Below are 56,448 nucleotides of genomic sequence, written 5' to 3'. Positions count from 1 at the left end.
ACGTGCTGCGGTTCGTGCCGACGTCCTTCGACAGCAGCGTGTTCCTGTACCTGTGGCTGGCCCGCGCGGACGGCAATCTGGCGCTGGCCCGCATCCGGCTCGGCGAGATGGCCGAACGGCTGGTGCTGGGATGACCGTGGTCGGAACCACCCCGCCGCCCCGGCTGCCGGTCCGGGACCGGGCGACGGCGCACCAGCGGGCCGGAGTCGGTGTCTCGCCGATGCTGACCCGGCTGGCCGAGGAGCGGGCCACCGGTGTCCTGGACCGCGAGCACGGCACGCTCCATCTCGCCGAGGGCCGGGTGGTGCACGCCGAGAGCCCGCTCGCCCCCGGTCTCGCCGAGCTGCTCACCGCCCACGGCACCCTCGCCGCCGAGGCCTGGCGGGACGCCGAGGACAGCGCGGACGAGGAGCGGCTGGCTCGGTACGGGGTAAGGCCGGGCGCGCTGGAGCTGGCGCAGGTCGGCGCGCTGTTCGACGCCGCGTACTTCGCGCTGGCGCCCAGCAGCACGCCGGGTCGCTTCCGCTACGGCCCCGCGCACTGGCTCGCCTCGGTGCATCCGGTGCCGGTGGCCGCGCTGGAGCGCGAGATGCTGCGCCGCCGCGCCCTGCTGCGGCGCATCTGGCCGGACCCGGCGACGGACGGTGCGCCCCTGGTCCGCGCCGACCCGGTCGCGGCCCCCGCGGTGCCGACCCGGCAGGCCGCCGTACTGGAACGGGTGGACGGCGTGCGCAGGGCCGTGGACATCGCGCGGGAGCTGGGCAGACCGGCGTTCCACACGCTGGTGCACATAAGGCGGCTGGCCGCGGCGGGGCTGGTCGCCCCGCAGCCGCCGCCCGCCCCGGACCCACCGCCCGACGTCGTCGCCGCCGACCCCTATGTCGCGCTGCTGAAGAGGGTCAGGGATGCGCTGGAGGCCCTTTGACCTTAAACCGTTCGAGGACCGCAGGCCCCTGGAGGCGCGCGATCCCGTCGAGGACCGCGAGCCGGCCGGGGTGCCTCGCCCGCCGCAGCGGTCCCGTGCCGAGAGGAGAAACCTGATGGCGGCCGAGGCCCCGATACTCGACGAGTTCCGTCGGCTCAGAGCCCGCGTGCCCCAGCTGACCGGAGCGCTCGCGGCCGGCGTGGACGGCCTCGTCCTCGCCCACGACACCCCCGGCGTCGAACCGGACGGCCTGGCCGCCCTGACCGCCGCCGCGCTCGGCGTCGCGGTGCGGGTGGCGGACGCCACCGGCCGGGGCGACTTCCGCGAACTGCTCGTACGCGGGGCGGACGGCTATGTGGCGACGTACGCGGCGGGCCGAACGGCCGTGCTGACGCTGCTGGCCACGGACGGCGTCAACGTCGGCCGGCTGCACCTGGAGGGCCGCCGCGCCGGGGCCCGCATCGGGGAGCTCGTCGACGCGAAGGCGGCCCCGGTGCGCCGCAGCCCTGCCAAGAGCCCCGCCAAGGAGCCCGCCAGACCCATGCCCACCCGCACGAAGACCGCGCGTGCCGCACGCACCACCACCGCCGACGCGCGTACCACTGCCGAGAGTTGAGAGGAACACACGTCATGGCCAACACCGAGACCACCCTGAAGGAATGCCTCGCCTCGATCGAGGGCGCGACGGGGGCCGCGCTCGTCGACTACACCAGCGGGATGGCGCTGGGCACGCTGGGCGGCAGCAAGACCTTCGACCTGAATGTCGCCGCAGCCGGCAACACCGACGTCGTCCGCGCCAAGATGCGCACGATGGAGCACCTCGGACTCAAGGGCGGCATCGAGGACATCCTGATCACCCTCTCCGACCAGTACCACCTGATCCGGCTGATCACGGGGCGCGGCGGCAACGGCCTCTTCCTGTACCTCGTGCTCGACGCCAAGCGGGCCAACCTGGCGATGGCCCGGCACCAGCTGAAGAAGATCGAGGAGGAGCTGGAGGTCTGAGCCGCCCCGGCCACGGAGGCCGGGCTACACCGGCGCCGCGGTGCGGCGGCGGCTCCCGCCCGGGGCCGCGTCGCCCGCGGCGATGCCCGTACCGCGGTAGGCCTTGACCGCCTTGCCCGCGGGCCGGCCGCCCCGCCCGTCGAGCCAGTCGACCCGCACCCACAGCAGGGCGTTCCCGTCCCGCTCCCGCCGGCCGAGCCACGCCGCCTTGAGCCGCAGCCCCGTGCCGCACCCCGCCAGCAGCATCCCGCCCGCGGCGGGCACGGCGAACGCGCTGCCCAGCGCGGCGAGGAAGGCGAGCAGCAGCCACCAGCGGTGGCCCCGGCGCCAGTTGCGGACGGCCACGGCACGGTCCTGGAGGACGTCGTGCCTGCCGGCGCGGGCGGCCGAGCGGCTCAGCTCGGTGTAGCGCCCGCGGCGTACGTACGCGACGACGGCCGTCGCCACGACGAACAGCGCCGCCCCGGCCAGCACCCCGATCCGGCGTCCCGTCATCCCCGGCGTCAACACCCCGATACCCGCCGCGAACACCCCGAGCCACCACAGGGGCGCCGCCCCGGCCCGTACGACGACGGCCACCCGGGCCAGCCCCTGTCCTCCTCCGTGTGCCACGTCCGGCCTCCCGTCTCACGTCTGTCCAGATGCTGTGCGCGCACGCTAGCCACCGAACGTGAGACGAGCCTTAAGAAGTCACCCTGCCGCCCTGCACCCTGCCGCCCTCACCGGCTCACTCGACGAACAACCCCCGCGCCGCCGCCCGCGCGTCGAACTCCTCCAGCCGCGCCTGCGCGTCCGGCAGGTCGTCGCACATCGCCTCCAGCAGGACCCGGCCCAGCAGCATCGGCGCGCAGGCCGTGTCGAAGGCGAGGCCGGTGCCGACGGCGGCGGGCAGCAGCAGGTCGGAGACCTTGGCGACCGGCGCGAACGCGGAGTCGGCCACGGTCACCACCGTCAGCCCGGCCTCCTTGGCGTAGGCGAGGGTGTCCACGACCTCGCGCGGATGCCGGGGCAGCGCGAAGCAGAGCAGGGCCGTGGCGCCGGCCCGGACGGCGGCGTCGATCCGGTCGTGGATCATCGTGCCGCCCTCGTGGAGCAGCCGGACGTCCGGGTGGACCTTGGCGGCGAAGTAGGAGAAGCCGTACGCCTGGGAGGCGGCCGCCCGCAGGCCCAGCACCGGCAGCGGACGCGAGGCAGAGAGCACCCGCCCCGCCTTCTGCACCGGGCGCGGGTCGGCGAGAACCTCCGCCAGGTGCCGGAGGTTCTCGATCTCGGCCTCGACGGCCTGCTGGTACTCGTTGTACGAGCCGGCGTCGGCCGCCTGCTCCACGGGCGCGACCTCGCGCAGGTGCCTGCGCAGCGCCGGGTAGCCGTCGAAGCCGAGGGCGACGGCGAAGCGGGTCACGGAGGGCTGGCTGACCCCGGCGAGCTCGGCCAGCTCGACGCTGGACAGGAACGGCACGTCGGCGGCCCGGCGCACCATGCTGTGCGCGATGCGCCGCTGGGTCGGGGTGAGCCGGTGCCCTTCGAAGAGCGCCTGAAGTCGCGCGGCGGGACTGTCCGCCCCGCTCGTGTTCCTGTCCGCGCTCATGCCGCGCTCCCCCTCCAGATGTCCGTGAACCGGTCCAGCAGTGCTGCCGCCGCCGTCACATCATCGGTGAGCGGCCGGTCGGCCAGGTCGTCGTCGAGCACCGACTCGGCCAGCGCCAGCGCCCGGCCCACCGGCAGCTCCGGGTCGGGCCGCAGGTCGCGCAGGCGCAACGCCCGTACGGCGGCGACGAGTTCGCAGCCGACGACGAGACGGTACGCGCCGCACGCGCGCAGTGTCTGCCGTGCGGCGAGCGAGGCGAAGCTGGCCTGCTCCTCCACGCCCCGGGAGAGTACAGCGTGCCCGAGCGAGGCGGGGGCTGAGAAGGCGCGCAGGTCGCCGAGGGCAGCGGCGGCGGCGTACTCCAGGATCATCACGCCGGACGAGGCGGGTTCGGGATCGGCGAGGAAGGGCTTGAGGCGGGTGTAGGCGGGCTCGTTGAGGGTGGACAGGCGGGACGTCGAGAGCCGGGCCACCTGGGTGAGGGCCAGCCTGAAGTGGTCCAGGGCGAGGGCGAGTTGGGCCTGGTAGAAGCCGCCGTGGTGGTAGGCGGCCATGTCCTCGGGGGAGATGAGGGGGTTCTCGGCGGCGGCGTTGATCTCGACCGCGAGCACCTCCTCCAGGGCGTCGGCGGCGTCGTGCGCGGGGCCGTGGATCTGAGGCAGGCAGCGGAAGCCGTACGGGTCCTGGATCCGGCCGAGCGGCGGGGTCGGTCGGTCCTCGGCGCCGATCAACGCCCGCATCCGGCGGGCGACTTCGGAGCTGCCCCGGTGCGGCCGGGCGGTGTGCACGGGGGCGGCGTACGCCTCGTGGGAGCCGTCGACGGCGAGCAGGGACAGGGCGGCGACGACCTGGGTGGCGGCGACGAGTCCACGCAGTTCGTGCAGGGCGAGGGCGGCCTGGCCGAGGGTGAGGGCGTTGCTGCTGATGAACGCGAGGGCGTCGTTGTTGTCGAGCGGCTGGGGCTCGGGCGCCCCGGAGCCGCGCCAGGGGTGCTCGCCGGCCAGCGCGAGGCCGGTCTGGGCGAGCGCCGCGAGGTCGCCGGTGCCGACCGAGCCGAACTCGTTGACGACCGGGTGGGCGCCGCTCTCCAGGGCCTCGCACAGCGCGGTGATGACGGTGGGGCGCAGGCCGGCGCCTCCGGCGAGCAGCTGGTTGGCGCGTACGGCGAGCATGGCCCGTACCTGCCGGGCGGGCAGTTCCTCGCCGATGGCGCCGGCGTGGCTGCGCAGCAGGCGCAGGCCGTGCTCGGCGGCGGCGTCGGTGGGCACGTCCTCGTTCCGGTTCGCGCCCACGCCGGTGGAGCGGCCGTAGACGCGGCCGGTCGCGGCGATGAGGCGGGCGGCGTCCCAGGACTCCTCGGCGCGCTTCATCGCGTCGGTCGCGGGAACCGGCCGGGCGCTCCCGTCGGCGAGGCGGGCGACGTCCTCGACGCCGAGTCCGATCCCGTCGAGGACGACGAGGCCGGTGTGGACGGATCCCGCTGTGTCCACGATCCGAGACGACATCAAGCCCAGACTCCCCTCAACCCGGACATTCGATCTTGCCCTTCGGTCATCCGTTACTTCGGATTTACACCAACCCGTTGACAACCTATTCAGCTACCAAGAACTCTGCATGACGTTATACAGCCGGGCAAGGGACATCTCATGATCCAGTTCGACGCGGTCCACAAGCGCTTCCCCAACGGCACGACAGCAGTCCACGATCTCTCCCTGGACATGCCGGAGGGCGGCGTGACCGTCCTGGTCGGATCCTCCGGTTGTGGCAAGACGACCACCCTGCGGATGATCAACCGGATGGTCGAACCGACCTCCGGCACCATCCGGGTCGGCGGCAAGGACGTCACCCGCCAGGACGCCGCCGAGCTGCGCCGCTCCATCGGGTACGTCATCCAGCAGGCGGGCCTGTTCCCGCACCGCACGGTGCTCGACAACATCGCCACCGTCCCGCTGCTGCTCGGCTGGAGCCGCCGCAGGGCGCGTGCCCGGGCGGCGGAACTCCTGGAGACCGTCGGCCTGAGCGCCGACACCGGCAAGCGTTACCCGCACCAGCTCTCCGGCGGCCAGCAGCAGCGCGTCGGCGTGGCCCGCGCACTCGCCGCCGACCCGCCGGTGCTGCTGATGGACGAGCCGTTCGGCGCGGTCGACCCCGTGGTGCGCACCCAGCTCCAGGACGAACTCCTGCGCCTGCAGAAGGAGTTGAGCAAGACCATCGTCTTCGTCACGCACGACGTCGACGAGGCCGTACGGCTCGGCGACCAGATCGCGATCTTCCGCACCGGCGGCCACCTGGTCCAGTGCGCCCCGCCCGCCGAACTCCTCGCCCGCCCCGCCGACGACTTCGTGGCCGACTTCCTCGGCGCCGAGCGGGGCCTGAAGCTGCTGAGCCTGCGCACCCTCGCGGACGTGCCGCAGGGTCCGGCACCGGAGGGCGGCGACTGGAGCCTGGTCCTGGACGAGGCGAACAGGCCCGTGAACTGGGCGTCGAAGGACGCCGAGATCCCCGTACGCCCCCTCAAGGACGACGACTCGCTCCTCGCGGCGCTGAACGAGTCCATCGCCTCCCCCACCGGCCTGATCGCCCGCGTCGACGCGGCCGGCGTCCTCACCGGCGTCACCTCCCGCGACGACATCCACCAGCACGCGGGCCAGGCGCACACGGAAGCAAGGGTGACCGCATGACCATCGACTGGTCGTGGATAGGCGACCACACCGACGACCTCACCACCCTCACCCTCTCCCACCTCCAGGCCGCGCTCACCGCCGTCCTCCTCGGCGTCCTGATCTCCCTGCCCCTCGCGGTGATCGCCCACCGGATCCGCCCCCTGCGCGGCTTCCTGCTGGGCCTTTCCAACGTCCTGTTCACGATCCCGTCGATCGCGATCTTCGTACTCCTGCTCCCGGTGTCCGGCCTCACCCGCACCACCACGGTGATCGGCCTGACGGTCTACACGCTGGTGGTCCTGCTCCGGAACACCGTCGAGGGCCTGGACTCGGTCCCGGTGAGGGTGAAGGAGGCCGCGAAGGCGATGGGCACGCGCCCCCTGCGCACACTCCTGACCGTCGAGTTCCCGCTCGCGCTGCCCGTGATCATGGCCGGCGTCCGGATCGCGACCGTCATGTCCATCTCCCTGGTCTCGGTCGCGACCTACATCGGCGACGGCGGCCTCGGCCAGCTCTTCACCGACGGCTTCCAGCGCAACTTCCCGACCCCGGTGATCGTCGGAGTGGTCCTCACGCTGCTCCTGGCCGTGGTCGCGGACGCGGCGCTGGTCGCCCTCCAGTACGTCCTGACCCCGTGGCGGAGGCGGCGAGCCTGACATGTACGAACTCTTCAAGAACCTCGGCGCCTGGCTGGTCGGCAGCGAGCAGTGGACCGGCCCGGACGGCATCGCGCACCGCCTCGCCGAACACCTCCAGTACTCCCTCCTGGCCACCCTCATCGCCGCCGCGATCGGCCTCCCCCTCGGCCTGCTGATCGGCCACACCGGCAAGGGCGCCTTCCTCGCCATCAACCTCGCGTCCTTCGGCCGCGCCCTGCCGACCGTCGGCCTGGTCGTGCTGGTCTTCCTGGCCGGCGGACTGTCCATGCTGCCGGTCTACGTCGCCCTGGTCGCCCTCGCGGTCCCGGCGATCGTCACCAACACCTACGCCGGGATGACGGCCGTCGACCCGGACGTGAAGGACGCGGCACGCGGGCAGGGCATGCGCGGCCACCAGGTCCTGCTCCAGGTGGAGCTCCCCCTCGCCCTCCCCCTGATCATGACGGGCCTGCGCCTGGCGCTGATCCAGGTCGTGGCCACGGCGACGATCGCCGCGTACGTCTCCTTCGGGGGCCTCGGCCGCTACGTCTTCGACGGCCTCGCCCAGCGCGACCTCGTGCAGGTGCTCGGCGGCGCGGTGCTGGTCGCCGTGGTCGCCGTGATCCTCGACCTGGCCCTGTCCGGCCTCCAGCGCTTCCTCTTCCGCCACCGCACTGCCTAGGGAACCTTCCGATGAACCGTCGTACTCTCCTCGGCGCGCTCGCAGGAGCGGCCGTCACCGTCCCCGCGCTGTCCGCCTGCTCCAGCGGCATCACCTCCCTCGAAGGCGAGGGCTCCGCCGGCTCCGGCGGCGGCTCCAGCAAGGGCGGCATCACCATCGGCACCGCCAACTTCACCGAGAACCAGGTGCTCGGCTACCTGTACGCCGCCGTACTGGACGCGGTCGGCGTGAAGGTGAACGTCCGCCCCAACCTCGGCACCCGCGAGATCCTCATCCCCGCGCTCAAGGGCGGCGACATCGACCTGCTCCCCGAGTACCAGGGCGCCCTGCTGCACTACCTCGACACCAAGTCGACGGCGACGGAGGAGGGCGAGATGCAGAACGCCCTCACGGTCGCCCTCCCCAGCGGCCTCCAGGTCCTGCCGTACGGCATGGCCGAGGACTCCGACGCCTTCGTCGTCACCCGGGAGACGGCCGAGAAGTACGGCCTGACCTCCCTGGCCGACCTGAGGAAGCAGAACGGCAAGCTGGTGATCGGCGCGGCGCCCGAGGTGAAGAAGCGGGAGGTCGGCGCGGTCGGCCTCAAGGACGTCTACGGGGTCGAGTTCAAGGAGTTCAAGTCGCTGGACTCCTCCGGTCCGCTGGTCAAGGGCGCCCTGAAGAAGGGCGACGTGGACGTGGCGAACCTCTTCACCACGGACACGGACATCCAGGCGAACGACTGGGTGGTGCTGTCGGACCCGAAGAACCTCATCCCCGGCCAGCACGTCGTCCCGCTCATCGCCGACCGCAAGGCCGACTCCACCGTCCGCAAGGCCCTCGCCCGTCTCGGCAACACCCTGACCACCGCCCAGCTGACCGAGCTGAACCGGCAGGTCGACAAGGACAAGAAGGACCCCGAGGACGTGGCGAACGCGTATGCGAAGGAGCACGGGCTGGCGAAGTGACGCCGTCCGTCCGGCCGTGCACCCCAGCCGAACAGGGGGGCTAACCCCAGTGCGGCGGTCGTGCGGGCTCCCTACCGTGGAGCGCATGACCGGAATGGACGCGCGGGACACCGAGCTCAAGAAGGAACTCAACGCCACCCTGCAGGCCCGCAGGGAGCTGGGCGAGGAGTACGAGCCCGCGCTGGTCGACTCGTTCATGGAGAAGGTCGACCAGCGCATCGACGGGGCGGTCGAGCGCCGGCTGCGGCGGCAGCTGGCTGAGCAGCAGATGGCGACGGCCCGGGGCGCACGGTCCCCGAAGCCGACGGACTCCTTCGGCGAGCGATTCGGCTTCGGCATCGTCTCGCTGGTCGCGGCGATCCCGCTGTCGGGCATCGGCGGCGGAGTCGCCGGCCTGCGCGGCCTCCTCGTCACCTGGATCGGCATCGTCGGCATCAACGTGGTGCAGGCGGTGCGCAACAACCCCGACATCTTCCGGGGCCGCGGCAAGCCGTCCAAGGGCGAGGACCGCTGGGAAGACTGAACCTCCGGCCTTCGATCGGCCGGGGAAAGAGTGTGGCGGGGACCGCCGCACCCCCGTTACCGGGGGGCGGGACGACGGCGGTCCCCGCGAAGGACGTTGACCGGGTCAGGACCGGGTTTCACGTCCGGGCGTCCATGGAGGTCCGGGAGCCGCTCCGGAGGTCCTTGGACGTTTTGGTGCCGGCCTGGGCGGGGAGCCGCTCCCGCCCTGCCGACATCCACTAATGTGCCCGACCCGTGTTAAGCGGGTGCTGCGTGAACGTGACGCGCTCGTACCAGTTCCGCGACGGCCCGAGCAGCCCCGGTCATCCCGAGTTCGCCGCGGCCACGCCCCGTTCACCGCGCGTTCGCCCTACTTCCCGCCCTTGGCCAGGAAGGCCAGCAGGTCCTGCCGGCTGACCACCCCGGTCGGCTTGCCCTCGACGAGGACGATCGCCGCGTCCGCCGTGCCCAGCACGGACATCAGGTCGCCGACCGGCTCGCCGGAGCCGACCTGCGGCAGCGGGGCCGACATGTGCTTCTCCAGCGGGTCGTCGAGCGAGGCCCGCTTGGTGAACAGCGCGTCCAGCAGCTCGCGTTCGACGACGGAGCCGACGACCTCCGCCGCCATGACGTCCGGGTGGCCCGCGCCCGGCTTCACGATCGGCATCTGCGAGACGCCGTACTCGCGCAGCACCTCGATGGCCTGACCGACCGTCTCGTCCGGGTGCATGTGGACGAGGGACGGGATGGCGCCGTGCTCCTTGTCGTTGAGGACGTCGCCGACGCGCGCGTTCGGGCCCTCGTCCTCCAGGAAGCCGTAGTCGGCCATCCACTCGTCGTTGAAGATCTTGCTGAGGTAGCCGCGCCCGCTGTCGGGGAGCAGTACGACGACGACGTCGTCCGGCCCGAGCCGCTCGGCGACCTCGAGCGCGGCCACGACGGCCATGCCGCAGGAGCCGCCCACCAGCAGGCCCTCCTCCTTGGCGAGGCGCCGGGTCATCTGGAAGGAGTCCTTGTCGGACACGGCGACGATCTCGTCGGCGACGGTCCGGTCGTAGGCGGTGGGCCAGAAGTCCTCACCGACGCCCTCGACGAGATACGGCCGCCCGGAGCCGCCGGAGTACACCGAGCCCTCGGGGTCGGCGCCGATGACCTGCACCTTGCCGTCGCTGGCGTCCTTCAGATAGCGGCCGGTGCCGGAGATGGTCCCGCCGGTCCCCACGCCCGCGACGAAGTGGGTGATCTTCCCCTCCGTCTGCTCCCACAGCTCGGGGCCGGTGGAGTGGTAGTGGGAGAGCGGGTTGTTGGGGTTGGAGTACTGGTCGGGCTTCCAAGCGCCGGGCGTCTCGCGTACGAGCCGGTCGGAGACGTTGTAGTAGGAGTCCGGGTGCTCGGGGTCGACCGCGGTCGGGCAGACGACGACCTCGGCCCCGTAGGCCCTCAGCACGTTGATCTTGTCGGTGCTCACCTTGTCGGGGCACACGAAGATGCACTTGTACCCCTTCTGCTGGGCCACGATGGCGAGCCCGACCCCGGTGTTGCCGCTGGTCGGCTCGACAATGGTCCCGCCGGGCTTGAGCGCACCGCTCTCCTCCGCGGCCTCGATCATGCGCAGGGCGATGCGGTCCTTCACGGAGCCGCCCGGGTTGAAGTACTCCACCTTGGCCAGGACGGTCGCCCGGATGCCCTTGGTCACGTTGTTGAGCCTCACCAGCGGGGTGTTGCCGACGAGGCTGATCATCGAGTCGTGGAATTGCACCGTTGTCTCCGGATGCTGCAAAAGAAGTGGTCTGAAGTGGTCTTACTGGTTCCGCCAGCCTATGGCCTGCAGGGGGCCCATGACGGTCGTTCACTCCTCGTTGGGATTGGGCCACGGTCCGTGCGGGGCAAGCAGTGGATGTACGGCTATGAGGAGGTGGCGGCGACGCATGACGAGCATGTCGAGGGCGAGGGTGGCCCGGCGGATCGCGGCGGGCGCCGCGTACGGCGGCGGCGGCATCGGTCTGGCCGGGGCGGCGGCCGTCGGTCTGCTCCTCGCCGAGGTGCGGCTGGCCCGGCGCCATGTGGGCAACGGCACCAGCAACCACGTACCGAACGCCGACGGCCGCTACGGCCGCCTGTACGCCAACCCCGGCGAACCGCCGCTGCGGCTGACGCTGCTGGGTGACTCGACGGCCGCGGGGCAGGGCGTGCACCGGGCGGGGCAGACGCCGGGGGCGCTGCTCGCCTCGGGGCTGGCGGCGGTGGCGGAGCGGCAGGTGGAGTTCCGCAACGTGGCCCTGCCGGGGGCGCGCTCGGACGACCTGGACCGCCAGGTGGCCCTGGTCCTGTCGGACCCGGCGCTCGCGCCCGACGTCTGCGTGATCATGATCGGCGCGAACGACGTCACGCACCGGATGCCGCCCACGCGCTCGGTGCGCCATCTGTCCTCCGCCGTACGCCGTCTGCGCACGGCCGGTGCGGAGGTGGTGGTGGGCACCTGCCCCGACCTGGGCACGATCGAACCGGTCCAGCAACCGTTGCGCTGGCTGGCCCGGCGGGCCTCCCGTCAGTTGGCGGCCGCCCAGACGATCGGGGTCGTCGAGCAGGGCGGCCGGACGGTGTCGCTGGGCGACCTGCTGGGTCCGGAGTTCGCGGCGAACCCGCGCGAGCTGTTCGGTCCCGACAACTACCACCCCTCCGCGGAGGGGTACGCCACGGCGGCGATGGCCGTCCTCCCTACGGTCTGCGCGGCCCTCGGCCTCTGGCCGGCGGAGGAGGAGCGGCCCGACGTCTCCCGCCGCGAGGGCTTCCTCCCCGTGGCCCGTGCCGCGGCCGAGGCCGCGTCGGAGGCCGGCACGGAGGTCACGGCCGCGATGCCGACCGGCCCGAAGGGCCCCTGGGCCCTCCTGAAACGCCGACGCCGCCGCCGCGTCCCCGAGCCGGACCGTACGCCGGTGACGCCGTCCCCCTGAACGACAAGCCTTCCTCGCCCCCGCCGCCCCTACCCGTCCCCTCCTTCTGCGGCTCCGCCCCAGACCCCGCTCCTCAAACGCCGGAGGGGCTGAGTCGTTCAGCCCGTCCGGCGTCTGAGGACGAAGCCCGCAGGGCCGACAGCGGGGGTCTGGGGGCACAGCCGCCAGGGATGGGACGGGCAGGGGCGGCGGGGGCGAGGAAAGCAAGCGCTTAGAAAATTGCGGTCAGGGTCACACCGCCACGCCCGTGACCTCGACGGTACGTACGGGTAACTTCCCTCACAGCCCTGCCCGACCCCCCGGTATGCCCGCCCGTCGCCCGACCACCACCCTCAACGAGGCGCTGCGCGCCACACCTTTCGACTGGAGCCGTGATGCCCGAAGCCGTGATCGTCTCGACCGCCCGCTCCCCCATCGGCCGCGCCTTCAAGGGCTCCCTCAAGGACCTGCGCCCCGACGACCTCACCGCCACCATCATCCAGGCGGCCCTCGCCAAGGTCCCGGAGCTCGACCCCCGCGACATCGACGACCTGATGCTCGGCTGCGGCCTCCCCGGCGGCGAGCAGGGCAACAACCTCGGCCGCATCGTCGCCGTACAGATGGGAATGGACCACCTCCCGGGCTGCACCATCACCCGCTACTGCTCCTCCTCCCTCCAGACCTCCCGCATGGCCCTGCACGCCATCAAGGCCGGCGAGGGCGACGTCTTCATCTCGGCGGGCGTGGAGATGGTCTCCAGCTACGCCAAGGGCAACTCCGACAGCATCCCGGACACCCACAACCCGTTCTTCGCCGAGGCCGAGGCCCGCACCGCCGCCGTCGCCCAGCAGGAGGGCACGACCTGGCACGACCCGCGCGAGGACGGCCTCGTCCCCGACGCGTACATCGCCATGGGCCAGACCGCGGAGAACCTCGCCCGCTCCAAGGGCATCACCCGCCAGGACATGGACGAGTTCGGCGTCCGTTCGCAGAACCTCGCCGAGGAAGCCATCAAGAACGGCTTCTGGGAGCGCGAGATCACCCCGGTCACGACCCCCGACGGCACGGTCGTCAGCAAGGACGACGGCCCCCGCCCGGGCGTCACCCTGGAGGGCGTCCAGGGCCTCAAGCCGGTCTTCCGCCCCGACGGCCTGGTCACCGCCGGCAACTGCTGCCCCCTGAACGACGGCGCCGCGGCCCTCGTCATCATGTCGGACACCAAGGCCCGCGAGCTCGGCCTCACCCCGCTCGCCCGCATCGTGTCGACCGGCGTCTCCGGCCTCTCCCCGGAGATCATGGGCCTCGGCCCGGTCGAGGCCAGCCAGCAGGCCCTGCGCCGCGCCGGACTCACCATCGACGACATCGACCTGGTCGAGATCAACGAGGCGTTCGCCGCCCAGGTGATCCCCTCCTACCGCGACCTGGGCATCGACATCGACAAGCTGAACGTCAACGGCGGCGCCATCGCCGTCGGCCACCCCTTCGGCATGACCGGTGCCCGCATCACCACCACGCTCATCAACTCCCTCCAGCACCACGACAAGCAGTTCGGTCTGGAGACGATGTGCGTCGGCGGCGGCCAGGGCATGGCGATGGTCATCGAGCGCCTCAGCTGACCCGGCGAGCGATCACCTGAGTAGTCAACTCACGACCCAGCGTGAGCCTTCGGCCCAGAACCCGGGAACCCCCTTGGTTCTGGGCCGTTTTGTGATCCAATCTCCCCCAGGATGTGACCTATCTCCCTCTGCGGAGGGATTTACGCAGCTCAGCGCCGTTGCACCACCAAACTCCAGGCCCAAAATCCTGTCCGTTTCGTGACGTTACGCACTGACAGCTGGATAGTCCGCCCTTCAAGCTGATGTAGGAAGTCGGGGGTCGACTTTGAACCGGGAGTACGTCAGTGAGCGCCATGCCGATCGCCTTGCTGCTCACCACGGCCGCCACCGGCGCCGTGGGCGTCGCCGTCCTGCGCACCCTCATGGTGCTGCGCCGACAGGTCGCGGCCCTGCACACCGAGCTGGCACAGAACAACGCCGCCGCGGCGCGGGGGATGGTCCCGCAGGCCCGCCTCTCCGCCGAGGCCGATGAGATACGCGCCGCGGTCGCCGAGGCCCTCGCCGAGGAACGCGAGCGGGAACTGGCCGAGGCGCGCGCCTTCTGGGCCGCCCAGGAGTCCCGCGACGGCTCCGACGCGCCCACCCTGCTGGGCCTGTCCGACAGCGAGCTGTTCCTGCCCCGCCAGGCCGATTTCGCGGGCCTGGAGCATCTGGAGCCGGTGACCGAGCCGACCGCGGACGCCGACGAGTTCGCCGGGGACTCCCCCGAACTGGCCGCGGCCCGCCGCCGCCACCCCTCCCACCCGGACTTCGTCCCGGTCTCCTCACCAGCCGTGAACGACCATGAGCGCACGGTCTCCACCCTTGAGGACCTGGCCGCCTCCGCCACCGAACTCACCGACGTCCGCCCCGGCCCCCTCGGCACCCTCGACGTCTACGTCTTCGCCGACGGCACCACCCTCTGCATGACCCCGGGCCACCGCGAAACGGCAGAACGCCTGGCCTCGGCCCTGCGCGCGGGCGAGACCCCGGTACTGCTGGGCGGCTCGGGAGTCTCAGGCGCGTACACCCTGACCTTCGCCTGCGGCGAGGAGAACGTCTACATCCTGGCCGACAGGGTCATAGCGAGCCTGTAGTTCTTGGCGCCGGGTGCCTGCAACGCGCCCCAACGGGGCGCGGGGAACTGCGCGACAAGCCCCCACAAACCCGCAGCCGCCAACGAGCCTCAGACGCCCGCTCTCTTCTGCGCCTCCTCGACCAACGCCACCGCTTCGGAGACCTGGTCCTCACGCTCAAGAACCACCGCCAAGTCACGGGCAGCAACGGTGATCTGATCCGCCGCAGCAAACATCCCCGCATCAGGCATCTCCCGAGGCTCAACCCCGGGCGACTCCACAGCCTGCGCCCACGAGGCCAACCGCCTGGCCAACCCCAAAGCCTCAGCGGCAGCGCCCCGCTGCAAGCGAGACTGCGGCGCCGCCCGCAACCGGTCGGCGAAGTGATCTACGGCTTGGGTCAGACGCGTCGTATCAACCACGCCGTGAGCGTACGCGACTGTTGCCAACGGGCGAACGCTCAGGCACGGTGACCTGAAGGACCGGCTTACATCCCCTTTGCGTCCGGAGGCGCCGATGTCCCACGTCCTCTCCGAGGAGACCCACCGCAACATGCTCGCCCGCATCCCCCACTGCACCGGTCGTGAAGTCTCCGACTGGCTGCGCACCGTAGAAGAAGGCCCGGCCCTCGTCCGCTTCGAGGAGAAGGTCAGCTGGCTGCGCCACGAATACGACCTCGCGTACGGCCACGCGAAGGCGATCGTCCACGAGTACGACCTGAGGAGGGCGGCGCGCAAGTTCCTCTAGGCGAGACGCGCGCACAGACGACGAAGGGCCCCGGGACGAACCCGGGGCCCTTCGCTTGTCGACCGTCGTCGAAGGCTAGTCGTTGTTGAGGATCGAGATGAGCCTCAGGAACTCCATGTAGATCCACACCAACGTCATGGTGAGGCCGAAGGCCGCGAGCCAGGCCTCCTCGCGCGGCGCGCCGTAGGCGAGACCGTCCTCGACCTGCTTGAAGTCCAGGGCGAGGAAGCAGGCGCCGAGCAGGATGCCGACGATGCCGAACACGATGCCGAGCGGGCCGCTGCGGAAGCCGAGGCCGTCACCGCCGCCGAAGACGGCGAACAGCAGGTTGACCGCCATCAGCAGGATGAAGCCGAGCGCGGCCGCCATCACGAAGCCGACGAAGCGGCGGTTGACGCGGATCCAGCCCGCCTTGTACGCGACCAGCACGGCGGCGAAGACCGCCATCGTGCCGAGCACCGCCTGCATGGCCGCACCGCTGGCGATGCGGTTGTCGACGACGCTGGAGACGACACCGAGGAAGACACCCTCGAGCGCGGCGTACGACAGGATCAGCGCGGGCGAGGCCTTGCGCTTGAAGGACTGCACCAGCGCCAGCACCATGCCGACCAGACCGGCGGCGATGGCGATGCCGTACGACCGGCTGATGTTCGCGTCGTCGACCGGCAGCAGCGCCCAGGCGAGCGCGGCCGTGACGATCAGGGTGCCGAGCGTGGTGCCCGTGCGCAGGATGACGTCGTCCATCGTCATCCGGCCGGTGGTGGCCGGGGCCTGCGGCGGTGCGCCGTACTGAAGGTCCTGCTGGGCGTAAGGGTTCTGCGCATACGGGTTGCCGGCCTGCGGCTGGGCGTACGGGTTGCCCTGCGTGCCGACAGCGGCGCCCCCGGCCTGCGGCGCGGTGTTGAAGCCCGCGTAGCCGTTGTCGCGGCTGAACCCCCGTCGCGAGAAGACCGGGTTGCTGCTCCTCATTTCACTCCTCCATGGCCACCGTGCGTGGCCTTGGCTCAAGAGTAATAGGTAGGCAAAGGATTGACCCTAGTGCTTGGGGAGGATCTTTCCCTCGTCGTGCTCGCCAACACGCTACGCGGCCGAGTGATTCCCGGCCACGGAGGGGATCATTCATGACCAAGCTGCGACATGGCCGGAACCGACCGGAGATCACTCCCCTGGCCCGCACCCGTACGCACCCGCCCGGCTCACCCGAAAGGGAAGCCCGTGTACCCCTCGGCGAGGTCCGTCTCGGCCGCCCGCGACGACGCGAGCCGCTCCAGACGCGCCAGCTGGAGCCGGTCCTCGAAGGGCGTGGCCCCGGGGGCGCGGTGCAGCAGGGTCGTCATGTCGTAGGAGAACCGCTCGGCCTGCCAGACGCGGCGCAGACAGGTCTCGGAGTAGGCGTCGAGGAGTTCCGCCGAGCCCGTCTCCCTCTGGTACGCCAGTGCTCGCGCGAAGGTGACGACGTCTCCGACGGCCAGATTCAGCCCCTTGGCGCCCGTCGGCGGCACGATGTGTGCCGCGTCACCGGCGAGGAAGAGGCGGCCGTGCCGCATGGGTTCGTGGACGTAGGACCGCATGGGGGTGACCGACTTCTGGGTGATCGGGCCGCGCTCCAGGCGCCAGTCGTCGGCGGTCTCGAAGCGGCGCTCCAGCTCCGTCCAGATCTCGTCGTCGCCCCACGCCTCGGCGTCGGTGCCCTCGGGTACCTGGAGGTAGAGGCGGGAGACGGACGGGGAGCGCATGGACAGGAGGGCGAAGCCGCGGTCGTGGCGGGCGTAGACCAGCTCGTCGTGCGAGGGCGCGACGTCGGCGAGGATGCCGAGCCAGCCGAAGGGGTACGTCCGTTCGAAGACCCGGGTGAGTTCGGCGGGGATCGCCTTGCGGGCCACGCCCCAGAAGCCGTCGCAGCCGACGACGTAGTCGCATGCGAGGACGTCCTCCACGCCCTCGTGCCGGAAGCGGATCCGCGGACCGGCGGTGTCCGCGCCCTCGACGGCCAGCGCCTCCGCCTCGAACAGCAGCGGTCCGCCGTCCTTGAGTTGGAGGGCGATGAGGTCCTTGCAGACCTCGGTCTGGGCGTAGACCATCACGGACCGGCCGTCGGTGAGGGCGGGGAAGTCGACGCGGTGGCGCTTCCTGTCGAAGCGGAGCTCGATGCCGTCGTGCCGCAGGCCCTCACGGTCCATCCGCTCGCCGGCGCCGGCCGCGCGCAGCACGTCCACGGTGCCCTGCTCCAGGATCCCGGCGCGCTGGCGGTGTTCGACATAGGTGCGGTCGCGGCTCTCCAGGACGACCGAGTCGATGCCGGCGTTGTGGAGCAGACGGGCGAGGAGGAGGCCGGCGGGGCCCGCTCCGATGATGCCGACGGTCGTACGCATCGGGTCGCTTCCCTTCACAGTTCGCCTGGTGAAGTTTTATTCACCATTGTCTGACGTGAGTTTCCGGCCGCACCCGCCCGCTGTCAACGGTCGGTGGTGAACTCTTGAAGGGAAGCCCGGAGAGCGGGAGGGGAGGAGGGAAGTCGGAAGTGCCCAGAGCCGGACTTGAACCGGCACGCCCGCGAAGGGGCAGCGAGGTTTAAGCTCGCCGTGTCTGCATTCCACCATCTGGGCAGGCCATGGGCTCCGCATCGAGGTTCCGAGCCTATCGGGATACATCCCCCGAACAGCGGACGGGCGGACCGATGTTGTCTTATTTTATTGACGTCTGAGGGTGCATCAGCCCACGGAACACGCCATCCGCACTTGCCAATAGCCTTACGCGCGGCCCTGGACGGCGCATGCGGAATGACGGAATTTCACCGTCCAAACAAGGACGCTCCACCTGTTCCAGACGCGAACACGCGTCAGGGGTCCTCGTCATCCTCAGGTATGACACCGCGGTGCTCCGTCCATCCGCAGTCTGCCTTCGGAACCGGAACAGCGACTGACTACACGACGCCCTTCGGCCAGGACGATGGATGACGTCCCTTCGAACACATCGTCGTCCCTCAGGAGCGCCTTCTCGTGACCACCGCATCCATCGCCGGCCGGGCCACCACCGTGGCCGCGCGTGCCACGGATCTGTCGAAGATCTACGGACAGGGCGAGACCCAGGTGGTCGCCCTGGACCGGGTCACCGTCGAGTTCCGGCAGGCCGAGTTCACCGCGATCATGGGCCCCTCGGGCTCCGGCAAGTCCACGCTGATGCACTGCGTGGCCGGCCTGGACACCTTCTCCTCCGGTTCGGTGCGCATCGGCGACACCGAGCTCGGCTCCCTGAAGGACAAGCAGCTCACCAAGTTGCGCCGGGACAAGATCGGCTTCATCTTCCAGGCGTTCAACCTGCTGCCGACGTTGACCGCGCTGGAGAACATCACCCTTCCGATGGACATCGCGGGCCGTAAGCCCGACAAGCAGTGGGTGGACTCGGTCATCCGGATGGTCGGCCTGGCCGACCGCCTCAGCCACCGCCCCGCCCAGCTCTCCGGCGGCCAGCAGCAGCGCGTCGCCGTGGCCCGTGCGCTCGCCTCCAGGCCCGAGATCATCTTCGGTGACGAACCGACCGGAAACCTCGACTCGCGCTCCGGCGCCGAGGTGCTCGGCTTCCTGCGCAACTCCGTACGGGAGTTGGGGCAGACGGTGGTGATGGTGACCCACGACCCGGTCGCCGCGGCCTACGCGGACCGGGTGGTGTTCCTCGCCGACGGCCGGATCGTCGATGAGATGTACAAGCCCACCGCGGACAACGTCCTCGACTTCATGAAGCAGTTCGACGCGAAGGGCCGCACCAGCTGATGTTCCGCACCGCCCTGCGCAACGTACTCGCGCACAAGGCCCGGCTGTTGATGACGGTGCTCGCCGTGATGCTCGGCGTCGCGTTCGTCTCCGGCACCCTGGTCTTCGCCGACACCCTCTCCAGCGCCTTCCGCAACCAGTCGGCGAAGAGCTACGACGACGTCGCCGTCGCCGTCACCTCGCACGCCGACCCGGACAACCCCGAGGAAGAGCCCGGCCTCTCCGCCAGGACCCTCGACAAGATCTCCGCGGTGGACGGCGTCGCCGCCGCCTACGGCCGCGTGGACGGCTTCGCCGGGGTCGCCGACCCCGACGGGAAGCTGATCGGCGTCGGCTGGTCCAACAAGGGCGCCAACTTCTCCCCCGGCAAGGACGGCAAGGACCCCGCCTACACGTTCACCGACGGCTCCGGCCCGGTGAAGGACGACCAGATCGCCCTGGACAAGGAGTCCGCCGCCAAGGGCGAGTACCAGGTCGGCGACCGGGTCCGGGTCGCCACGAACGGCCCGGTGAAGGAGTACACCCTCAGCGGTGTGTTCACCACCGAGGACGGCGCCGTGAACGCCGGCGGCAGCCTCGTCCTCTTCGACACCGCGGTCGCCCAGAAGCAGTACCTCAAGCCGGGCTACTTCGCGAGCGCCACCGTCACCGCCGCACCCGGCGCCGACGACGCGCGGATCCTGGACGCGGTCGAGCCGCTGCTGCCGGACACCGCCGAGGCGAAGACCGGCCAGGCCCTCGCCGACGAGCAGGCCGCGCAGATCGAAGAGGGCATGGGCTCGCTCAAGCAGGTCCTGCTGGGCTTCGCGGGCATCGCGCTGTTCGTCGGGGTCTTCCTGATCTCCAACACCTTCACGATGCTGGTCGCGCAGCGCACCAAGGAGATCGCGCTGATGCGGGCCGTCGGCGCGTCCCGTAAGCAGATCACCCGCTCGGTGCTCGCCGAGGCCGCGGTGGTGGGTCTGGTCGCCTCGGTGATCGGCTTCGTCCTCGGCATCGGCCTCGCGGTCGGACTGCGGTCCGGGATGGCCGCGTTCGACATGAAGATCCCGGGCGGCCCGCTGATCGTGTCCGCCACGCCGGTGCTCGCCGCGATCGGCGTGGGTGTGCTGATCACGATGCTGGCCGCCTGGCTGCCCGGCCGCCGGGCCGCGAAGATCCCGCCGGTGGCGGCCATGAGCAGCGTGCACGCCGTGGCGACCACCAAGTCGCTGGTGGTGCGCAACTCCATCGGCGCGGCCGTCACCGCCCTCGGCTCGGCCGCGATCGTGCTGGGTGCGTCGTCCGGCGGCGACGACGGCCGGATGTACATCGCGGCGGGCGCGTTCTTCGCGCTGATCGGTGTGATCATCCTGATCCCGCTGCTGTCCCGGCCCGTGATCGCGCTCGTCCGCCCGCTGCTCGTCGGCCCGTTCGGCGTGGCCGGCAAGCTGGCCGGCCAGAACGCGGTCCGCAACCCGCGCCGTACCGGCGCCACCGCCTCGGCGCTGGCGATCGGCCTGACGCTGGTCACCGGTCTCTCGGTGCTCGGCATCACGGTCGGCACGGCCATCGACAAGATGACCACGGACAACATCAAGGCCGACTACATGGTCTCGATGGCGAACGGCGGCGACCTCGACCAGTCCGCGCTGACGGCGCTGGAGAAGGCCAAGGGCGTCTCGGCCGTGTCGCCGCAGCAGAGCGTCTACTTCCAGCTGGGCGGCGACGACTTCGTGTCCGCCTCGGCGGTCACGCCGGGCGACATCGAGCAGGTCCTGAAGGTCGACGTCGTCAGCGGCAGCGTCGACTCGCTCGCCAAGGGGCGGATCGCGGTCGCCGAGAAGACGGCCGAGCGCAAGGGCTGGAAGCCGGGCGACAGCCTCCCCGTCACCTTCGGCGACGACAAGAAGGGCAAGCTGACCGTCGGCGCCGTCTTCAAGGACAGCGAGTTCCTCTCCCCGGTCCTCATCGACACCGAGGCCGTCAAGCCGCACGAGACACAGCCGTACATCCAGCAGATCTTCGTGAAGGTCGACGGCGGCCAGACCGCGGCCAACGAGCAGGTCCTCGTCGACGCGCTGGGCGACAACCCCGCGATCAAGGTGATGGACCGGCAGGACATCCGCAACGAGTTCGGCGGCGCCATCAACACGATGCTGAACATCATGTACGGCCTGCTGGCGATGGCCCTGATCATCGCCGTCCTGGGTGTCGTCAACACCCTCGCGATGTCGGTCTTCGAACGGCAGCAGGAGATCGGCATGCTGCGGGCGATCGGTCTCGACCGGCGCCGGGTGAAGCGGATGGTCCGGCTGGAGGCCGTGGTCATCTCGGTGTTCGGCGCGGTGGTCGGCATCGGCCTCGGTTCGTTCCTCGGCTGGGCGATCGGCGAGACCATCAAGGCGCAGATCCCGGGCTACACGCTGGTCCTGCCCTGGGACCGGATCGGGATCTTCCTGGTACTGGCCGGCCTGGTGGGCGTCCTGGCCGCACTGTGGCCGGCCCGCAACGCCGCGCGGCTGAACATGCTGAACGCGATCAAGGCGGAATAGCAGTACGCGCACTTGGGCCCCGTTCCCGGGAGGGAGCGGGGCCCTTGTCGTCTCAGCCCCAGGTACGGGCCCGCAGCGGCATTCCGGCGTCCCCGGAGTCGGGGGTCCTGATCGCCAGCACCTGGTTGACGCCGATGCGGTTGCGCTCGAAGGCGAGCGCGCTGGCGGCCATGTAGAGCCGCCAGACACGGGCGCGCCCGGGGCCGGTGAGCTTCACCGCCCGCCCCCAGTCGGCCTCCAGGCGCTCGACCCAACGGCGCAGGGTCAGCGCGTAGTGCTCCCGGATCGACTCGACGTCGCGCACCTCGAACCCGGCCCGCTCCAGCTGGGCGACGGTGACGCCGATGGGCTGGAGCTCGCCGTCGGGGAAGACGTAGGAGTCGATGAACTCGTCGACCTGGTACGTGGATTCGTCGCGCTGCGGCCGCCGCCCGATCTGGTGGTTCAGCAGCCGCCCGCCGGGCTTGAGCAGCCGGTACAGCACGTCGGCGTACTCCAGGTACCGGTCGGCGCCCACGTGTTCGGCCATGCCGATGGAGGAGACGGCGTCGTACGGACCGTCCTCGACGTCCCGGTAGTCCTGGACGCGGATCTCCACCTTGTCGGTGAGCCCCTCGTCGGCGACGCGCTTGCGGGCGTACGCCGCCTGCTCCTGGGAGAGGGTGATGCCGACGACGCTCACGCCGTACTCGCGGGCCGCGTGGATCGCCATCGAGCCCCAGCCGCATCCCACGTCGAGCAGCCGCTGACCGGGACGGAGACCGAGCTTGCGGCAGACGAGGTCGAGCTTGTCGTGCTGGGCGGATTCGAGGGTGGTGCCGTCCGGGGGCGGGGCCGACCAGTAGGCGCAGGAGTACACCATGGACGGGCCGAGGACGATCTCGTAGAAGTCGTTGCCCACGTCGTAATGGTGGCTGATGGCGCGTCTGTCGGTGCGTTTGGTGTGCAGATGGCCGCGGGCCCGGCGCACCTCCTCGGGGGGCGGCGCGGGCGGCAGCGGAAGTCCGCCGAGCTTGAGGAGACCGCGCACGGCGGCGCGCACCTCGGGGTCCCGCAGCGCCTGAGCCAGGCTTCGGGCGTCCTCCCCGCGCTCCCACACGAGCCCCGCGAGCAGATCCAGGGCGGCGTACAGATCGCCCTCGATGTCGAGGTCCCCGGCCACCCAGGCCCGGGCCAGGCCCAGTTCACCCGGCTTGAACAGCAGCCGCCGTACGGCACGGCGATTGCGTACGACGAGAGTCGGCGCGCCCGGCGGCCCCGCCTGCGAACCGTCCCAGGCGCGGATGCGCACCGGGAGGGGAACTCCCAGCAACTGTTCGAGAAGGTCCTTCAGCCGCACCGCGGCGTCTGGCATGGCGCACACCTCCGTGACGAGGAATCCCGGAATGACCAACAACGTAAACACCAGAACGCCCGCGACGCTGTCCCGCCACGGTGTCACGTTTGGGCAAATTGTCAGAGCATCCGGGCGTCGCTGTCCAGGACGCCGACGGCATCGCTGCCGGTGTCAAGTCCCGAGTTCTCCTGTCACGAAAGGCCGTGTCATGACGGGCCCTCGGAAGCGGGCCCTAATGGACGTATCCGCTTTCCCTGCTTCCTACGGATGTGAACGGCCATGACTCGACTTTCCCGCTTCCAGCGCTTCGCCCTACTGACCGCTTCGACCACGGTGATCACCGGAGGTGCCCTGCTGCCGGGCACCGCGTTCGCCGCCCCGGCGCCGCACGCCCCGAGCGTCACAGCGGCTGATGCCCGATGGGTGGAGACCAAGGATGCACACAGCGGCATCACCGCCGAGCTTCCCGCGAAACCCAAGGTCGAGAATCTGCCTGACGGTCGTACGTACGTAGCGGAGACCGACTCCATGATCGCCCAGTTCTCGGTCGTCGAATCGTCCGGTGCTGGTCAGAACGATCTCGACTCCGCCCTCGATGGCTATGTGTCGGGCTACAACGAGCCCGCGCAGTCCGCCGAGGAGAAGATCGAAAGTACCGACGTCAGTACGGGCACGACGGCTGACGGCCATCCCGCGCTCCATGCGGACATCGCTGCCCCTGATGGCACCGCCGGCCGTGTCGGCTTCATCGACACGGGCGATTACGTGGTCCAGATCGCGGCGGTTGGCGTCGGCACGGACCCGGACACCGTGCAAGCGGACTACAAGCAGCTCCTCGACAGCGTCCAGCTGCCCGCCGGCGGCCAGCCCGGCCGGGCTCTCTGACCGCCCGAAGCCCTCGGGGTCGCACACATGCCGAAGGGGCCGCCCGCACCACGGATGGCGGGCGGCCCCTTCGGGGTGGTGATGAGAGGCCCGAGGGTCAGGAGGCCTTGGCCTTCTCGCCCTTCTCGGCCTTGCTCGCGGCAGCCACCGGAGCCGGCTTGGCGGCCTCGTAGAACTCCTCGCGCGGGTGCTCCATCGCGCCGAGGGAGACGACCTCGCGCTTGAGGAACATGCCGAGGGTCCAGTCGGCGAAGACGCGGACCTTGCGGTTCCAGGTCGGCATCGCCAGGCCGTGGTAGCCACGGTGCATGTACCAGGCGAGACGGCCCTTGAGCTTGATCTTCATCTTGCCCATGACGATCATCGCGACGCCCTTGTGGAGGCCGAGACCGGCCACCGCGCCCTTGTTGGCGTGCGAGTAGTCCTTCTGCGGGAAGCCCCGCATACCGGAGATCACGTTGTCGCCGAGGACGCGGGCCTGACGCAGCGCGTGCTGGGCGTTCGGCGGGCACCAGGCGTTCTCGTTGCCCGCCTTGCGGCCGACGAGGTCCGGGACCTGGGCGTTGTCGCCGGCGGCCCAGATGTAGTCGGTGCCCTTGACCTGGAGGCTCGGCTCGCAGTCGACGTGGCCGCGGGGGCCGAGGGGCAGACCGAAGCGGGACAGGGCGGGGTTCGGCTTGACGCCGGCCGTCCAGACGATCGTGTTGGAGTCGACCTCGAGCCCGTTCTTCAGCACGACGTGGCCGTCGACGCAGGAGTCCATCGACGTGGAGAGGTAGACCTCGACGCCGCGGGCCTCCAGGTGCTCCTTGCCGTACTGGCCGAGCTTGGGGCCGACCTCGGGGAGGATCTTGTCGGCGGCGTCGACCAGGATGAAGCGCATGTCCTCGCGGGACACGCTGGTGTAGTACTTGGCCGCGTCGCGGGCCATGTCCTCGACCTCGCCGATGGTCTCCGCGCCCGCGAAGCCGCCGCCGACGAAGACGAAGGTGAGCGCCTTGCGGCGGATCTCCTCGTCGGTCGTGGAGTCGGCCTTGTCGAGCTGCTCGAGGACGTGGTTGCGCAGGCCGATGGCCTCCTCGATGCCCTTCATGCCGATGCCCTGCTCGGCGAGGCCGGGGATCGGGAAGGTGCGGGAGACCGCGCCCATCGCGATGACCAGGTAGTCGAAGGGCAGCTCGTACGCCTCGCCGACCAGCGGGGCGATCGTGGCGACCTTGCGGTCCTGATCGATGGTGGTGACCCGGCCGGTGAGGACCTCCGCCTTGGGCAGCACGCGTCGCAGCGGGACGACGACGTGGCGCGGGGAGATGCTGCCGGCGGCGGTTTCGGGGAGGAAGGGCTGGTAGGTCATGTACGACCGGGGGTCGACGACCGTGACGGTCGCCTCGCCGTAGCGCATCTTCTTGAGGATGCGCCGAGCTGCGTACAGGCCTACGTACCCACCGCCTACTACGAGGATCCTGGGACGCTCCGTGGTGCTCATGCCATCGAGTATCCACCCGCCTCAGGGGGGTTGCTCGTGCGCCCCTTCACAAGCTCTTGCAGGCCCTGTGCTACACTCCCCGGCCCGCGTGACCCAGGTCATGGTCACGATCGGGAACCCGGAGGCGTTACGCCCCGTTGTCAATGCCGCGTGAGCTGCCTCTCTGGCTCTCCGGGCCCTCTGTGAGCGACCCGAAACACCTCCCTGAGGGACTCTCTCGAACCTTCCTTACACCGGCCATCTGAACATGTTCAAGGCCCTGTTCACCCCTCGGAAGGGTCAACCGGCGCCCGTCCGTGCTTCTCCGGGGCCCAATTCCTTGTGAAGAACTTCACGAACTTTCTCCGGCGGGCGCCTCCAGGGGGTCTTCGAGGGGCCCGAAAGCCCCCCTCGGGGGCGCTCATACGCTAGCCGACCTGCTCAGTCGACGGCTACCGAGCAGTAGTAAAGGAGACACTGACGGACAGGCCCTCAGGGGCTGACACGAAGGGCCCCGGCACCTCCCATGCGGTGCCGGGGCCCTTCGCCGTACGGGGCGTCAGTTGCCGTTCTTGCCCTGTTCGGCTTCCTCCGCCACCTGGAAGGCGATGCCGTCGAGGATGTCGTGCTCGCTGACGACGACCTCCTCGGCGCCGATGCGCTCCATGATGGCGAGCAGGACCAGGGCACCCGCGGCGATGACGTCAACTCGGCCCGGGTGCATGGAGGGTACGGTCGCGCGCTCGGCGTGGGTGGAGCGCAGCAGCCAGTCGGTGATCTCGCGGACCCGGTCGTGGGTGATCCGGGAGTGGTGGATGCGGGCCGAGTCGTACTCGGGCAGGTCCTGCGCGATGGCCGACACCGTGGTCACCGAACCGGCGAGCCCCACCAGCGTCCTCGCCTCGCGCAGCGGCACCGTCTCCTCGGCGAGGTCGAGGGCGGCCTCGATGTCGGCCCGCATCGCCGCGATCTGCCCCTCGGAGGGCGGGTCGGAGACGACGCCGTCGCGGACCAGGTGGCGCTCCGTCATCCGTACGCAGCCGACGTCCACGGAGCGCGCCGCGCGGACGTGCTCCTCGCCGACGACGAACTCGGTCGAGCCGCCGCCGATGTCCACCACGAGGTAGGGCCGGTGCAGGTCCGCACGCCCCACCAGTTCCCTGGTGGCGCCGGTGAAGGAGAACTCGGCCTCCTGGTCCCCGGTGACGACCTCGGGCTCGACCCCCAGGATGTCCATGACCCCGCGGACGAACTCGTCCCGGTTCTCGGCGTCCCGGGATGCGGAGGTGGCGACGAAGCGCAGCCGCTCGACGCCGTGCTCCTTGATGATCGCCGCGTAGTCCCGGCAGGCGGCGAAGGTCCGCTCCAGGGCCTCCGGGGCGAGCCGGCCCGTGCGGTCGACGCCCTGGCCGAGCCGCACGATCGTCATACGGCGGTCCAGGTCGACGAGTTCGCCCGTGGCCGGGTCGACGTCGGCGACCAGGAGGCGGATGGAGTTCGTACCGCAGTCGATGGCGGCGACGCGGGTCATGGGGTGCCCTTTCATCTCAGCCCCTCCGGCGTTCGAGGAGCGGGGGTCCAGGGGCAGAGCCCCCGGGCGGGGTCGAAGGGGCAGCGCCCCTTCAGGGGAGGGGACGGGGAGGGGCGGCGGGGGCGAGATCACTCGGCGGGAAGGACGCAGGGCCCCTTGGCCCACCACTCGGGCAGCATCGCGATCGCCTCGTCCCCCAGGGGGTTCACCCCCGGCCCGGCCGCCAGCGAGTGCGCGACCAGCACGTGCAGGCACTTCACCCGGTCCGGCATGCCGCCCGCGCTCGGGAAGCCCTTCAGTTCCTCGATCTCGTCGCGGCGCCGGACGTAGTCCTCGTGCGCGGCCCGGTAGGACGCGGCCAGCTCCGGGTCGCTCTCCAGCCGCGCCGTCATCTCCTTCATCACGCCGTTCGCCTCGAGCGTGCCGATCGCCGACGACGCCTTGGGGCACGTCAGGTAGTACAGCGTCGGGAAGGGCGTGCCGTCGGGGAGCCGCGGGGCCGTCTCGACGACGTCCGGCTGCCCGCACGGGCACCGGTGCGCGATCGCGCGCAGCCCGCGCGGGGGACGCCCGAGCTGCTGCTTGAAGGCCTCGACGTCGGCGTCGGTGGGCTCGGTGCGCGGGGTGGGCGGCGGGGGCGTGTGCATGCCTGTCTTTCTATCGGATTCTCGCTGGGCTCAGTGGTCGGCGGCCGCGTCGGCCTTGTCGACCCCGTCCCAGATGTTCGTGTACCAGGGCCGGTCGGCCGCGCGCCGGTCGGTGCGGGCCTGCTTGGCCGCGTCCGGGTCGACCACGATGAAGCCGGTCTCGCCGGGCAGCACGTAGTGCAGCCGCAGCCGGATCTGCTGCTCGGCGTACGCGTCGTCCTGCCAGCGTGCCTTGAGGTCGCGCAGCTGCTCGACGCGCTGGGCGGCCTCCTCCTTCTGCCGCTGCATGTCGGCGATCTCGGCGCGCTGGGAGACGTACTGCCTTATCGGGTAGGCCAGCGCCACGACCATGGAGCAGAGCACCAGCGCGAGCAGCGCGGCGCGTCCGGTGAGCCTGGAGCGCCGGGCCTGCCGCTTGGTCTGGGAGCGGTAGACGCGGGCCGCGGTCTGCTCGCCGAGCAACCGGATCCTGGTCGCGGTGGAGAACCGGTCCCGGTCCTTGACGGCCATGTCCCGCCTCCCGTTTCACACGCGTACGTCCCCGCACACGGTACGGGACCGAGTACGGGGACGTACGTACGACTGGCTAAGGCTCACCCCAGGTGGGGGTCAGCCGGGTGTCAGCCGGGTGTCAGCCCTTGAAGCGCGGGAACGCGCTGCGGCCGGCGTACACCGCGGCGTCGTCGAGGATCTCCTCGATGCGCAGCAGCTGGTTGTACTTGGCGACGCGGTCCGAGCGGGCCGGGGCGCCGGTCTTGATCTGGCCGCAGTTCACGGCGACGGCGAGGTCGGCGATGGTGACGTCCTCGGTCTCGCCGGAGCGGTGGGACATCATGCACTTGAAGCCGTTGCGCTGGGCCATCTCGACGGCGTCCAGCGTCTCGGTCAGCGAGCCGATCTGGTTGACCTTGACGAGCAGCGCGTTGGCGGCGCCCTCCTCGATGCCGCGGGCCAGGCGCTCCGGGTTGGTGACGAAGAGGTCGTCGCCGACGATCTGGACCTTGTCGCCCAGCTTGTCGGTGATGATCTTCCAGCCGTCCCAGTCGTCCTCGTACAGCGGGTCCTCGATGGAGACCAGCGGGTACGCGGAGACGAGCTCCTCGTAGTACTCGGTCATCTCGGCGGCCGAGCGGGACTTGCCCTCGAACTCGTAGGAGCCGTCCTTGTAGAACTCGGACGCGGCGACGTCGAGAGCGAGCGCGATCTGCTCGCCGGGGACGTAACCGGCCTGCTTGATGGCCTCGACGATGAGGTCGAGGGCGGCGCGGTTGGACTCCAGGTTCGGGGCGAAGCCGCCCTCGTCGCCGAGGCCGGTGGACAGGCCCTTGGTCTTCAGCACCTTCTTGAGGGTGTGGTAGACCTCGGCGCCCCAGCGCAGCGCCTCGGAGAAGGACTCCGCGCCGATCGGGGCGATCATGAACTCCTGGATGTCCACGTTGGAGTCGGCGTGCGAGCCGCCGTTCAGGATGTTCATCATCGGCACCGGCAGCAGGTGCGCGTTGGGGCCGCCCAGGTAGCGGAAGAGCGGCAGGTCGCTGGCCTCGGAGGCGGCGTGGGCCACGGCGAGGGAGACGCCGAGGATGGCGTTGGCGCCGAGGGAGGCCTTGTTGTCGGTGGCGTCCAGGTCGAACATGGCCTGGTCGATCAGGCGCTGCTCGGTGGCGTCGTAGCCGACGAGCTCCGGACCGATCTGCTCGATGACGGCGAGGACGGCCTTCTCGACACCCTTGCCGAGGTAGCGGTTCTGGTCGCCGTCGCGGAGCTCGATGGCCTCGAAGGCGCCGGTGGAGGCGCCGGACGGGACGGCGGCACGACCCGTGCTGCCGTCGTCGAGGCCGACCTCGACCTCGACGGTGGGGTTGCCTCGCGAGTCGAGGATTTCCCGGGCTACGACGACGTCGATGGACGGCACGAGCATCTCCTTCTTGGGATGTGACGCGGGTACGCAGTCCGCGGTGGGTACTGCGAGACGAGCCTAACCGGCTCGGGGCGTTCGACCAGGGGTCGACCGCCCCGTGGGACAGAACCGAGAGTAAATTGTTTCCGAACGGAACAAAGACTTCGGTGCAAAAGGGGCCGACACGGAGAGCCCGGCACAAGAAACCCCGCCCCGGTGCGTACGGGGGAAGACGCACCGAGGCGGGGAGTTCGTGGGGACGGGGGTGACCCTCACGAGGCCTTCACCATGAGGTCCACGGATGTGAAGGCCCTGTGGTTCAGCTGTCGCCCCTGTATTACTTCGGGTGCGGCATCACTTCAGGTGCAGCTGCTGACCCGGGTAGATCAGGTCGGCGTCCTCGACGATGTCCTTGTTCAGCTGGAACAGCTCCTCCCAGCCGCCCTTGACCTTCTCCGCCTCGGCGATCGAGCTCAGGGTGTCGCCCTTGACGACCTTGTACTCGCCGTCGCCCTTCTTGACCTTCTTGCCGGTCGGGGTGGTGACGGTCTTGGTCGACTTCTTCTCGGCGGCCGGGCGCTCGGCGGAGCGGGAGGCCGGCTGCTCCTCGGTGGCGCGCGGGGCGGTCTCGGTGCTCTGCGAGGAGCCGCTGTACGCGGCGCTCGACAGGCCGGTGCCGCAGTTCGGCCAGGCACCCTTGCCCTGGCTGGCGAGGACCTTCTCGGCGATCTCGATCTGCTGGCCCTTGCTGGCCTGGTCGGCGGTGGAGGCGTACGCCGTGCCGCCGTACGCGGCCCAGGTGGAGGCGGAGAACTGCAGACCGCCGTAGTAGCCGTTGCCGGTGTTGATCGACCAGTTGCCGCCGGACTCGCACTGGGCGACGGCGTCCCACTCGGAGGCGGTGGCGGCGGAGGCGCTGCCGGCCGCCATCAGCGGGGCGGCGACGGCGGCGGCGCCGGTGACGCCGACGACGGCTATGGCGCGAGCGGCCTTGGACGGACGACGGTGCTTGCCCTTGCTGGAAAACAGCATGGAGAGATCCCCTCACCGACGCCTGCGAGGTGAGCTGTCGGGTTCGGGCCGGTTGAGTTGCCCGGCCGCGCTCGCTCGCCTTTCGGCTCTCGATGCGCGACTTCACCCCGAGCCGGCTCCGGCCGTGCGGCCCCGAAGGGCCTCAACTGCCGGACCCGGCGCAAACCTTGGGTCCCCCGCTCCTGCCTACGGCGCTTGACGCGACGACTGTTCCCGGACGGCCGCCGGCAGGATTCGGCGTGACGGCTGTCGGGGCCCGCACTGGTGGCGAGCGGTCATGACCGTAGACACGCGATTCCGGGAATTACAAAGACGATCAGGGCTTCTGAGATCTATCTCTCACTGCATCTAAAACGGACATTCAGGTGCGAATAGTGACGCGAACTGGCGCTGTTTTTCGCCCTGTTCGGACCCTATTCGCCGGGGACGTCCAGGGTCTGACCGGCGAAGATGTGGTTCGCGTCAGGACCGATCGCGTCCTTGTTCGCCGCGTACAGCGCACGCCACCCGCCGTCGAGGTCAAGGGAGTCGGCGATGGAGGCGAGAGTGTCGCCGGCGCGGACGCTGTACGAGGAGTGGCGCCCCGAGGACTTGGCGGACTCGGCAGCACCGGCGTCGACCTCGCTCTCGTCGGCGCTGGGGCCGCGATGCCGGCCGGAGCCGGCCGTCTCGGCGTCGATCGCTCCGGTGTCGACGAGGCTCCAGGAACCCACGTCTTGCACCACATCGTCCTGATTGTTCCCACCGATCGTCTCCACCGGGGAGCTGTCGGGCGACTGTGAGGCCTTTGTGTCGGGGGACGTTTCGGACTTGGCGGAGTCCTTGGCCTTGGATGACGAAGAGGACGAGGAGGGGGAAGGAGAGGAATCCTGGGAGGATTCGGATGAAGCGCCCGAGGACTCGCTCGGCACACCGGAGGGGTCGTCGGCCTGGCTCGACGACTCGGACGAGTTCGACGATCCCGACGACTCGGATGAATTCGATGAACCGGATGAGTTGGACGAGGTGAGCGAATCGAGCAATCCGGATGATCCGGACACTTCGGAGGGAGAGTCCTCCTCCACTCCGGTGTCGAGGTCGAGGGCGCCGGACTGCTTGGTGAGTCCGTTGACCACCGCGCAGGTACCCCAGGGGCTGGTCCCCCGGTCCGCGAGGAGATCCTGGGCCACGGCTATCTGCTGGGAGCGGCTCGCCAGGTCGGGGCTGGAGGCGTAGTCGAGGCCGCCGTACTTCTCCCAGTCATCCTGGGTCAGTTGCAGCCCCCCGTAGCGGCCCGCGCTCTCGTCGGCGGCACTCCAGGAGCCGCCGCTCTCGCATTCGGCCACCTTGTCCCACACGGTGCCGTCGGCCGCGCTCGCGCTCGCCGCGCCGAGCAGCGGGATGGCGATGGCGGACCCGGTCACTCCGGCCGCGACGAGGAGAGCCGGGGCCTGACGGGGGCGACGGTGACGACCGTTCCCGGAGAGCATGCGGGGACCTTTCGCGAGACAGCGGTGACCGCGGCGCGTGAAACATGGGCGCCACGTTGATGCGTGAACGTATAGGCAGACGATCACTTGTCACAAGTTAATGCCGCGCAGATCACGTGAAGATCACAGACTTGAGCGCGTGTCATGTTCGCCGAGGCGGACACACTCACCCAACCGGGGTGAACTCCACCGGAAGCGTACGCAGTCCGCGCATGATGAGTCCGCCGCGCCATCTCAACTCGCCCGGATCCACGGCGAGTCGGAGGTCCGGCAGCCGGGTGAGGAGCGTGCCGAGGGCGGTCTGGCCCTCCAAGCGGGCGAGCGGGGCGCCGAGGCAGTAGTGGATGCCGTGGCCGTAGCCGAGGTGCTGGTTGTCACGGCGGGAGAGGTCGAGGACGTCGGGGTCGGCGAAGCGGTCCGGGTCCCGGTCGGCGGCGGCCAGGACGACGAGGACGGGATCGCCGGGGGCGATGTGCTGTCCGCCGAGGGTGAGCGGCTCGGTGGCGAAGCGCCAGGTGGCGAGCTCCACGGGGCCGTCGTAGCGGAGGAGTTCCTCCACGCCGGTTTCGAGGAGGCCGGTCTCCTTCGCCGCCAAGGACGTCTGGAGGCGGGCGCGTTGCTCGGGGTGGGTGAGCAGGGCGTAGGTGCCGTTGCCGATGAGGTTGACGGTCGTCTCGAAGCCGGCGAACAGCAGGATGAAGGCCATGGCCGCGGCCTCGTTCTCCGTGAGGTGCTCGCCATGGTCGGAGGCGCGGATGAGGCCGGAGATGAGGTCCTCGCCGGGGGCGGGGGTGTCGGGGAGGGCCTCGCGCTTGCGGTGGATGAGTTCGGCGAGATAGCCGCGCATCTTCTTCACCGACCGGGCGACCCCGCCCCTGGGGCCGCCCTGGTGCCGGATCATCATGCCCGCCCAGTCACGGAAGACGTCCTGGTCCTCGCGGGGGACGCCGAGCAGGTCACAGATGGCGTAGATGGGGAGCGGGAAGGCGAACTCGTGGATCAGGTCGGCGGTTCCCTCGGTGGCGAACCGGTCGATGAGCTGGTCGGTGAGCTCCTGCACCCGGGGCGCGAACTCGGCGACCCTGCGGGGCGTGAACGCCTTGGAGACGAGCCTGCGCAGCCTCGTGTGGTCCGGCGGGTCGATGTTGAGCAGATGCGTCATCAGCTCGGCCTTGCGCTCCCCCGGGATCCCGGTCTTGCCCTTGGCGTGCGCGGGCTCGTCATGGTGGGCCGGGTTCTTGGACAGCCGGTTGTCGGCGAGCGTCTGCTTGGCGTCGGCGTACCGCGTGACCAGCCAGGCCTCCACCCCGCTGGGAAGCCGCGTCTTGTGCACGGGCGCGTGCTCGCGCAGCCAGGCGTAGGCGGGGTAGGGGTCGGTGGCGAACTCCCAGGTGAAGAGGTCGGGGGGTGCGGGGGTGTCGCCGGTGGGGGCAGTACTGGTGGGAGTACTGCCGGTGGAAGTACTGCCGGTGGAAGTACTGCCGGTGGAAGTACTGCCGGTGGGAGTACTGCCGGTGGGAGTGCTGCCGGTGAGGTCGGGCTGGTCGGTCACTCCTCGACGGTATCCGGAGGTGTCAGCCCCTCAGCAGCCCGCACGGCATCCCGGTACGCCCGGGCCGCGACCCTGAGGGCCGCCTCCGGGTCCACACCGGCCGCCTCCGCGCGGACCGCCAGGGCGAGCAGTTCGTAGCCGAGGCCCTCGCCGGTCGGCAGGGGGACCTCCAGGCCCGCCGTTCTGACCCGGGACGCCAGCTTCGCGGCGAGGGCGAGGCCCGGCTGGCCGAGAGGGATGCCGTCCGTCACCGACTCGCGCCGCTTCTCGACCGCCTTCGTGCGCAGCCAGTGCTCCTTGACCTCCTCGGGGGTGGTCGCCGTCTCGTCGCCGAAGACATGGGGGTGGCGGTGGATGAGCTTGGTGACGATGCCGCCGGCCACGTCGTCGATGGAGAAGGGCGCGTCCGCGTCCTCCTCCGCGATACGGGCGTGGAAGACGACCTGCAGCAGAACGTCGCCCAGTTCCTCACGGAGCTCGTCGCGGTCACCCTCCTCGATGGCCTCGACGAGCTCGTAGGCCTCCTCGATGCCGTACTTCGCCAGGCCCTTGTGGGTCTGCTGGGAGGACCACGGGCACTCGACGCGGATCCGGTCCATGACCTGCACGAGGTCGAGGAGGCGGGCGCCGGGCAGGTCGTAGGAGGCGGGGAGCAGCTCCAGCTCGGGCATGCGCACGCGGCCGGTTCCCGCGAGACGGGCGAGGCCGTCGGTGAGGGCCGGCTCGCCCTCGCCGGTGGCCACGACCACGGCCGTGCGACCGCCGGCGCAGGCGTCGATCAGCTGCTCGGCGGTCGGGGCGGCCTCGTCGACCGCTATCCCGGCCTCACGCAGATACGGCAGCTGCGGATGCGCGCCGTCCGCGCACAGCACACGGTCGGCCGCATGCAGCGCCTGCCAGGCCGGCCAGGACAGCAGGCCGGGCGCGACGCGGTGGCTGGTGGTGAGCAGGACGATGCGGCCGGGGGCGGCGGCTTCGGGACTGGTTGCGTTCACGATCCGAACGTAACCCACGTCGCCGACAGCTCCACGAGTTATCCACAGGCGGGACGGCTACACCCGACGCCTGCGCGGTACCGCAGCGCCGTACAGCCACGCGCTGTGCCGTACAACCGCGCGCCGTACCGCTATGCCGTCTGCCGCTCCGCCGTCACCTCGCGCACCCACGGCGTCTTCGCGTCGGCCCGGCCGCTCTTCTGGACGTCCCAGGTGCCGTAGCGGGGGTTGAGGTCGATGTCGAGTTTCTTGGACGCCGCGGACAGCGCGTTCCAGAAGGCGGGCTTGCCGGTGTCGGTGCCGAGCGAGGTGGCGAGCTTCTGAGCCTCCAGCTGGAGCCGGAGGTTCTCGTCGAGGCGCTGCGGCGGGATGCCGTACTGCTGGAGCCAGGCCGTCTCCAGCGCCTTGGCACCGCCGACCTGCTCTTCCAGTCCGCCGCGCATCCGCTGGAGCTCCTTGCGGGTGACGGTCACACCCGCGTCCTGGGCGGCGCGGTGCAGCACCTGGTCGAGGACCATGGTGTGCAGGACGTCGCGCGGGAGGGTGCCGGACTTGGCGATGACCTGCGCGTACTGGGCGTCGTCCGGTACGGCGGCGCGCTGTGCCGCGCGGACCTCGCTGACCCGGTTCTCCAGCTGCGCGACGGTGATCCGCTGGCCGCCGACGACGGCTGCCGCACCGGGATGCGCATCGTTCCCGCAGGCGGTCAGCAAAGGCGCCGCGACGATCGCGGCGGAGAGGAGGAGCGCGGTACGACGGCGGCGGTGCAAGGAGACCTCCCGAGGAAGCTTGTGCGGCGGTGCACAAAGTCTTGCGGTGATCGATGGTAGGCAGTGGGCAAGCTCTGGCCAACCCATTCGACCAACGATTCGCCAGGAGTTCGGGCACCGAAGCACCCCCGCCCGGCCCACTCGGCCCAGTCGGCCCGCCGGTCCCGGTCCGGCGGGGACACGTCCTAGCCGCGCACCTGCCCCAGCCACTGGAGCGTCCGCCGTACCTCCGCGGCCAGCGGATGGCCCGGACCGTGCAGGCGTTCCACGTCGATCAGCAGCCTGGCCAGGGTGTCGTGGGCGGCGGGGCGGTCGCCGAGGGCGAGCAGGAGGTGGCCGATGCGGCGGCGGACGTCGTGGGCGAGCCGCGGGTCGCCGGAGACGTACTGGTTCTCGTAGTACGGCAGCAGCGCGCGGTACTCGGCGAGCGCGGCCGCCGGTTCGCCGAGCTGTTCCAGACACTGGGCGGCGTCGAGGCGGAAGCGCAGGGACTGGGGGTCGGCCTGGCCGGCCTCGGCGGCGCGTTCGTCGGCGAGACGGCGCAGTTCGGGCAGCGCGCGCCGGTACTGGCCGTCGTCCATGAGGGTCGCGGCGTACTGCTTGCGCAGGGTGCGGACGACCGGGGAGTGCTCGCCGTGCTGTTCGGCGGCGGCGGGCAGGATCGCGCCGAGGATGTCGACGGCCTGGGTGATACGGCCCTCGCCGAGGAGCCGCTTGACCTCGTCGACGGCGCGCGCGACGTCCGGTTTCTCGGTGGCGGGCGCGACCGGGGTGACGGGGGCGGGCTGGGGCGCGGGGGTGCGGGCGCGGTCCGGCCAGGGGGCGTGCGGGCGCAGGAAGGGGCGGGTGGGGTCCAGCGGCGAGCCGGTGGGCGTCCCGCGCGCGGGCAGCAGCTCCGCCAGATCCTCGTAGACCTCCTGCGCGGAGGCGGGCCGGTGCTGCGGGTCCTTCGCGAGCAGGCGCAGGACGAGGGCTTCGAGTGCCTCCGGGACCTCGGTGCGGATCCGGCGCACGGGCAGCGGCGGCTCGTACAGGTGCCGGTGCAGTACGCCGAGCGCCGTCGAACCGGAGAACGGCACGTCTCCGCTGAGGAGTTCATGAAGGAGTACGCCGAGTGCGTACAGGTCGGTGTACGGGCCGACGGCGCCGCCCATCGCCTGCTCGGGGGCCATGTAGGCGGGCGAGCCGATGGGGGTGCCGGTGTGGGTGAGGCGGGTGGTGTCGGCGTCCATGACGGAGGCGACGCCCAGGTCGAGGACGGTGACCGTGCCGTCCTGCCGCACCATGACGTTGCGCGGCTTGAGGTCACGGTGGACGATCGGCACGGCGTGCACGGCGCTCAGTACCGCGCACAGTTGCGCGGCGACCGCGACCGCCCACTGCCAGGGGTACGGGTCGTGCTCGGCGAGGTGGTCGGAGAGGTCGGCGCCGTCGACGTACTGCATGACGAGGAACAGCTCCTCGCCCTCGCTGCCCGCGTCGTGCACCGTGACCAGCCCGGGGTGGTCGACCTGCGCGGTCACCCGGCACTCGCGCACGAACCGGCGGCGCAGCTCGTCGGCCTCCTGCCCGGCGACCTTGTCGGGACGCAGCAGCTTCACCGCCACGCGCCGGTCGAGCCGCTGGTCGTAGGCCGTCCACACCTGTCCCATGCCGCCCTGTCCGATGAGCGTGGACAGTTCGTAGCGGCCGGCGACGACACGTCCCGTCGCCACGGTCACCTTCCGCCCTCGTGGTTGCCGTCCTGCCGGCCGTCGTGCTGGCGCAGGTAGTCACTGAGCTCGTCGAGCTCGGCACGCACCTGGTCGATCCGCGCGGGCGCGGGACGCTGCGGGGGCGGCGGTACGGGGGTGTGGGGGGCGGCGGCGCGGGGCGCCGGGGTGCTCGGTAGGGGAGTGTGCGGCGCCGGTGTGTTCGGTATCGGCGTGTGCGGTGCCGGGGTCCGGGGCGGCGGGGGTGTCTGCGGGGCGGTCGTGGTGGTGTACGGCGACGGGGGCTGCGGATAGCCGTACGCCGGGGCCGCGACCGGGGGTCGCTGTGTGCCGTAGCCGGGGTAGCGGAGCTGGTGGAAGTGGCGTATGTCCGCGGAGAGGTAGTACGCGACGGCGGCCACGATGCCGCCCAGGACGAGCGCGAGGCCCGTCCAGCCGCCCGCGGTGTGGATCTCGTCGCCCGGCTCCATGCCCATCAGGATCAGGCCGCCGTACTCCACCACGATCGACGCCGCGAACAGGCCCCAGTCGAGCGGCTTGCGGGTCACGATGGCCAGGCGCAGCATCATCGCCCACGCCAGCAGGCCGAAGCTCAGCACGGAGAGCACGACGAAGAACACGCGCAGGAAGACCAGCCACCCGGTGGGCGGCGGCTGCTTCACCGGCTGCGTGTAGCCGTGGCCTTGCATGGCTGCTCCTGATCGATGGCTGAGTACGGATGGCTGAAGTGCGGTCGTGCGAGGGTCGCTTCGAGCGTATAGGTCGACACCGACATACGGTCACCGGTTGTACCGAACCGTTGTCGTGCTGATCACTTCGTAAGACGTCGCAGGTCGGATCGGAGGCCCGGCTTCCGGACGGGCGCCGTCGGCTCACCGCTCAGTCGGGCGCGACCGTCCCGTCCGTCAGCCCGTCGTACATGCCCCGCACGAGCTGCTCCCCCAGCCGACCCGCGTGCCGCAGCACCCGCTCGAACTCGTCGAGGGCGCGAAAGCGGGCGCCGTAGCGACGCTGTTCGTCGAACGGGAGCCGGGGCAGCTGGAGCCGGCGCACGTCGAGGCGGGTGGCGGTGGAGGCGTAGCTGCTGGCCTGGCGGTTGTTGGCGGTGCCGCGCAGGAAGCCGGCGAGGAACCAGGGGTCGAGCGCCGTGGGGTCGGGGCGCAGCAGCACGAGGTTGCGCCCCAGGGCGGCGCCCGCGGTCGCGTCGTCGATCACGCGCGCGATGGAGCCGCCGCCGAGCACCGGCACGACGACGTCGCCCGGTTCGGTCAGCACCGCCTCCTCGTCACTCTCGGGCAACGTCCCGGAGGGAGCCGTTCCGGAGAGCACGTCGTTGTCGGTGAGCACGGGCACGCGCGCGTGCCCGCCGTTTCCACCGGTCCGCATCACCAGGGCGCCCCCGCGCGCGAGTTCGCCGATGGTCGTGAGCGGCCAGCGCGGGGCGAGCGGATTGGTGCCGGCGGGCGGCGGGGTGAGGTCGGCGGTCAGGCGCAGCGTCTCCCCGAGTCGCTCGCGCACGGCCGTGAGCTGCTCGACGCCGTCGGCCGCCGCGGGGGGCGGGAGATGGCGGGCGGGGGCGAGGTCCACGTCGTCGTCGAGGAGGTCGATGACGGGCAACGAGCGGGCCAGGCCCGGACGTTCGTCGAGCGAACCGGTGCGCTCGTGGACGCGCCAGGCGTCGAGCACGGCGTCCCGCACGGCCTGCCAGTCGGGCCCGCCCCGTGCCTCCCCGGCGAACTGCCCCACGTCGGCGAGCAGCACCTCGGGCTGCCCCGCCGCCCGGTCGGGCCGGCGCAGCACCCACAGGTGGAGCGGGATGTTGTACGGCGGTGCCGCGCCGACCGGCAGGGCGATCACGGCGCGCAGGGCGCCGCGCCGCAGCAGGTCGGCGCGGATACGGCGGCCGGAGCGGCGGGAGGCGGCTGCGGGCGGCATCAGCAGGACCGCGGTGCCGCCGTCCTTGAGACGGGCGAGCGCGTGCTGCACCCAGGCCAGCTCGGACTCGGTGCGGGCCGGGAAGCCGTATTCCCAGCGCGGGTCGTAGGCGAGTTCGTCGTGGCCCCAGTTGCGCTCGTTGAACGGGGGGTGGCACAGCACGGCGTCGGCGTGCAGCTCGGGGTGGGCGTCGGCGCGCAGGGTGTCCCCGACGGCGCCGCGTACGACGGTCCGCGTCTGGAGGGCGAGCCGGAGCGCGGTGAGCGCGGCGAGTTCGGGGGCGCTGTCCTGGGCGTACAGCTCCTGGTCGGGGCGGGGGGCGACGGCGCGCAGCAGGGCGCCGGTACCACAGGCCGGGTCGAGGACGGTGCGGGCGGGGCCGGCCAGGTCGGCCATGAGTCCGGCGAGTTCGGCGGGGGTGAGCGTGTACTGGCGCGGGTTGGCGTCCAGGTGCCGGCCGAGCAGGAACTCGAACGTCTGGCGGGCGCCCAGCTCGGCCGCGAGCTCGGCGGTACCGCGCAGGAGGGGGGCGGAGGGGAGGAGTTCGGGACCGGTGGGGAGGCGGACGGCGGGGGTGGGCGTGGCGGTGGAGGTGGGCGTGGCGGTGGGGGTGGGGGGCAGCGGGGTGCTGTGAACAGTCGGCGGGGTGGCCGCGGCACCGAACCTCGGCAGCAGCACCTCCTCCAGCGCCCCGGGCAGCATCGCCGCGAGTCGTTCGTCGGAACCGGCGCCGATCTCCAGCCAGATCGGGGGTCGGTCATGGATCAGCAGGAGGACGCAGCCGGCGTGGAGCAGCGCCGTGACCGGGCCCTCGGGGTGGCCGGCGAGCTGCTGCCAGACGCGTTCCCGCAGGGGCACCTCGGCGAGTTTGCCCTGCTTGCGCAGCCAGGCCTCGACGTCGGCGAGGGCGAAGGAGGGGCTGGTCTCGGTGCCGCCGACGGGCTTGGGGAAGTCGGCGTGGCGGCGGCGCCAGTTGCTGACGGCGGCACGGCCGACACCGGCGAGCCGGGCGATCCCGGCGGCGGTCACCTCCGTCGCGTGGTCCTGCATCCGCCCACTCCCCTCGTCGTCCGCGGTCGTCCGCGGGCCTCCGCGTCGTCCCCGCGTCCGCGTGTGACGCCGAGCATACCGACGTACGCAAGATCGACCCATTCACGGCCGTGTACACACGACATCGCGTGAATCGTGTTGACTCGGTTCACAGGCTCTGCTCTTATTGACGCAGCGAACGAGCGACTGCCGATTCGGCGGTGGTCGCCGCCGTGGGGAGGGGACACAGTCATGGGCATGAAGGGCAAGATCGCGCTGGGCGCCGTCGTGGGGATCGTCGTCATCGGTGCCGTGTCGGCGAACGCCGGGGACGGCGGCGGCAGCGACTCCGGCAGCGGCGACCAGGCGTCTTCGTCGTCCGGGGAGCGCACGTCCGGCGGTGAGAAGGGGAAGGACACGGCCGAGGCGGCCGAGAAGAAGGCAGCGTTCGCGGGGGACGGCGACTTCCAGGTCGGTTCGGACGTGAAGCCCGGCACCTATCGCACCACCGGCAACAGCGACGGCATGTGCTACTGGGAGCGGGCCAAGGACTCCTCCGGGGAGATGGACTCGCTGCTGGCCAACGACAACGTGACAGGCACCAGCTACGTCACCGTCAAGACCACCGACAAGCTCTTCTCGTCGAGCGGCTGCGAGGACTGGGAGGCCGTCGACACGAAGGCGAAGGCCAAGGGCTCCCCCGCCACGGAGATGTCCGGCGACGGCGGCATGTTCAGAGTCGGCGTCGACATCGCCCCCGGCACCTACAAGTCCACCGGCAACACGGACGACTCCTGCTACTGGGAGCGCGCCAAGGACGCCGACCACGGCCTGGAGTCGATCATCGCGAACGACAACGTGACCGGCTCGGCCGTCGTCACGATCAGCGCGTCGGACGCGTACTTCAAGACCACGGGCTGCCAGGGCTGGAAGAAGTCCGCATGAGCCCGCCTCGCGGGGCGCGTCCCGGGCCGGCTCACAGCGGGTGCCGCATCCACACGTTGGGCTCGACGTACACCGCGTGGTCCCGCTCCGGCTCGCACCGCACCGGCACCAGCGCACCGGGCACCTCGATGTCACCGGCCGTGTCGAAGGGCAGTCCGGTCCAGCCGCGCCACTGCTCCAGCGAGCCGGCGACGGTCATCGAGGCCGGGGCGACGGAGTCGACGGTGGCGCCGGCGCGGGCGTGGACGCGCAGCCACGGATCGTGGGGCAGGCCGTCGGAGCGTACGCGGCGGGCGTACTCCTCCATGGGGGTGTGCGGTTCGAGGTGCTTGGCGCTGGGGCGGACGGGGGCGACGACCTCGTGGAAACCGTGGGCTCGGGCGTTGTCGCGCAGCGCGGAGAGCATGCGGGCGGACAGGCCGGTGCCCTGGGCGTGCGGGGCGATGACGACGGAGATGGCGCTGACGGTGTCGGGAGGGGTGCCGCGGCGCAGGTCGGCGAAGGCCCACACCAGCACCTCGTCCCAGCCCCGGGCGGGCAGCCGACCCCGGCCTTCGGCGGCGAGGGCGAACGGGACGCTGAAGGCGTGGGCGACGACCTCGCCCCGCTCGTCCTCGGCGAACAGCGCGTACTGCGGGAGTTCACGGGGGATCCGGCCGTAGTGGGCGTTGCCCACGGGGTCCTGGGTCGTGAACTCGGGCCAGGTGTCCGGCATTTCCAGGACCCGGTCGAGCATCTCGGGGCGTTCGGCGAGGCTCGCTACCTTCAGTTCCATGCCTGCCACCGTAGGGGCGGGGCGACGGCAGCGACCAGCGGTTTTCCGTGCGCCGCCGGACATCGCGGCGCACGCCGGGTCAGCCTGCGCACTGGCCCAGCATCATCTCCTTGTCGGCGGTGGTCACCGGGAGTTCGTACTTGAGCGACACCTGGGCGAAGCGCACCGCGTACGAGCAGCGGATCCGCTTGTTCGGGGGCAGCCAGGAGGCGGGGCCGGAGTCGCCCTTGGAGCTGTTGGTGGGGCCGTCGACCGGTATGAGGTTGAGGGGGTCGTTCGCTATGTCCTGGCGCTTGCCCTTCGGCCAGCGGGAGGCGCCCATCTGCCAGTCGTACGACAGCGGCATGACGTGGTCGATCTGCACGGTCGTGGCGCGGGACTTGGCCCAGTCGATGGTCCGGCCCGTGTAGGGGTCGTGCAGGGTCATCGAGGTCACGACGCAGTCCGAGCCGGAGCGGAAGCGGACGTCCTCGCCGTCGCGCCGAAGGAGGTCGTTGCGGGTGTCGCAGCCGTTGCGGGCGAACGGGATGCCGCCCGGGGCCGAGTCCATCCAGGCGTAGCCGAACTCGTCCCGCTCGTAGCCCGTCTTCGGGCCGCGGCCCTTGGTCGCCACCTTCTCGATGAGGGCCCGCGCCTCGGCCCGGTCGGCGTCCGAGGTGAGGGGCGCGAGTCCGGGTTTCGTGCCGTCCGGGTTGTCCAGTGGGCTGACCGCGCGGCCGGCGCCCGCGGCGGGGGCGGAGCCGGAGGGCTCGGCGCCGGCCGACGGCAGATCGACGTTCTCGCAGCCCGCCAGGACCAGCACCATGCCGAGCATCGCCGCGGCGCTCGCCGCGCCGCCCCTTCGACGCGTCACCATGCGTCCCCTCCCCTTGTGCCCCGTTCCGGTCCGCCCCGCACAGGCGGTTCTCCCGGTTTTCCCCGGGCACACCGTCGTGCACACGGTAGCGACCCGGCGCACGGCGGCATTCAAGAGGTCCAGACCTCGGCAGGGGCCAGCCTTCCTCGATCGGACCAAGTGCGCATACTTCACATCTCCGGCGTATGGTCGGTGGTGAGTCACCTCCGGAAGGAGCTCTTGGATGGGCATCTTCGACAGGTTCAAGAACCGTCACGCGCAGGACAAGGCCAGGGACATGTCCGACGCCGCGGAGCGGCAGGCCAACGAGAAGACGGGCAACAAGTACGAGGGCCAGGTCGACGACGCACAGCAGCGCATGGAGCGCGGACTCGGCATGGACCGCGACCGGCCGCCCGAGCAGCAGTAGCGGCCGGAGTTCCCGGAGGACCACGCGTCCCTCGGGCAGGACGCCGAGGCGGGGGCACACTTCAGCACCGCATGCCCCGGCGCCCAAGTCACGGCCTCCATCGGATCGTCTTGAGAAGGGCCGCCCCCGGAGATCCGTCTCCGGCGGGCGGCTTCTCCGTTGCCGCGAGGCGTGCCGGGGCCCTCAGACCTTTCCGATCCCCAGCGTCGTCTCCGACGGCAGCAGGCCGGAGGACAGCACCGCCACCCAGAACTCCCCCAGCAGCTCCACCAGGCGGCCCACCTCGTCCGGCGTCAGGGCCTGCCAGGGCGCGGCCGCGAGTCGGTCGGTCTGTTCCTCGATGGTGCGACGGAGTGCGCCCCCGGCCTCCGTGGCCGCACCTTCGGCGTCGACCAGCCCCCGGGCGGTGAGGCGCGCCTGGGCGGACGTCCATTCCCGCCGGGTCCAGCCGCGGCTCTCGAAGCGCTCGACCGACGCGGCACCTATCGCTGCGAAGGAGACCAGGGACTCGACAGGGTCGAGGCCGGCCACCATCAGGGCCGCCACGTGGCCGTCTCCACGGTGTTCGCGCAGGAGTGTCGCCGCGTGCCAGAGCTGGAGGTGCGGGGCCTCGGGCCAGTCCAGGGCGGCGTTGGCCGCGGCGAGCGGGCGGCCCGCGGTGTCCGCCGACTCCACCGCGCGGCGGGCGAGGGCCGCGGCTTCCGCGAGCTCGGGGCTGTCCGTCCGGTCGCCGAAGAGCGCGCGGTAGGCCCGGTCGATCCCGCGCGCCCGCGCCTCGAGGAGCGCCTCGGGGCTCGCGGTCTTCCACGCCGGATCCATGTGTTCGGCGACCATGCGAGGGCTGAAGCTGTAGAAGGCGGACGCCACCTGGCGCGCGCCGACCGCCCCCAACGGAGCCGCCCGGTAGGGGAAGTAACTCGGCCAGCGTTCCGCCGTGGCGTACCCCAGAGCCGCGGCCTCCTCGAAGACTTCCGGCGCGTAGTACAGCACCGCGTGCAGCGGCTCCAGCAGGTGCCAGAGCTGACGTACGTGATCCGGTGCCAGATGTCCCTCGTGCTGCGTCATGACACACCCCGTCTCAGAATCCCGGTCCCCCGAGGCTTGCAACTTGACACTGACAAGTTTGCCCCGCCGCGTCGAAACTTGTCAATGACTAGACTGCGGGTACGCTGCTGACCATGCCCCCAGCACGACACCCGTCCGATTCCGCGGCCCCTCAGCCGCCGGCCAGCACCCCGTCGGGCCCCGGCAACCCGTCCGGCCCCCACAGCCCGTCCAGCCCCGTCACCCCGTCCGACCCCGTCACCCCGTCCGGCCCGCGCAGCTCCTCCAGCTCTTCCAGCCCCTCCAGCCCGCGTCGCCCCTACCACCACGGCGACCTGCGCCGGGCCATCCTCACCGCCGCGCTGGACGTCATCGCCGCCGACGGGCCGTCCGCACTGAGCCTGCGGGACCTCGCCCGCCGTGCCGGTGTCTCGCACGCGGCGCCGGCCCACCACTTCAAGGACCGCACCGGGCTGCTCACGGCGATCGCCGCCGAGGGGTTCGGACTGCTCGCGGGGACGCTGCACGAGGCAGCGGACCTGAAGGACGCCGGTGTGCGCTACGTCCGCTTCGCACGCGAGCACCCCGCGCACTTCCAGGTGATGTTCACACCCGAACTACTGCGCGCCGACGACCTGGAGCTGACCGCCGCCCGCGCCCTGGCCGGGGACGCGCTGCGCGGCGCCGTCGCCGGCGTGCGCCCCGAGGCCCTCGGTGTCGACGCCCGCCTGGCCGGCGTCGCCGCCTGGTCCCTGGCGCACGGCTTCGCCACGTTGCTCCTCGGCCACAACCTGGACGGGCCGGTCGGCGACAGGGATCCCGAGGAGGTGTTCCGGACACTGGCGGCGACACTGTTCCGCGCCGAGCCACCGAGCGCACCCTGAATAGCCCGAGCTCCGAGTACCCCGAGCTCCCGAGCCCCGGACCCTCCGAAGCCACGGCCCCTCCGAATCCCCGAACTCTCTGAACCCCGAACTCTCTGAACCCCCTTGACCTCAAGTGCACTTGAGGAACCAGAGTGGTCCACATGTCCACAGAAACCGCGCCCACAGCCACCGAACGCACCGACCTCGAGGCCATCGCCGAGGTCGTCGCCACCGTCCAACGCACCCAGCGCGCCAAGGACGCCGAAGGCTTCCTCGCCCTGTTCCACCCCGACGCCCTGTGGACGACGGGCCACGGCAAGGTCCTCTTCGGCTTCGACGCCATCGCCGAGTTCACCCGTGCCGTGCTGCCCGCCGCGAGCTGGGACGGCGAGGTCACCTACGAGGTGACGCACACGCGGTTCCTGCGGCCCGACGTGGTGGCCGTCAAGGTCCGGCAGGTCTACCACTCGCCGGACGGCGAGGTCGACAGCGAGGGCGCCCCGCTCTACGTGATGACCAAGCAGCCCGACGGACGCTGGCTGCTGCACGCCTGCCAGAACACCGAGGTACGGGCCGACTAAAGGGTGTTGCACAACGCGAAACGATCTTCCAAAGGAGTCTTCGAAGACGCTGTCAGGACGGTGGAAATCAACCCACAACTGGGCAGTTGACCTTGCCCCGAGTGGCCGGATCCCGTCGTGATCGCCGTTGTGCAACACGCTTTAGGGGGTGTTTCGAGAGTCCCGTGCGGTGCCCGCGCCCGCCGCGGCAGCGGCTGGTGCAGGGCGCCGTGGGTGCTGTGCGGGACTTTCGAAGCACCCCCTAGCGCCCTGATCGTGTTGACCGCCTCCGGCAGGCGGTGCTGGAGTCGGCACGTGGACAGCATCCCCGCCAACCGGCGGCTCTGGAACCAGATCAGCGGCGCCTACCAGCACGAGCACGACCCGCGCATCGGCGCCGCACCCCGGCTGTGGGGCATGTACTCCATCCCCGACGCACACCTGCACGCCCTGGGCGACGTCACCGGCAAGCGCGTCCTCGAACTCGGCTGCGGCGCCGGCCAGTGGTCCAGGGCGCTGGCCGCCGAGGGCGCCACCGTCGTCGGGCTCGACCTGTCCGAAGCCCAACTGGCCGCGGCGGCCCGCGCGATGGGAGCGGCCCGCTACCCGCTGGTGCAGGGCGCCGCCGAACAACTCCCCTTCGCCGCCGACAGCTTCGACCTGGTGTTCTGCGACTTCGGTGGGCTCAGCTGGGCGCCCCCGCACCTGGCCGTCCCGGAGGCCACACGTGTCCTGGGCCGAGGCGGGCGCCTGGTGTTCAACGTCGCCAGCCCATGGTTCGAGGCCTGCTACGACGAAGCCGCCAGCCGCGTGACCACGACCTTGCGGCAGGACTACTTCGGGCTGAACACCATTGCCGAAGGCGACGGCGCGACCAGCTACCAGCTCACCTACGGCGACTGGGTCAGGGTCCTGCGCGGCGCGGGTCTCATCATCGACGACCTCATCGAGCCGCGACCCGACCTCGGAACGCTCAACGGCTACAACGAAACCGACCCGCCCGACTGGGCACACCGCTGGCCGGCGGAACTGCTCTGGGTAACCCACAAACCGTAGGTTCCGCCGCGCCGAGACGTGAAGGGCCCCTCGCCGACCAGGCCTAGTGCTAGGCCTAGGCCTAGGGCTAGGGCTAGGCCTAGGGCTAGGGCTAGGGCTAGGCCTAGGGCTAGGGCTAGGGCTAGGGCTAGCCAGAGCCGGATCGAGGCGAGGGGGACGGTCCCGTGGCGCACGTAGGCGCTGTCACGACCCCAGGATCGACGCCAGGAACTCTCCGACCCAGCCCAGCAACTCCCGCCCGACCAGCGGCTTTCCGCCCACCTTCGCGGTCTTCGGGCGTGGCACCAGCAGCTGGTGCACGGCCGGCTTGATGACGGTGCCCGGGTACAGGCGCTTGACCCGCAGCTCCTGGGACTCGCGCAACTCCACCGGTGCGAAGCGGATGTTGTTGCCCTGGAGGACGATCTCGCCGACGCCGCACGCGCGGGCCAGCATCCGCAGGCCCGCCACCAGCAGGAGGTTCTCGACCGGCTCGGGCAACTTGCCGTAACGGTCGACGAGTTCCTCGCGTACGGCCTTGATGTCCTCCTCCGTGTTGGCGGAGGCGATGGCACGGTAGGCCTGGAGGCGGAGCCGCTCGCCCGGCGCGTAGTCGTGCGGGACGTGGGCGTCGACCGGCAGCTCGATCTTGACCTCCAGCGGCGGCTCCTCCTCCACCCCGCCCTCCAGCGAGGCGCGGTAGTCGGCGACGGCCTCGCCGACCATACGGACGTACAGGTCGAAGCCGACGCCCGCGATGTGGCCGGACTGCTCGCCGCCCAGCAGGTTGCCGGCGCCGCGGATCTCCAGGTCCTTCATGGCGACGTACATGCCCGCGCCCATCTCAGTGTGCTGGGCGATGGTCGCGAGCCGCTCGTGGGCCGTCTCCGTCAGCGGCTTCTCCGGCGGGTACAGGAAGTACGCGTACCCGCGCTCGCGCCCGCGCCCCACCCGGCCGCGCAGCTGGTGCAGCTGGGAGAGGCCGAAGTTGTCGCCACGCTCCACGATCAGGGTGTTGGCGTTGGAGATGTCGATGCCGGACTCGACGATCGTCGTCGAGACCAGGACGTCGAACTTCTTCTCCCAGAAGTCGACGACGACCTGCTCCAGCGCCTGTTCCGACATCTGGCCATGGGCGGTGGCGATGCGCGCCTCGGGGACGATCTCACGCAGGCGGGCGGCCGCGCGGTCGATGGACTCGACGCGGTTGTGGATGTAGAAGACCTGGCCCTCGCGCAGCAGTTCGCGGCGGATCGCGGCGCCGATCTGCTTCTCCTCGTAGGGGCCGACGAAGGTCAGGACCGGGTGGCGCTCCTCGGGCGGGGTCGTGATCGTCGACATCTCCCTGATGCCCGTGACCGCCATCTCCAGGGTCCTCGGGATCGGGGTGGCGGACATCGTCAGGACGTCCACGTTGGCGCGCAGCTTCTTCAGCTGCTCCTTGTGCTCGACGCCGAATCGCTGCTCCTCGTCGACGATGACCAGGCCCAGGTCCTTGAACTTGGTCTCCGACGAGAACAGCCGGTGCGTGCCGATCACGATGTCCACCGAGCCTTCGCGCAGGCCCTCCAGGGTCGCCTTCGCCTCGGTGTCGGTCTGGAAGCGGGACAGGGCCCGGGTGTTGACCGGGAACTGCGAGTAGCGCTCGGAGAACGTGCCGAAGTGCTGCTGGACGAGGAGGGTCGTCGGCACCAGGACCGCCACCTGCTTGCCGTCCTGCACCGCCTTGAACGCGGCCCTGACCGCGATCTCCGTCTTGCCGTAACCGACGTCGCCACAGATCAGGCGGTCCATCGGGACCGACTTCTCCATGTCCTCCTTGACCTCGGCGATGGTCGTCAGCTGGTCGGGCGTCTCCGCGTAGGGGAAGGCGTCCTCCAGCTCGCGCTGCCAGGGGGTGTCCGAGCCGAAGGCGTGCCCGGGGGCCGCCATGCGCGCGCTGTAGAGCTTGATCAGGTCGGCCGCGATCTCCTTGACGGCCTTCTTCGCGCGTGCCTTCGTCTTCGTCCAGTCGGCGCCGCCCAGGCGGTGCAGGGTGGGGGCCTCGCCGCCGACGTACTTGGTGATCTGCTCCAGCTGGTCGGTGGGGATGTAGAGCCGGTCGCCGGGCTGGCCGCGCTTGGCGGGGGCGTACTCGACGACGAGGTACTCGCGTGTGGCGCCCTGCACGGTGCGCTGCACCATCTCGATGTAGCGGCCGACGCCGTGCTGCTCGTGGACGATGTAGTCGCCCGTCTCCAGGGTGAGCGGGTCGATGGTCTTGCGGCGGCGGGCCGGCATCCGGGCGCCGTCCTTGCCGGCCGCCTTCTGCCCGGACAGGTCGGTCTCGGTCAGGACGGCCAGCCGCAGCGCGGGATCGACGAAGCCGTAGTCGATCGAGCCGCAGGCGACATGGACGATCGACGGGGAGATCTCCCCCAGGTCGGTTTCCAGACGGGCCGCCACGCCCTCGCCGCCGAGCACCTCGACCGTGCGGGCGGCCGGGCCGTGGCCCTCGGTCACGAAGACCGTGCGCCAGCCTTCGGCGAGCCACCCCTTGGTGTCGGCGAGGGCCTTCGCGGTGTCACCGCGGTACGACTCGGGGGCGTGCATGCCGAGCTTGAGGGTGTCCGCGTCGAGGGTCTCGTCGGCCGCGAACGGCGACACCGACCACCACATCATCTCCAGCTCGCGCGCGCGGTCGCGGACGTCCGCGATGGACCACAGGGAGGCCGCGCCGACGTCGATGGGGGCCTCGCCGCCGCCGGCCGTGGCGGCCCAGGACGCCTGGAGGAACTCCTGCGAGGTGGCCACGAGGTCGGCGGCACGCGTGCGTACCCGCTCCGGGTCGCACACGACGGCCATGGCGCCCTTGGGCAGGACGTCGAGCAGCAGCTCCATGTCGTCGACGAGGACGGGGGCGAGGGACTCCATGCCCTCGACCGCGATGCCCTCGGCGATCCTGCCGAGCAGTTCGCCGAGCTCCGGGTGCTCTTCGGCGAGGGCACGCGCGCGGGCCCGTACGTCGTCGGTGAGGAGGAGTTCGCGGCAGGGCGGCGCCCACAGGCCGTGCTCGGCGACTTCGAGGGAGCGCTGGTCGGCGACCTTGAAGTAGCGGATCTCCTCGACGTCGTCGCCCCAGAACTCGATGCGCAGGGGGTGTTCCTCAGTGGGCGGGAAGACGTCCAGGATGCCGCCTCGTACGGCGAACTCGCCGCGCTTCTCGACGAGCTCCACGCGCGCGTACGCGGCGGCCGCGAGGGACTCCACGATCTCGTTCAGGTCGGCGGTCTGGCCGTGCCGCAGGGCGACCGGTTCCAGATCGCCGAGGCCCTTGACCTGGGGCTGGAGGACCGAGCGGACGGGGGCCACGACGACGGAGACCGGGCCGGTCTCGGGGTCGTCGGTGCGCGGGTGGGCGAGGCGGCGCAGGACCGCGAGGCGGCGGCCGACGGTGTCGCTGCGGGGGCTGAGGCGCTCGTGCGGGAGGGTCTCCCAGGACGGGTACTCCACGACGCCCTCGGAGGGGAGGAGCGAGCGCAGGGCCGCCGCGAGGTCCTCGGCCTCGCGGCCCGTCGCCGTCACCGCGAGGACCGGGCGGTCGGTCTCGCGGGCGAGAGCGGCGATGGCGAAGGGGCGGGCCGCCGGGGGGCCGACGAGGTCGACGTGCATGCGGTTGCCGTCTGCGGCCGCCGTGATCGCTTCCGCGAGGGCGGTGTCCTTGACTACGGCGTCGAGCAGACCGTGCAGGCTCATGGAGGGGCGCTTCCGTCCGGGGGGTGGGCAACACGAAGGGCCCGACGCGGGTGGCAGGCCGGGGGCTTCCAGCGTACGTCGCTGCGCGGGCGGGTGCCGGGCCTGTGGATAACGTCCGTTCTCTTGTGCGCGGCGTTGACGTGGCCGTGCAGGGGCTCCGCCCCTTCGACCCCGCTGGGGCTGCCGCCCCGGACCCCGCCATCAGCCCTCCGGGCCTCGTCCTCGAACGCCGGACGGGCTGGTTGTGGCGCTGTCCCCCGCACCACGTAAGGTCCCCCCATGCCCACCCCCGCCACCTCCACGACGCCGGACACGTCCGCGGACCCCCACATATCGGCGCCCGCCGCGAGCCCGGACGGGCGTGCGCGGCCCGGTTCCGGGCGGCGTGACCCGTGGCTGTTGGCTGTCGTGCTCTTCGTCGGCTATGCGATCGTCTCGGTCGGCCGTTACCGGCATCTGGGGCAGCGGTCGTGGGATCTGGGGATCTTCGAGCAGGTCATCCGGTCGTACGCGCATCTTCAGGCGCCGATCGCGGATCTGAAGGGGCCGGGGTTCAACATCCTCGGGGATCACTTCAGCCCGGTGACGGTGCTGCTGGCGCCGTTCTACCGGGTGTTCCCCTCGCCGGTGACGCTTCTCGTGGCGCAGGCCGTGCTGTTCGCGCTGTCGGCCGTGCCGGTCGCCCGGGCCGCGGCCCGGATGCTGGGGCGGTGGCGTGGGCTCGCGATCGGGGTGGCGTACGGGCTGTCGTGGGGACTTCAGCAGGCTGTCGACTTCGACTTCCACGAGATCTGCTTCGCCGTACCGCTGATCGCGTTCAGCCTTGAGGCGCTGCTCGCGCGGCGTTGGCGCGGGGCTCTGCTGTGGGCGCTGCCGCTGGTCCTCGTGAAGGAGGACCTGGGGATGACCGTCGCGGCCATCGGCGTGGTCGTCGCCCTGCGGGCCCGCCAGGACTCCGCGCGGGCGGCGCGGTACGGGCTGGGTGTCGCCGTGTTCGGCGTGGTGGCCGTCGCGGTGACCCTGCTGCTGGTCATCCCGAGCTTCAACAGCGCCGGAACTTACGACTACTGGAACAAGGTGAGCGAGTCGGGCGGCGGCGGCCCCTTCGACGGCCTCGACACCAAGCTCCGTACGCTCGGCTGGCTGCTCGTCCCCACGACCGGGCTGCTCGCGATCCGCTCGCCGCTGCTGCTGGTCGCACTGCCCACTGTCGGCTGGCGTTTCGTCTCGTCCTACTCGCAGTACTGGGGCACCGACTGGCACTACAGCGCCGTGCTCATGCCCGTCGTGACCCTCGCGCTCGTCGACGCCCTCGACACCGCACGGCACAGCACGCGCGCGTGGCTGCGGTCGTACGCGGAGCAACTGCCGGCGGCCGTGGCGGCGGCCTCGGTCGCGCTGACCACCTCGCTGCCGCTCGCCGCGCTGACGGAGAGCGAGATCTACCGCAAGCCCGCGCGCGTGACGGCGGTCGAGCGGCTCCTCTCCCAGGTTCCGGACGACGCCTCCGTCGAGGCGAACATAGCTCCGATCAGCCGGCTCACCTCCCGCTGCCGGGTCTTCTGGATCAGCAACACACGCGGCATCGATCCCGACTACATCGCCCTCGACAACTCCCGCAAGCGCTACAGCGACGTCGAGGCCTACGCCCGGGAACTCCACCCTGACGCCCGCTACGTCGTCACGGGCACCGCCTACGGGGTCGTGCTGCTGGAGCGACAGACCGAAGGGTGACGTACATGTGTCGGGCCCGGTCCGCAGGCAGTGGATCTCCTGCGGACCGGGCCCGTCCCCCGCAACCCCCGTATGCGGTGGCTACTCGGTGATTCCGGTTCCTCTGTGGCTACTCGGCTACTCGGCTATTCGGTCGCGATGGCGTTCAGTACGTTCATCCGGCCCGCCCTGAACGCCGGCACCAGGGCCGCGAACAGGCCCACGAAGGCCGAGCCGATGAAGACGCCGATGATCGTCGGCCACGGGATGTCGAGGACGTTCAGGCCCTCAAGGGCGAGCAGCTTCTGGGCCGTCGCGCCCCAGCCCATGCCGAGTCCGAGGCCCAGCAGGGCGCCGAACAGGGCGATCACCACCGACTCCATGCGGATCATGCGGCGCAGCTGGCGGCGGGAGAGGCCGATGGCGCGCATCAGGCCGATCTCGCGGGTGCGTTCCACCACCGACAGGGCCAGGGTGTTCACCACGCCGAGGACGGCGACGATGATCGCCAGGGCGAGCAGGCCGTAGATCATGTTCAGGAGCTGGCCCATCTGGTCCTTGAGCTCCTGCTTGTAGTCGGTCTGGTCGCGGACCGGGTACTGCGGGTAGTCGTGCAGGGACTTCTTCAGCGCCGCGTACGCCGCCTCCTCCTGGCCGTCCTTCGCCTTGGCGAGCAGCATGTCGCTCTGCGGGATCCGGTCGGCGGGGAGGTACCGCTCCAGGGTGTCGATGCTGATGTAGCGCGCGCCCTGGTCGAAGGCGGTGTCGTCGTCCGTGATGGCCGTGACCTTCAGCTTCGCCGTCTCGCCGCCCTTGAAGGCGACGGAGACAGTGTCGCCGACGTGCACACCGTGCTTCTTGGCGTAGTCGGACCCGACCGACATGGCGTCCTTGCCGTAGGCGGCGGACAGGGTGCCCTCCGTGGTCGCACGGCGCAGGTCCTCGGCGTACGTCGGGTCGGCCGCCGTGAGCCCGGTGTCGTCGGTCTTGCCGTCGGGCGAGGTCAGCGTGGCGTCGACCTGCTTGGAGCGGGAGACGTGCTCCAGGCCCGGCGTCTGCCGCATCGCCTTCTCGGCGTCCGCGACGATGGACTGCTGGCCGCGCATGACGATGAAGTCCGCGCCGACCGACTTGTCGAGCTCGCTCGTCGCCGAGGCGACCATCGAGGAGCCGACCACCGACAGGCAGGCCACCAGGGCGAGACCGATCATCAGGGCGGCGCCCGTGGCACCGGTACGGCGCGGGTTGCGCAGGGCGTTGCGCTCGGCCATGCGGCCGACGGGGCCGAAGGCGCGCAGCAGGACCGCGCTGATCACCCGGACCACGGCGCCCGCGAGCAGCGGGCCGACGACCACGAAGCCGATCAGGGTCAGCACCACGCCGCCGCCCAGCATCAGCGCGCCGTCGCTCGCCTTGTCGGCCGTGGCCGCCGCGAACAGGGCGAAGGCGCCGGTGCCCGTGAGGACGAGCCCGATCAGGCCGCGGATCCAGCCGGCCTTGATGTCGGCCGGGGTCCCGGCGTCGCGCAGGGCGGCCATCGGGGAGACCTTGCCGGCGCGGCGGGCGGGGAGGTAGGCGGCGAGGACGGTGACGACGACGCCGAGGATCAGACCGATGACCGGGGTCGCCGCCTTCACCGTGAGGTCGTCGGTGGAGAGGTTCATGCCGGCCATCGACATCAGCTTCATCAGGCCGACGGCGATGCCCACACCGGCTCCGACGCCCAGGACGGATCCGATGAGGCCCAGCAGCAGGGCCTCCACCAGCACGGACCGGTTGACCTGGCGGCGGGAGGAGCCGATGGCCCGCATGAGGCCGATCTCGCGGGTGCGCTGGGCGACCAGCATCGAGAAGGTGTTGATGATCAGGAAGATGCCCACCAGGAACGCGATCCCGGCGAAGCCGAGCATGGCGTACTTGATGATGTCCATGAACTCGCCGACGTCCTTGCGGTTCTCGTCGGCGTTCTCCTTGGCCGTCTGGATCTTGTACGAGCCGTTCAGGGACTTGGTGATGTCCTGCTTGAGCTGGGTGTCGCTGACGCCGGCCGCGGCGGTGACGGCGACCTGGGTGAAGCGGCCCGTGGCGCCGAGGAGGCCCCGCTGGGCGGTCTCGGTGTCGAAGTAGACGACGGCCGCGCCGGGGTTGGTGACCTTCCAGGAGGCGATGCCGACGATCCGGGCGCGGATGTCGCCGGTGGCGGCGATGGTGCGCAGTTCGTCGCCGAGCTTCAGGTCGTGCTTGTCGGCGGTGTCGGCGTCGACCATGACCTCGGTGGGCCCGCGCGGGGCGTGCCCGGAGGTGATCTCCATGGACTTCAGGTCGTTCTTGGTCCAGTTGCCGGCGATGGTGGGCGCGCCGGTGGAGGAACCCATGTTCTCGTTCTCGGAGTTGACGACGGTCACGCTCATCGAGGCGACCGCGCCCTCGGCCTGCTGGACGCCGTCGACGGCCGCGACCTGCTCGACGGTGGAGGCGGGCAGCGAGACCGGGCGGCCGGTGCCGGCGCCGTCGTCCTCGTCCTCGGCCGTCCTGGGGCTGACCGTGACGTCGGAGGCGGTGACGGCGAAGAGCTTGTCGAAGGTGGTGTTCATCGTGTCGGTGAACACGAGCGTGCCGCTCACGAAGGCCACCGACAGCAGGACGGCCACGGCCGACAGGGCCATGCGTCCCTTGTGCGCGAAGAAGTTGCGCATCGAGGTCTTCAGGACGGTCATGACGTACGCCCCCGGGCGTCGAAGTCCTTCATGCGGTCCAGGACGGCGTCGGCGGTGGGCTTGTACATCTCGTCGACGATGCGCCCGTCGGCGAGGTACAGCACCCGGTCCGCGTAGGAGGCGGCGACGGGGTCGTGGGTGACCATCACGATGGTCTGCCCGAGCTCGTCGACGGAGCGGCGCAGGAAGCCCAGTACCTCGGCGCCCGCGCGCGAGTCGAGGTTTCCGGTCGGCTCGTCACCGAAGATGATCTCGGGCCGGGCGGCCAGGGCGCGGGCCACGGCGACGCGCTGCTGCTGGCCGCCGGAGAGCTGGGTGGGCCGGTGCCTGAGCCGGTCGGACAGGCCGACGGTGTCGACCACCCGCGCGAGCCACTGCTTGTCGGGCTTGCGGCCCGCGATGTCCATGGGCAGCGTGATGTTCTCCAGGGCGTTCAGCGTCGGCAGCAGGTTGAACGCCTGGAAGATGAAGCCGATCCGGTCCCGGCGCAGCTGGGTGAGCTTCTTGTCCTTCAGCCCGGTGATCTCGGTGTCGTCGAGGTGGATCTGGCCGCCGGTGACGGTGTCGAGCCCGGCGAGGCAGTGCATCAGGGTGGACTTGCCGGACCCCGAGGGGCCCATGATCGCGGTGAACTGCCCCCGAGCGATGTCCACGTCCACGTGGTCGAGCGCGACGACCCGGGTCTCCCCCGACCCGTACGCCTTGACGACCTGCCGCGCCCGCGCGGCAACGGCCGTACTCCCTCCCGCCGCCCGACCACCGCCCCTAACCGAGGCGCTTCGCGCCACACCTTCTGAATCGCCCCCGTGCCCGGGAATGGTCACAGCCGATGTCACGGTATGTCTCCTAAGTCGGTTATGAGTCGGCGTACTGGGCCGTGGGCCGGTACGTCGATGACTGGGTACGTCGTTGAGTCTGGCGCCGGAGCAGGGTCCGGCGCGCTGGTGCCGAGCCCCGTCTTGTACGGGGGAAAACCCCACCCCCGCCGGTTCGGTGAGCCGCCCCCCAGCGGCGTAAAGCCAGATTAAGGACGGCCCCCCGGGCGTCTCGTCCTCCGGCGGTACCAACCCTCCCCGAGACCTAGTACGGAGGTACCCCTAAGGGCTCTCCACCCTTCGGTGGAGCGCGCGTCGGGGTTCTCTCCACCCTGCGGTCCATCCAGGCTCCACCCTGCCGCGACGTCAGGGTCAAGTGGGAAGCTGTTCGGCGGCATATAGGTGCAAGGGGAATGCATTAGGAAGGGAACCCGGTGGGCAGTACGAGACCGGCGATACGCGACACCGCACCGCACACCGGAACCGACAAGCGCGGGGCCGTGGTCGCGGCTCTGATGCTCGCGATGGCGCTGGCCGCGCTCGACGCCACCATCGTCTCCACGGCCGTCCCGCAGATCGTGGGCGACCTCGGCGGCTTCTCGGTCTTCTCCTGGCTGTTCTCCGGCTATCTGCTCGCGGTGACCGTGACCCTGCCGGTGTACGGCAAGCTCTCCGACACCTTCGGCCGCAAGCCGGTGCTGGTCGTGGGCGCGGCGCTGTTCCTGCTGGGCTCGCTGCTGTGCGCGCTGGCCTGGAACATGGCGGCGCTGATCGCGTTCCGAATCGTGCAGGGGCTGGGTGGCGGGGCGCTCCAGGGGACGGTGCAGACGCTGGCCGCCGATCTGTACCCGCTGGAGGAACGGCCCAGGATCCAGGCCAGGTTGTCCACGGTGTGGGCCGTGTCGGCGGTGGCGGGGCCCGGGTTGGGCGGGGTCCTGGCGGCGTACGCGGACTGGCGCTGGATCTTCCTGCTCAACCTGCCGATCGGGGCGGTGGCCCTGTGGCTGATCGTGCGGCACCTGCACGAGCCGAAGCGCGCCCCGGACCCGGAGGCGCCGGCCACGCGCGCGCGTGTCGACTGGGCGGGCGCGCTCGCGGTGTTCGCGTGCGGGGGCG

Annotated in this window: 50 protein-coding genes, 1 tRNA gene and 1 riboswitch (2 of these 52 running past the window's edge); of the genes, 23 read left to right on the top strand and 28 right to left on the bottom strand. The window is 71.0% G+C overall.

Annotated elements, in window-relative coordinates; translation table 11 throughout:
• The 4 genes from ACFZBP_RS24175 to ACFZBP_RS24160 form a co-directional block, all read left to right on the top strand.
• A protein-coding gene (locus ACFZBP_RS24175; RefSeq protein WP_383448318.1) for a hypothetical protein crosses the window boundary here: on the top strand, positions 1-134 show its end. 259 nt of this gene lie to the left of the window's left edge; the window shows 134 of its 393 coding nt (coding positions 260-393); its start codon lies off the left edge, out of view; the stop codon is at positions 132-134.
• Positions 131-925: a transcriptional regulator gene (locus tag ACFZBP_RS24170; RefSeq protein WP_391415975.1), complete on the top strand. Its 795-nt coding sequence runs from the start codon at positions 131-133 to the stop codon at positions 923-925. Before ACFZBP_RS24175 ends, ACFZBP_RS24170 begins: the two co-directional genes overlap by 4 nt.
• Before the next feature lie 115 nt (positions 926-1,040).
• Positions 1,041-1,541: a roadblock/LC7 domain-containing protein gene (locus ACFZBP_RS24165; protein ID WP_391415973.1), complete on the top strand. Its 501-nt coding sequence runs from the start codon at positions 1,041-1,043 to the stop codon at positions 1,539-1,541.
• A 14-nt stretch (positions 1,542-1,555) separates the two neighbouring features.
• Complete coding sequence (locus ACFZBP_RS24160; protein WP_383448309.1) at positions 1,556-1,930, top strand: hypothetical protein; 375 nt, start codon at positions 1,556-1,558, stop codon at positions 1,928-1,930.
• A gap of 24 nt (positions 1,931-1,954) precedes the next feature.
• Here the strand turns inward: ACFZBP_RS24160 and ACFZBP_RS24155 are convergent, their stop codons facing one another.
• From ACFZBP_RS24155 to ACFZBP_RS24145, 3 genes are all read right to left on the bottom strand, one after another.
• Positions 1,955-2,542 carry a hypothetical protein gene (locus ACFZBP_RS24155; protein ID WP_383448306.1) on the bottom strand — a complete coding sequence of 196 codons (588 nt, stop codon included), beginning with the start codon at positions 2,540-2,542 and terminating at the stop codon, positions 1,955-1,957.
• A 115-nt stretch (positions 2,543-2,657) separates the two neighbouring features.
• Positions 2,658-3,518, bottom strand: coding sequence for a MurR/RpiR family transcriptional regulator (locus ACFZBP_RS24150; protein WP_383448303.1), 861 nt, complete (start codon positions 3,516-3,518; stop codon positions 2,658-2,660).
• Positions 3,515-5,023, bottom strand: coding sequence for an aromatic amino acid ammonia-lyase (locus ACFZBP_RS24145; protein ID WP_383448300.1), 1,509 nt, complete (start codon positions 5,021-5,023; stop codon positions 3,515-3,517). The genes ACFZBP_RS24150 and ACFZBP_RS24145 overlap by 4 nt, the downstream gene beginning before the upstream one ends.
• Before the next feature lie 141 nt (positions 5,024-5,164).
• Here ACFZBP_RS24145 and ACFZBP_RS24140 point away from each other — a divergent pair, with 141 nt between their 5' ends.
• The 5 genes from ACFZBP_RS24140 to ACFZBP_RS24120 all read left to right on the top strand — a co-directional run bounded on the left by ACFZBP_RS24140 (position 5,165) and on the right by ACFZBP_RS24120 (position 8,971).
• Positions 5,165-6,199, top strand: a complete 1,035-nt coding sequence (locus ACFZBP_RS24140) for an ATP-binding cassette domain-containing protein (RefSeq protein WP_391415970.1) — start codon at positions 5,165-5,167, stop codon at positions 6,197-6,199.
• Entirely contained in the window at positions 6,196-6,837 is a 642-nt protein-coding gene (locus ACFZBP_RS24135; protein ID WP_383448291.1) for an ABC transporter permease, read from the top strand. The genes ACFZBP_RS24140 and ACFZBP_RS24135 overlap by 4 nt, the downstream gene beginning before the upstream one ends.
• 1 nt (position 6,838) lies before the next feature.
• Entirely contained in the window at positions 6,839-7,501 is a 663-nt protein-coding gene (locus ACFZBP_RS24130; protein WP_383448284.1) for an ABC transporter permease, read from the top strand.
• An 11-nt stretch (positions 7,502-7,512) separates the two neighbouring features.
• Entirely contained in the window at positions 7,513-8,448 is a 936-nt protein-coding gene (locus ACFZBP_RS24125) for a glycine betaine ABC transporter substrate-binding protein (RefSeq protein WP_391415968.1), read from the top strand.
• 85 nt (positions 8,449-8,533) lie between these two features.
• Complete coding sequence (locus ACFZBP_RS24120) at positions 8,534-8,971, top strand: hypothetical protein (RefSeq protein ID WP_391415967.1); 438 nt, start codon at positions 8,534-8,536, stop codon at positions 8,969-8,971.
• Between the two features lie 351 nt (positions 8,972-9,322).
• Here the strand turns inward: ACFZBP_RS24120 and ACFZBP_RS24115 are convergent, their stop codons facing one another.
• Positions 9,323-10,711 (bottom strand): cystathionine beta-synthase, encoded by a 1,389-nt coding sequence (locus ACFZBP_RS24115; protein WP_383448275.1) that lies wholly within the window; start codon positions 10,709-10,711, stop codon positions 9,323-9,325.
• A gap of 169 nt (positions 10,712-10,880) precedes the next feature.
• On the opposite strand from ACFZBP_RS24115, the gene ACFZBP_RS24110 reads away from it, so the two are divergent.
• The 3 genes from ACFZBP_RS24110 (at position 10,881) to ACFZBP_RS24100 (ending at position 14,577) form a co-directional block, all read left to right on the top strand.
• Positions 10,881-11,906: an SGNH/GDSL hydrolase family protein gene (locus ACFZBP_RS24110; RefSeq protein WP_383448272.1), complete on the top strand. Its 1,026-nt coding sequence runs from the start codon at positions 10,881-10,883 to the stop codon at positions 11,904-11,906.
• 374 nt (positions 11,907-12,280) lie between these two features.
• Positions 12,281-13,501, top strand: a complete 1,221-nt coding sequence (locus ACFZBP_RS24105) for an acetyl-CoA C-acetyltransferase (protein ID WP_383448269.1) — start codon at positions 12,281-12,283, stop codon at positions 13,499-13,501.
• A 293-nt stretch (positions 13,502-13,794) separates the two neighbouring features.
• Positions 13,795-14,577, top strand: coding sequence for a hypothetical protein (locus ACFZBP_RS24100; RefSeq protein ID WP_383448540.1), 783 nt, complete (start codon positions 13,795-13,797; stop codon positions 14,575-14,577).
• 89 nt (positions 14,578-14,666) lie between these two features.
• On the opposite strand, the gene ACFZBP_RS24095 is transcribed toward ACFZBP_RS24100, so the two are convergent.
• A complete protein-coding gene (locus ACFZBP_RS24095) occupies positions 14,667-14,978 on the bottom strand; it encodes a hypothetical protein (protein WP_391415964.1) in 312 nt (103 codons plus the stop codon).
• 94 nt (positions 14,979-15,072) lie between these two features.
• Between ACFZBP_RS24095 and ACFZBP_RS24090 the strand changes: the two genes are divergently transcribed.
• Positions 15,073-15,303, top strand: coding sequence for a DUF4287 domain-containing protein (locus tag ACFZBP_RS24090; RefSeq protein WP_030049879.1), 231 nt, complete (start codon positions 15,073-15,075; stop codon positions 15,301-15,303).
• 75 nt (positions 15,304-15,378) lie between these two features.
• On the opposite strand, the gene ACFZBP_RS24085 is transcribed toward ACFZBP_RS24090, so the two are convergent.
• The 3 genes from ACFZBP_RS24085 to ACFZBP_RS24075 form a co-directional block, all read right to left on the bottom strand.
• Positions 15,379-16,272: a Bax inhibitor-1/YccA family protein gene (locus tag ACFZBP_RS24085; protein WP_383448263.1), complete on the bottom strand. Its 894-nt coding sequence runs from the start codon at positions 16,270-16,272 to the stop codon at positions 15,379-15,381.
• A gap of 227 nt (positions 16,273-16,499) precedes the next feature.
• Positions 16,500-17,675, bottom strand: a complete 1,176-nt coding sequence (locus ACFZBP_RS24080; RefSeq protein ID WP_391415962.1) for a 4-hydroxybenzoate 3-monooxygenase — start codon at positions 17,673-17,675, stop codon at positions 16,500-16,502.
• A gap of 150 nt (positions 17,676-17,825) precedes the next feature.
• Positions 17,826-17,909: transfer RNA gene (locus tag ACFZBP_RS24075), tRNA-Leu, on the bottom strand.
• Between the two features lie 393 nt (positions 17,910-18,302).
• On the opposite strand from ACFZBP_RS24075, the gene ACFZBP_RS24070 reads away from it, so the two are divergent.
• Entirely contained in the window at positions 18,303-19,073 is a 771-nt protein-coding gene (locus ACFZBP_RS24070) for an ATP-binding cassette domain-containing protein (RefSeq protein WP_391415960.1), read from the top strand.
• The gene (locus ACFZBP_RS24065; RefSeq protein ID WP_383448255.1) at positions 19,073-21,607 is read left to right on the top strand and encodes an ABC transporter permease; all 2,535 of its coding nucleotides are present in this window, start codon (positions 19,073-19,075) and stop codon (positions 21,605-21,607) included. Before ACFZBP_RS24070 ends, ACFZBP_RS24065 begins: the two co-directional genes overlap by 1 nt.
• Before the next feature lie 52 nt (positions 21,608-21,659).
• Here ACFZBP_RS24065 and ACFZBP_RS24060 read toward each other — a convergent pair whose 3' ends face one another.
• On the bottom strand, positions 21,660-22,961 hold the full coding sequence (locus ACFZBP_RS24060; RefSeq protein WP_391415957.1) for a class I SAM-dependent methyltransferase: 1,302 nt from the start codon (positions 22,959-22,961) through the stop codon (positions 21,660-21,662).
• A 261-nt stretch (positions 22,962-23,222) separates the two neighbouring features.
• Here ACFZBP_RS24060 and ACFZBP_RS24055 point away from each other — a divergent pair, with 261 nt between their 5' ends.
• On the top strand, positions 23,223-23,828 hold the full coding sequence (locus ACFZBP_RS24055; protein ID WP_383448249.1) for a hypothetical protein: 606 nt from the start codon (positions 23,223-23,225) through the stop codon (positions 23,826-23,828).
• 97 nt (positions 23,829-23,925) lie between these two features.
• Here the strand turns inward: ACFZBP_RS24055 and ACFZBP_RS24050 are convergent, their stop codons facing one another.
• The 13 genes from ACFZBP_RS24050 to ACFZBP_RS23990 form a co-directional block, all read right to left on the bottom strand.
• A complete protein-coding gene (locus ACFZBP_RS24050; RefSeq protein ID WP_383448246.1) occupies positions 23,926-25,314 on the bottom strand; it encodes an NAD(P)/FAD-dependent oxidoreductase in 1,389 nt (462 codons plus the stop codon).
• A gap of 538 nt (positions 25,315-25,852) precedes the next feature.
• Positions 25,853-26,824 carry an exopolyphosphatase gene (locus ACFZBP_RS24045; RefSeq protein WP_391415954.1) on the bottom strand — a complete coding sequence of 324 codons (972 nt, stop codon included), beginning with the start codon at positions 26,822-26,824 and terminating at the stop codon, positions 25,853-25,855.
• Positions 26,825-26,952: 128 nt separating this feature from the next.
• On the bottom strand, positions 26,953-27,471 hold the full coding sequence (locus ACFZBP_RS24040; RefSeq protein WP_383448241.1) for a DUF501 domain-containing protein: 519 nt from the start codon (positions 27,469-27,471) through the stop codon (positions 26,953-26,955).
• 30 nt (positions 27,472-27,501) lie between these two features.
• Complete coding sequence (locus ACFZBP_RS24035; protein ID WP_383448238.1) at positions 27,502-27,981, bottom strand: septum formation initiator family protein; 480 nt, start codon at positions 27,979-27,981, stop codon at positions 27,502-27,504.
• 121 nt (positions 27,982-28,102) lie between these two features.
• On the bottom strand, positions 28,103-29,389 hold the full coding sequence (eno, locus tag ACFZBP_RS24030) for a phosphopyruvate hydratase (protein ID WP_383448235.1): 1,287 nt from the start codon (positions 29,387-29,389) through the stop codon (positions 28,103-28,105).
• 333 nt (positions 29,390-29,722) lie between these two features.
• The gene (locus tag ACFZBP_RS24025) at positions 29,723-30,400 is read right to left on the bottom strand and encodes a transglycosylase family protein (RefSeq protein WP_391415951.1); all 678 of its coding nucleotides are present in this window, start codon (positions 30,398-30,400) and stop codon (positions 29,723-29,725) included.
• 4 nt (positions 30,401-30,404) lie between these two features.
• Positions 30,405-30,604: riboswitch (cyclic di-AMP (ydaO/yuaA leader) on the bottom strand.
• 209 nt (positions 30,605-30,813) lie between these two features.
• Positions 30,814-31,869 (bottom strand): transglycosylase family protein, encoded by a 1,056-nt coding sequence (locus ACFZBP_RS24020; RefSeq protein ID WP_391415949.1) that lies wholly within the window; start codon positions 31,867-31,869, stop codon positions 30,814-30,816.
• Positions 31,870-32,035: 166 nt separating this feature from the next.
• A complete protein-coding gene (locus ACFZBP_RS24015) occupies positions 32,036-33,421 on the bottom strand; it encodes a cytochrome P450 (protein ID WP_391415947.1) in 1,386 nt (461 codons plus the stop codon).
• Entirely contained in the window at positions 33,418-34,416 is a 999-nt protein-coding gene (locus ACFZBP_RS24010; RefSeq protein ID WP_383448224.1) for a nucleoside triphosphate pyrophosphohydrolase, read from the bottom strand. Before ACFZBP_RS24010 ends, ACFZBP_RS24015 begins: the two co-directional genes overlap by 4 nt.
• A gap of 131 nt (positions 34,417-34,547) precedes the next feature.
• Complete coding sequence (locus ACFZBP_RS24005) at positions 34,548-35,186, bottom strand: SurA N-terminal domain-containing protein (protein WP_383448221.1); 639 nt, start codon at positions 35,184-35,186, stop codon at positions 34,548-34,550.
• Positions 35,187-35,371: 185 nt separating this feature from the next.
• Positions 35,372-36,865, bottom strand: a complete 1,494-nt coding sequence (locus tag ACFZBP_RS24000; RefSeq protein WP_383448537.1) for a protein kinase — start codon at positions 36,863-36,865, stop codon at positions 35,372-35,374.
• A gap of 38 nt (positions 36,866-36,903) precedes the next feature.
• On the bottom strand, positions 36,904-37,587 hold the full coding sequence (locus tag ACFZBP_RS23995) for a hypothetical protein (protein ID WP_391415944.1): 684 nt from the start codon (positions 37,585-37,587) through the stop codon (positions 36,904-36,906).
• 190 nt (positions 37,588-37,777) lie between these two features.
• Positions 37,778-39,883, bottom strand: coding sequence for an N-6 DNA methylase (locus tag ACFZBP_RS23990; protein ID WP_391415942.1), 2,106 nt, complete (start codon positions 39,881-39,883; stop codon positions 37,778-37,780).
• 231 nt (positions 39,884-40,114) lie between these two features.
• Between ACFZBP_RS23990 and ACFZBP_RS23985 the strand changes: the two genes are divergently transcribed.
• On the top strand, positions 40,115-40,807 hold the full coding sequence (locus ACFZBP_RS23985) for a hypothetical protein (RefSeq protein ID WP_383448212.1): 693 nt from the start codon (positions 40,115-40,117) through the stop codon (positions 40,805-40,807).
• Positions 40,808-40,838: 31 nt separating this feature from the next.
• Here the strand turns inward: ACFZBP_RS23985 and ACFZBP_RS23980 are convergent, their stop codons facing one another.
• Both ACFZBP_RS23980 and ACFZBP_RS23975 read right to left on the bottom strand, forming a co-directional pair.
• The gene (locus ACFZBP_RS23980; RefSeq protein WP_383448209.1) at positions 40,839-41,582 is read right to left on the bottom strand and encodes an N-acetyltransferase; all 744 of its coding nucleotides are present in this window, start codon (positions 41,580-41,582) and stop codon (positions 40,839-40,841) included.
• Between the two features lie 79 nt (positions 41,583-41,661).
• Positions 41,662-42,438: an HNH endonuclease family protein gene (locus ACFZBP_RS23975; RefSeq protein WP_383448206.1), complete on the bottom strand. Its 777-nt coding sequence runs from the start codon at positions 42,436-42,438 to the stop codon at positions 41,662-41,664.
• Between the two features lie 223 nt (positions 42,439-42,661).
• On the opposite strand from ACFZBP_RS23975, the gene ACFZBP_RS23970 reads away from it, so the two are divergent.
• On the top strand, positions 42,662-42,847 hold the full coding sequence (locus ACFZBP_RS23970) for an Rv0909 family putative TA system antitoxin (protein ID WP_383448203.1): 186 nt from the start codon (positions 42,662-42,664) through the stop codon (positions 42,845-42,847).
• 183 nt (positions 42,848-43,030) lie between these two features.
• On the opposite strand, the gene ACFZBP_RS23965 is transcribed toward ACFZBP_RS23970, so the two are convergent.
• The gene (locus tag ACFZBP_RS23965; RefSeq protein ID WP_391415938.1) at positions 43,031-43,912 is read right to left on the bottom strand and encodes a hypothetical protein; all 882 of its coding nucleotides are present in this window, start codon (positions 43,910-43,912) and stop codon (positions 43,031-43,033) included.
• Positions 43,913-44,238: 326 nt separating this feature from the next.
• Between ACFZBP_RS23965 and ACFZBP_RS23960 the strand changes: the two genes are divergently transcribed.
• The 3 genes from ACFZBP_RS23960 (at position 44,239) to ACFZBP_RS23950 (ending at position 46,373) form a co-directional block, all read left to right on the top strand.
• Positions 44,239-44,775: a TetR/AcrR family transcriptional regulator gene (locus ACFZBP_RS23960; RefSeq protein ID WP_383448535.1), complete on the top strand. Its 537-nt coding sequence runs from the start codon at positions 44,239-44,241 to the stop codon at positions 44,773-44,775.
• 143 nt (positions 44,776-44,918) lie between these two features.
• Entirely contained in the window at positions 44,919-45,338 is a 420-nt protein-coding gene (locus ACFZBP_RS23955; protein WP_383448197.1) for an SgcJ/EcaC family oxidoreductase, read from the top strand.
• A 294-nt stretch (positions 45,339-45,632) separates the two neighbouring features.
• Complete coding sequence (locus ACFZBP_RS23950) at positions 45,633-46,373, top strand: class I SAM-dependent methyltransferase (RefSeq protein WP_383448195.1); 741 nt, start codon at positions 45,633-45,635, stop codon at positions 46,371-46,373.
• A 183-nt stretch (positions 46,374-46,556) separates the two neighbouring features.
• Here the strand turns inward: ACFZBP_RS23950 and mfd are convergent, their stop codons facing one another.
• Positions 46,557-50,087, bottom strand: coding sequence for a transcription-repair coupling factor (mfd, locus tag ACFZBP_RS23945; RefSeq protein WP_383448192.1), 3,531 nt, complete (start codon positions 50,085-50,087; stop codon positions 46,557-46,559).
• A 279-nt stretch (positions 50,088-50,366) separates the two neighbouring features.
• Between mfd and ACFZBP_RS23940 the strand changes: the two genes are divergently transcribed.
• A complete protein-coding gene (locus ACFZBP_RS23940) occupies positions 50,367-51,821 on the top strand; it encodes a DUF2079 domain-containing protein (RefSeq protein ID WP_383448189.1) in 1,455 nt (484 codons plus the stop codon).
• A 125-nt stretch (positions 51,822-51,946) separates the two neighbouring features.
• Here ACFZBP_RS23940 and ACFZBP_RS23935 read toward each other — a convergent pair whose 3' ends face one another.
• Both ACFZBP_RS23935 and ACFZBP_RS23930 read right to left on the bottom strand, forming a co-directional pair.
• Entirely contained in the window at positions 51,947-54,517 is a 2,571-nt protein-coding gene (locus ACFZBP_RS23935; protein WP_391415934.1) for an FtsX-like permease family protein, read from the bottom strand.
• Positions 54,514-55,305: an ATP-binding cassette domain-containing protein gene (locus tag ACFZBP_RS23930; protein ID WP_391416104.1), complete on the bottom strand. Its 792-nt coding sequence runs from the start codon at positions 55,303-55,305 to the stop codon at positions 54,514-54,516. The genes ACFZBP_RS23935 and ACFZBP_RS23930 overlap by 4 nt, the downstream gene beginning before the upstream one ends.
• 461 nt (positions 55,306-55,766) lie before the next feature.
• On the opposite strand from ACFZBP_RS23930, the gene ACFZBP_RS23925 reads away from it, so the two are divergent.
• Positions 55,767-56,448, top strand: the 5' portion of a protein-coding gene (locus ACFZBP_RS23925) for an MFS transporter (RefSeq protein ID WP_391415931.1). The gene runs 833 nt beyond the window's last position; the window shows 682 of its 1,515 coding nt (coding positions 1-682); its start codon is at positions 55,767-55,769; its stop codon lies beyond the right edge, outside the window.

Origin of the sequence: Streptomyces sp. NPDC008086 (genome assembly GCF_042957325.1) — a bacterium.
Taxonomy (GTDB): domain Bacteria; phylum Actinomycetota; class Actinomycetes; order Streptomycetales; family Streptomycetaceae; genus Streptomyces.
The sequence above is the reverse complement of the archived record's forward strand: the minus strand, read 5'-3'. Positions and strand labels throughout refer to the sequence as shown.

Bases quoted from the DNA above. Each gene is read 5' to 3' on its own strand.
- ACFZBP_RS24140 (WP_391415970.1), top strand. From the start codon at position 5,165: ATGATCCAGTTCGACGCGGTCCACAAGCGCTTCCCCAACGGCACGACA.
- ACFZBP_RS23940 (WP_383448189.1), top strand. From the start codon at position 50,367: ATGCCCACCCCCGCCACCTCCACGACGCCGGACACGTCCGCGGACCCC.
- ACFZBP_RS24060 (WP_391415957.1), bottom strand. From the start codon at position 22,961: ATGCCAGACGCCGCGGTGCGGCTGAAGGACCTTCTCGAACAGTTGCTG.
- ACFZBP_RS23970 (WP_383448203.1), top strand. From the start codon at position 42,662: ATGGGCATCTTCGACAGGTTCAAGAACCGTCACGCGCAGGACAAGGCC.
- ACFZBP_RS24145 (WP_383448300.1), bottom strand. From the start codon at position 5,023: ATGTCGTCTCGGATCGTGGACACAGCGGGATCCGTCCACACCGGCCTC.
- ACFZBP_RS24035 (WP_383448238.1), bottom strand. From the start codon at position 27,981: ATGGCCGTCAAGGACCGGGACCGGTTCTCCACCGCGACCAGGATCCGG.
- ACFZBP_RS23965 (WP_391415938.1), bottom strand. From the start codon at position 43,912: ATGACGCAGCACGAGGGACATCTGGCACCGGATCACGTACGTCAGCTC.
- ACFZBP_RS24025 (WP_391415951.1), bottom strand. From the start codon at position 30,400: ATGCTGTTTTCCAGCAAGGGCAAGCACCGTCGTCCGTCCAAGGCCGCT.
- ACFZBP_RS24130 (WP_383448284.1), top strand. From the start codon at position 6,839: ATGTACGAACTCTTCAAGAACCTCGGCGCCTGGCTGGTCGGCAGCGAG.
- mfd (WP_383448192.1), bottom strand. From the start codon at position 50,087: ATGAGCCTGCACGGTCTGCTCGACGCCGTAGTCAAGGACACCGCCCTC.
- ACFZBP_RS24120 (WP_391415967.1), top strand. From the start codon at position 8,534: ATGACCGGAATGGACGCGCGGGACACCGAGCTCAAGAAGGAACTCAAC.
- ACFZBP_RS24090 (WP_030049879.1), top strand. From the start codon at position 15,073: ATGTCCCACGTCCTCTCCGAGGAGACCCACCGCAACATGCTCGCCCGC.
- ACFZBP_RS23975 (WP_383448206.1), bottom strand. From the start codon at position 42,438: ATGGTGACGCGTCGAAGGGGCGGCGCGGCGAGCGCCGCGGCGATGCTC.
- eno (WP_383448235.1), bottom strand. From the start codon at position 29,389: ATGCTCGTGCCGTCCATCGACGTCGTCGTAGCCCGGGAAATCCTCGAC.
- ACFZBP_RS24040 (WP_383448241.1), bottom strand. From the start codon at position 27,471: ATGCACACGCCCCCGCCGCCCACCCCGCGCACCGAGCCCACCGACGCC.
- ACFZBP_RS24055 (WP_383448249.1), top strand. From the start codon at position 23,223: ATGACTCGACTTTCCCGCTTCCAGCGCTTCGCCCTACTGACCGCTTCG.
- ACFZBP_RS23990 (WP_391415942.1), bottom strand. From the start codon at position 39,883: ATGCAGGACCACGCGACGGAGGTGACCGCCGCCGGGATCGCCCGGCTC.
- ACFZBP_RS24085 (WP_383448263.1), bottom strand. From the start codon at position 16,272: ATGAGGAGCAGCAACCCGGTCTTCTCGCGACGGGGGTTCAGCCGCGAC.
- ACFZBP_RS24100 (WP_383448540.1), top strand. From the start codon at position 13,795: ATGCCGATCGCCTTGCTGCTCACCACGGCCGCCACCGGCGCCGTGGGC.
- ACFZBP_RS24150 (WP_383448303.1), bottom strand. From the start codon at position 3,518: ATGAGCGCGGACAGGAACACGAGCGGGGCGGACAGTCCCGCCGCGCGA.
- ACFZBP_RS24050 (WP_383448246.1), bottom strand. From the start codon at position 25,314: ATGAGCACCACGGAGCGTCCCAGGATCCTCGTAGTAGGCGGTGGGTAC.
- ACFZBP_RS24170 (WP_391415975.1), top strand. From the start codon at position 131: ATGACCGTGGTCGGAACCACCCCGCCGCCCCGGCTGCCGGTCCGGGAC.
- ACFZBP_RS24105 (WP_383448269.1), top strand. From the start codon at position 12,281: ATGCCCGAAGCCGTGATCGTCTCGACCGCCCGCTCCCCCATCGGCCGC.
- ACFZBP_RS24165 (WP_391415973.1), top strand. From the start codon at position 1,041: ATGGCGGCCGAGGCCCCGATACTCGACGAGTTCCGTCGGCTCAGAGCC.
- ACFZBP_RS24045 (WP_391415954.1), bottom strand. From the start codon at position 26,824: ATGACCCGCGTCGCCGCCATCGACTGCGGTACGAACTCCATCCGCCTC.
- ACFZBP_RS24020 (WP_391415949.1), bottom strand. From the start codon at position 31,869: ATGCTCTCCGGGAACGGTCGTCACCGTCGCCCCCGTCAGGCCCCGGCT.
- ACFZBP_RS23985 (WP_383448212.1), top strand. From the start codon at position 40,115: ATGGGCATGAAGGGCAAGATCGCGCTGGGCGCCGTCGTGGGGATCGTC.
- ACFZBP_RS23995 (WP_391415944.1), bottom strand. From the start codon at position 37,587: ATGCAAGGCCACGGCTACACGCAGCCGGTGAAGCAGCCGCCGCCCACC.
- ACFZBP_RS24110 (WP_383448272.1), top strand. From the start codon at position 10,881: ATGACGAGCATGTCGAGGGCGAGGGTGGCCCGGCGGATCGCGGCGGGC.
- ACFZBP_RS23980 (WP_383448209.1), bottom strand. From the start codon at position 41,582: ATGGAACTGAAGGTAGCGAGCCTCGCCGAACGCCCCGAGATGCTCGAC.
- ACFZBP_RS24065 (WP_383448255.1), top strand. From the start codon at position 19,073: ATGTTCCGCACCGCCCTGCGCAACGTACTCGCGCACAAGGCCCGGCTG.
- ACFZBP_RS24135 (WP_383448291.1), top strand. From the start codon at position 6,196: ATGACCATCGACTGGTCGTGGATAGGCGACCACACCGACGACCTCACC.
- ACFZBP_RS24125 (WP_391415968.1), top strand. From the start codon at position 7,513: ATGAACCGTCGTACTCTCCTCGGCGCGCTCGCAGGAGCGGCCGTCACC.
- ACFZBP_RS24080 (WP_391415962.1), bottom strand. From the start codon at position 17,675: ATGCGTACGACCGTCGGCATCATCGGAGCGGGCCCCGCCGGCCTCCTC.
- ACFZBP_RS24160 (WP_383448309.1), top strand. From the start codon at position 1,556: ATGGCCAACACCGAGACCACCCTGAAGGAATGCCTCGCCTCGATCGAG.
- ACFZBP_RS23955 (WP_383448197.1), top strand. From the start codon at position 44,919: ATGTCCACAGAAACCGCGCCCACAGCCACCGAACGCACCGACCTCGAG.
- ACFZBP_RS23935 (WP_391415934.1), bottom strand. From the start codon at position 54,517: ATGACCGTCCTGAAGACCTCGATGCGCAACTTCTTCGCGCACAAGGGA.